The following is a 56,676-nucleotide window of genomic DNA, read 5'->3' as shown; positions in this document are numbered from 1 at the left end:
GGCCGCTCCGGCTCGTCCTCGGGCAGCTCGGCCCCGGCCCGCTCCTCCTCGCGGTACTGCTCACCGCCGGCTCCCTGCGGGCCGGCCTCGCCGTCGGCCCGCGAGCGGGCGCCCGCAGCAGTGTTGATGTCGGCACCAGCGCCGTCACCGGCGGCCACCTCGGCGCCGATCGTGATGAGCGGCTCGCCGACGGGCAGCACCTGCCCGGCCTCGGCGTGCACCTGGGCGACGGTGCCGGCATACGGGCAGGGCACCGACACCGCGGCCTTGGCGGTCTCGACCGTCACGACCTCCTGGTCGACGACGACCTCGTCACCAGCGCTGACGTGCCACTCGACGATCTCGGCCTCGGTGAGCCCCTCGCCCAGGTCGGCAGCCGGAAGACCTGCGTCATGCCGACACCTCGTGCTCGTGCGGGGTATGCGTGTGGTCGGGCTCGTCGTCCCACTGCAGCCGGGCGATGGTGTCGAGGATGCGGTCGACCCCGGGCAGGTGGGTGTGCTCCAGCTTGGGCGGCGGGTAGGGGATGTCCAGCCCGCTGACCCGCAGCACCGGCGCGGCGAGGCTGTGGAAGCAGCGCTCCTGCACCCGGGCGGCGATCTCGGCACCCATCCCGGCGAAGCCCTGCGCCTCGGCGAGCACGACGGCCCGCCCGGTCCGGCGCACCGAGGCCTCCACGGTCGCGTCGTCGAAGGGCACGAGTGTGCGCAGGTCGATGACCTCGACGTCCCAGTCCTCCTCGGCGGCGGCGACCTCGGCCGCCTTGAGCGCGGTCGCGAGCTGCGGGCCGTAGGTCACGAGTGTGACGTCGGACCCCTCACGGCGCACCGCGGCCTGCCCGATCGGCTCGGTGCTCGTGGGCAGCTCGAGGTCGGCCTTGGTGTAGTACTGGCTCTTCGGCTCCATGAAGACGACCGGGTCGTCGGAGGCGATGGACTCGCGCAGCAGCGAGTAGGCGTCGGCCGGCGTCGCGGGGGTGACGACGTGCAGCCCCGGGGTGTGGACGTAGTAGCCCTCGGAGGAGTCGCAGTGGTGCTCGACGCCGCCGATGCCCCCGGCATACGGGATCCGGATGACCAGCGGCATCGGCAGCGCGCCGCGGGTCCGGTTGCGCATCTTGGCGATGTGCGAGGTGACCTGCTCGAAGGCGGGGTAGCCGAAGGCGTCGAACTGCATCTCGACCACCGGCCGGAAGCCCTGCATGGCGAGCCCGACGGCGAAGCCGGCGATCCCGGCCTCGGCCAGCGGGGTGTCGACGCAGCGGTCCTCGCCGAAGTCCCGGGTGAGGCCGTCGGTGATGCGGAAGACGCCGCCGAGCGCGCCGACGTCCTCGCCCATGACGAGCACGTCCGGGTCCTCGGTCAGCGCGTCGCGCAGCGCGGCGTTGAGCGCCTTGGCGTAGGTGGTCGGGCTCATCTCGCGTCCTCCGTCTGGGTGCTCCCGTGCGCCGCCGTGGCGGTGCCCGCGAGCTCGGTGCGGACCATCTCGCGCTGCTCGCGCAGCTGCGGCGTGGGCTCGGCATACACGTGGTCGAAGAGCTCGAGCGGCTCCACGGTCGGCTCGGCGTTCATGCGGGTCCGCAGGTCGGCCGCGAGCTCCTCGGCCTCGGCGCGCACCTCCTCGATCCGGGCGTCGTCGAGGTGCCCCTGCTCGACGAGGTATGCCTGGAGCCGGACGATCGGGTCCTGCCCGGTCCACCCGTCGACCTCGTCCTTGGTGCGGTAGCGGGTCGCGTCGTCGGCGTTGGTGTGCGCCTCCATGCGGTAGGTGTGCGCCTCGACGAGGACCGGGCCGTGCCCGGCCCGGGCGTGGGCATACGCCTCCCGCATGACGGCGAGCACCGCGGCCGGGTCGTTGCCGTCGACCTGCTCGCTGCGCACGCCGTAGCCGACGCCCTTGTAGGCGAGCGCCGGGGCCTTGGTCTGCTTGGCGAGCGGGACGGAGATGGCGTACTTGTTGTTCTGCACGAGGAAGACCGTCGGGGCCTCGAAGACGGCGGCGAAGTTGAGGCCCTCGTGGAAGTCGCCCTCGCTGGTCGCGCCGTCGCCGATGAGGCACAGCGCGAGCGCGTCGGTGCCGCGGCGGGCGAGCCCGTGGGCGGCACCGGCGGCGTGGACCGCCTGGGTGGCGAGCGGGGTGCACTGGGGGGCGGTGCGGGTGGCCTGCGGGTCGTAGCCGCAGTGCCAGTCACCGCGCAGCAGCGTCAGCACCTGGACCGGGTCGATGCCGTGGGTGACCAGCGCCATCGAGTCGCGGTAGGTGGGGAAGAGCCAGTCCTGCTCGCCGAGCGCCAGGATGGGCGCGACCTGGCAGGCGTCCTGGCCGCGGGAGCTGGGGTAGACCGCGAGCCGGCCCTGCTTGGTCAGCGCGGTCGCCTGGGCGTCGAAGCGGCGGCCGATGACCATCGCGCGCCAGACGGCGAGCAGGTCCTCGGCCTCCGGCATCGCGTAGCCGCGCTCGCGGGCCTGCTCGCTCGGCTCCACGGCGGTGCCGTCGGCGGCGATCAGCTGCACCGGCTCGGGGCAGGGCAGCAGGTGGGTGATGTCGCTCATCATCGAGTCCTCACGGCTAGACGTCTGACCGATATCGTCCCGCGCGCTCGCACAGGCGGACCACTCCTGCCGTAGATTGCGGACATCTGGCAGGATCGAGGTATGCCTGAGGACCGATCGTCCGATCAGTCACCGGCCGCGGCATCGCTTACCGGACAGGTGGCGCCGGCGCTCGACGACACGGACCGCGCGATCGTCGCCGAGCTGCGCCGGGACGGACGGCTGTCGGTGCGCGCGCTCGCCGAGCGGGTCCACATCAGCCGGGCGACGGCATACACCCGGCTGGAGCGGTTGCACCGGGACAAGGTGATCACCGGTTATGCCGCGCAGGTCGACCCCGACAAGCTCGGCCTGGCGACCGCGGCCTACGTGTCGGTCTCGATCGAGCAGGGGAGCTGGCGGGAGGTGCTCGACGCCCTCGAGGTGCTGCCGCGGGTGGAGCGGGTGGCGCTGGTGGGCGCGGAGTTCGACATGCTCGTCGAGGTGCGGGCACGCGACAACCACGAGCTGCGCGACGTCGTGCTCGGCCGGATCCAGGGGGTGCCCGGGGTCCGCGCCACCCGGACCTGGCTGATCTTCGAGGAGTGGGAGCGCTGAGCGGCATGGTGTCGATCGTCCTGGTGGTGGCCCTCGCGGTCCTCGCCTTCAGCGTGCTGGCCGGGCGGCTCGCGGGCACCCCGGTCACGATGCCGATGCTCTTCACCACCGCCGGACTCCTGCTCGGCCCGGCTGTGCTGGATGTCGTGCGGCTCGACGTGGAGGACGAGGTGGTGAGCGTCCTGGCGGAGGCGACGCTGGTCCTGGTGCTCTTCACCGACGCCTCCCGGCTCGATCTGCGGACCGTGGTCCGCGAGCACAGTCTGGCGCTGCGGCTGCTGCTGATCGGGCTGCCGGCGGCGGTGCTCATCGGCACCGGGGTGGGGTGGCTGCTGCTGCCCTCGATGCCCCTCATCGCGCTGGCCCTCCTCGCCGCCACGCTGGCACCCACCGACGCCGCGCTCGGCCAGTCCTTCGTGGAGAGCCCCTCGGTGCCCCAGCGCATCCGCCAGACGCTCAACGTCGAGAGCGGGCTCAACGACGGTTTGGTGGTCCCCTTCGTCGTGATCCTCATCGACGTCGCCCTGGCGCAGACCGACACCGCGGCGGGGTATGTCGTCCTGCTCGCGCAGATCGTCGGCCTGGGTGTGCTCGTCGGCGGGCTGACCGGCTGGCTGGGTGGGCGGCTCCTGGGCTGGGCGCACGAGCGGTCGTGGACGACCGCACCGTCACTGCGGCTCGGGGTGGTGGCGGTGGCCGGCTGCTCCTACGCAGCGGCCGAGCTGATGGGCGGCAACGGCTTCGTCTCCGCCTTCGTGGCCGGCGCGGTCCTCGGGGCGACGTCCCGCCCCGTGCTGGAGCACACCACCACCTTCGCGCAGTCCGAGGGCCAGCTGTTGACGTTGCTCACCTTCCTGCTCTTCGGTGGCGCGATCGCCAGTGACCTCGTCGCCGACCTCGACCCGGGCCACCTGATCTACGCGCTGGCCAGCCTGCTGGTCGTGCGGATGCTGGCGACGACGGTGGCGCTGCTGGGCAGCGGGGTGAGCGCGCCGACCGTGCTCTACGTCGGTTGGGCCGGGCCGCGGGGGCTGGCGTCGATCGTCTACGCCGTCCTCGTGGTGACGACGGCGGGCCTGCCCCGGTCGGAGGAGATCTTCGTGATCGCCGGGTGGACCATCCTGCTCAGCGTCTACCTCCACGGGCTCAGCGCGGCCTGGATCAGCCGGCGCTACGGGGACCGGGTGAGCCAGGCGCCCGAGGACCGCCCCGAGCACCGGAGCATCAGCCTGCTGCCGCTGCGCCTGCAGCGGGCGGAGCACCGCTCCCGCTGAGACGTGCTCTCAGCGTGGCGCTCAGAGCGAGGCGGCGGCGAGCTTGACGCCGAAGCCGACGAAGACCGCGCCGACGAGCCCGGTCAGGCCGCCCGAGGTGCGGCGGTGCCGGCGGAAGCCGCGGGCGAGCGCGGTGCCGCCCACGATGAGCAGGCCGAGGTAGATCATGCTCAGCACCTGCATCGTCGTCGCGAGCACGAGGAAGTCGAGCAGTGGCCGGGCCGAGTCCGGGCGGAGGAACTGCACGAAGAAGGCGACGAAGAACAGGATGGCCTTGGGGTTGAGCAGGCTCAGCACCAGCGCCGTGAGGAAGGAGCCGCCGCGCCGGGGCGGGGCCACCGTCTCCTCCGCCGTCGCGGGCTGCTGCTGGCCGAAGGCGGCGATGCCGGCCCGCACCAGGCGCCAGCCGATCCAGGCGAGGTAGGCCGCGCCGAGGTACTTCACGACGCTGAAGACCACGGGGTTGCCCTGCAGCAGCGAGGCGGCGCCGAGGAAGGTGAGCCCCATGAGCACCGAGTCGCCCACAAAGACACCGGCCGCGGCCGACCAGCCTCGACCGATGCCGCGACGGGCCGCCTCGGACAGCACGAACATCGAGTTCGGCCCGGGCAGCAGGATGATGAGCAGCGCGGCGACGAAGAACGTCCCGTAGTCAGGGATCCCCAGGAGCACCGCACCAGCGTAGGGCCACCGAGCACGTCGGGGAAAAACCCGTGCGCCGCTGCCTCGCGGGCCCTACCGTGGCGACGTGACCGACGATCCTGGAGCAGAGGCATACCGGCTGCGCGCCGTGCGCGACGGCGACGCCGCGGCCGTGCTCGAGGCCTTCCGCAGCGCCCCGGACATGGCGCGCCAGGGCGAGGTCAGCGATCTCGGGTCGGCGCGGGGTTACGTCACCTGGCTGCAGGCGGAGGGGAGGCGAGGGTATGCCGTGACCTGCGCCGCCCGGCTCGTGGGCGTGGTCGGCGTCATCGTGGACCAGGTCAACCGCACCGGGTGGGTCTTCTACTGGATGCACGCCGGGCACCGTGGCCGGCACGTCATGGGGCGGGCCGTCGCCACGGTGTGCGACCGCCTCCTGGCCGTCGGTCTGGAGCGGCTCGAATTGGGCCACCGGGTCGACAACCCGGCCTCCGGCGGGGTGGCCCGGGCGGCTGGCTTCCTGCCGGAGGGGCGCGAGCGGGGGAAATTCCTCATCGACGGCGAGCGGGTGGACGTCCTGACCTACGGCCGGCTCAGGAGTGACCCGGCATCCAGGCACGCACCTCTCGAGGTCGAGGTGCAGCCCGACGTCGCGGGTATCCACAGCCTGCTGTAACACACATGTCTTACATCCCGGTAGCCTGCCACCATGAGTCTCGTGAACGTACGGATCAGTGGGGCGGCGGAAACAGCGTTGCAGGAGCTGACGGCGAACGGCCTGAGCGTGTCGGAGGCTGTCCGCGACGCCTTGGTGATGGCCGCGCGGCTGCGGCGGCGCGAGCGGATGCGCGTCGAGGCGCTACGCGCGATGGCGGACCCCGACGACCGGGCAGCGGTGCGCCGCGTGATGGAGGACTGGGACGATGCTGGCGCGCGGTGACGTCTACGAGGTGCCGCACGATCGTCGAGCGCGAGGACATGAGCAGCGGGGGCGCAGGCTCGGAGTCGTCGTGCAGTCCGAGGACCTTCCGCTCTCCACGGTGATCCTCGCGCCGACGTCGGTGTCGGCGCCCGAGCGCACCTTCCGACCCTCGATCTCGATCGGCGACCGACCGACGCGCGTGCTCGTCGAGCAGCTGCGGGCCGTCGACACCGGTCGGCTGGGCGCCCGGGTCGGGCACCTCACTGCTGCTGAGATGGCGACGGTGGAGGACGCGCTCGACATGGTCCTGGCGCTCGACCTGCGCCGGCACTGAAATGTCGCGACCCTGTCAGCCCTGACGGTCCCGCCAGCGGGCCTGCTTGTTGCGGTTGCCGCAGACGTCCATCGAGCACCACTGGCCGGTGCGGGAGCGGGACCGGTCGTAGAACGCCCACCGGCAGCTGTCGTCACGGCAGGCCTTGAGGCGTGACCACGTCCCGTCGGCCAGGGCGTCGCCAACGATCGCCAGGAGCCGCCCGGCGAGGCCGCGCGCTCCGGTGGCGCCCACCTCCAGCGTGATGCCGACCGTGCCCAGAATCGGACGGGCCCGCGACCAGAGGAGGGCGTCGTCGAGGCTCTGCCGGACGCAGGGCGGCACTGGCGCGCGGTCGTGGTTGGCCAGCAGGCCGGTCCGCATCGCCTCGCGCAGGTCCCGCAGCCGCGCCAGCTCGGACCGCGACGCCGGCTCGGGTATGCCTTGACTCACCGCCCAGGTGGCCCATGACTCCGCGTCGGCCAGCTGGTCGACGTCGGCCTCGACGTCGAGCGTGTTGACGAAGCTGCGCACCAGCTCGAGCTGGCCCGGGGCGCTCGGGGCAGGTCGTGTCGGCATACCTCATCCTAACCGGTGACCGACCGACACCGGTTGCGGCGACGGGTGATGCTTGAGTAACTTTCATTCGCATGACAAAGGTTACAAGCGCGTGGGTGAACCGTGACTACCGTCGGGTGTGGGGCGCGAGCACGGCGGGTGCCGTCGGCGGCGAGATCGGGGAGCTGGCGCTGCCGGTGCTGGCGCTCGTCACGCTCGGGGCCAGCGCGCAAGAGCTGTCGTGGGTGCGCACCGCGACCTTCCTGCCCTACCTGCTGCTCACGCTGTGGCTCGGGGTGCTCGTGGACAACCGGCGGCGTCGCCCGCTGATGATCGGGGCCGAGCTCGGGCGGGCCGGCCTGCTGCTGACGGTGGGGGTCCTGGCGCTGACCGGCCAGCTCACCGTGCCGCTCCTGGTGGCCGCGACCTTCGCGGTGGGCGCGCTGGCGGTGCTCCACATGCTCGCGGACTTCTCCTTCCTGCCCCACGTCGTCACACCGAAGCAGCTGCCGGACGCCAACGCGCGGATCACCGCGACGCAGTCGGCCGTCGGCATCGGCGGGTCCGGCCTGGGTGGTGCGCTCGTGCAGGCGGTGACGGCGCCGGTCGCCGTGCTGGTCAACGCCGCGACCCATCTCGTCTCGGCGCTGCTGCTGCGCCGCGTCCGGCTGGCGGAGCCGGAGGTGGAGCCCTCGGAGGGAGGCACGCTGGCGCAGGCGAAGGAGGGTCTGGTCACGATGTTGCGCCACCGCGTCGTGCGGGCGCTGGCCGCGGAGGCGACGGTGTGGAACCTCGGCAACGAGGTCTTCATGCTGGCGCTGACCGTCGCCGTGGTGGGCGGGCGCAGCGACGGCCCGCTCGCGCTCGGGCTGGTCCTCATGGCGGGAGGGGTCGGGGCCTTCCTCGGGGCCGGACTGAGTGCCCGGCTGACCGGCTGGGCGGGCTACGGAGCTCGCTCGTGGTGTCCATGCTGCTGGGCAACACCGCCCCGCTGGTCGGGGTGCTGCTCAGCGGGAGCACGAGCCTGCGGTCCCTGGTCGTGCTGGCGGTGGCCTTCCTGGTCTCCGGGCTCGGCATCGGGGTGGCGAACTCGCAGGCGGTGACGGTGCGTCAGCTCGCGGTGCCCGCTCGGCTGCGGGGGCGGGTCAACTCGGCCTACCGGTTGCTCTCCTGGGGTGCGCTGTCGGTCGGGGCGCTGGTCGCCGGCGTGCTCGTGACGGTGTGGGGCGCCTGGCCGACGGCGCTGGCCGGCACGGTGCTCATGGCGGTGGCGACGCTCCCGGTGGCGCTCTCCCCGGTGCGGGGTATGCGTGACCTGGACGACGAGCCGGAGCCCACGCCCGCCGCGACGCCCCAGGAATAGTGTCCGCGCGTGGGCGTTCTCCCTGCCGTGCGTCACTGACGCACGGTCCCGACCCGAGGAGGACGACCCCATGCGTGCAGCGAGCTACGAGACCTTCGGCGGAGCCGACGTCCTGACCGTGGGCGAGCGGCCCGACCCGCCGGTCGGCCCCGACACCGTCCTCGTGCGGGCCCGCGCGACCAGCGTCAACCCGGTCGACTGGAAGATCCGGGAGGGCTACCTGCAGGGCGCCTACCCGCACCACCTGCCGATCGTCCCCGGCTGGGACGTCGCCGGGGTGGTCGAGGCGGTCGGCCCCGCCGTCCGCACCGGGCTGCAGGTCGGCGACCGGGTCTGGGGCTACGTCCGCCGTGACGACGTCTCCCACGGCACGGCCGCCGAGCTCGTCCCCGCCCCGGAGCGCACGGTGTCGCGTATGCCGGAGGGCCTGTCCTTCGAGGAGGCCGCCGCGATGCCGCTGGCCGGACTCACGGCATACCAGGTGCTGACCGAGGCGCTGCAGGTCCAGGCCGGCGACCGGGTGCTCGTGCACGCGGCCTCCGGTGGCGTCGGCCATCTCGCGGTCCAGATCGCGGCTGCGCTCGGAGCCGAGGTGATCGGCACCGCCTCGCCCGCGCACCACGACCTGGTCCGCCGTCTCGGCGCCTCCGAGGTCCTCGACCACCACGCCGGGCCGGTCAGCGAGCAGCTCGCCGAGCCCGTCGACGCCGTCCTCGACCTCGTCGGCGGGGACGCGCTGGCGGATGCGCCCGCTCAGGTGAAGGACCCCAGCCGCGTGGCCTCCGTCGTCGACGCCGAGACCGTGCTCGGCCTCGGCGGACAGTATGTCTTCGTCCGCCCCGAGCGGGAGCACCTGGAGGCGCTCGCCGAGCTCGTGGCGGCCGGCTCGCTGCGGGTCAACGTGGCGCGCACCTTCGACCTGGCTGACATCGCCGAGGCGCACCGTCTCTCCGAGCAGGGCAGCCCCGGCGGCAAGATCGTCGTGACGATCTGAGGTGGACGGGAGCGACGGCCGGCGGCGGCGGTCGGCTCAGCCCACCCAGTGCTGCTCGGGCAGCGCGTGCGAGAGGAAGTGGCTCATCGCCTGGGTGTAGGCGTAGGCACCGGTCTGCCCGAAGACCACGACGTCACCAGGGCGGAGGTCGGTGGGGAGGTCGCCGGTCCCCACGCGGTCCAAGGACGTGCACAGCGGCCCGGCCAGCGTGGCGGCCGAGGACTCGCCCGCCAGCACCCCCTCGCCGTTGCGGACGGCCAGCGTCGGAAACGACTGCCCGGTCAGCAGCGGCCGGAGCAGGTGGTTGATCCCGCCCTCGAGCATGACGAACCGCTCGCCGCGGGAGACCTTCGTCCGCACCACGCGCGCGGCGTAGACCCCCGTCGGGCCGGACAGCCAGCGACCCGGCTCCAGCAGCAGCTCACCGGTGAACCAGTCGTTCTCGGCCAGGATCCGACCCAGCCCGGCGCCCAGGGCGCGGACGTCGAGCGTCGGCTCGGTGAGGGCATACCGGATGCCGAGCCCGCCGCCGATGTCGATCAGGTCCAGCTCGCGACCCACCAGCTGTTGCAGCCGCTGCCCGATCCGCAGCGCGGTGCGGTGGTTGGCCAGCAACCTGCCCGCGTCCAGCTCGTTGCTCGCGGCGAAGACCTGCAGCCCCCTGATCTCGACCCGGTCGTAGCGGGCCGCCTCCGTCACGAAGTCCTCCATCACCTCCTCGTCGACGCCGAAGGCGCTCGGGCCTCCACCGCCGATGATGGTCGCGACCTCCGACACACCCGCGGCAGGGTTGACGCGGACGTTGACGGGCAGCGGGTGGTCCCCGGTGTGCAGGTCGTGCAGCCGCGCCACGTCCTCGATCCCGTCGACCTGGATCCGGGCACCGGCAAACAGCGCCGCTTGCAGGTCGCGCTCGGTCTTGGCCGGTCCGGCGAAGACCATGCCCCGCCCGGTCGCGCCGGCCGCCAGCGCGGTCGAGACCTCGCCCGCGCTCGCGCAGTCGAACCATGCGCCCTGCTCGGCGAAGGTCTCCAGGAGCGGCAGCCCCGGGTTGGACTTCACGGCATACGCGAGCCGGACCCGGGCCGGGAGCGCGGCCCGCAGCCCGGTGAAGCGCTCCCGCGCCGCGGCCAGGTCGTAGGCGAAGAACGGCGTGCCGTGCCGGGTCGTGAGCTCGTCCAGCCTCGCCTCGTCGAAGGCGAACAGGTCGGTCGTCGCAGCGGTCAAGATCATGCCTTCCACCAGGGCGCCAGGCGCCGCAGTCCTTCCTCGAGATCCTCCACCGGCCCGCCGAGGCTCACCCGCAGGAAGCCCGACCCGCGCGCGCCGAAGGCGGTGCCGGGGATCGTGGTCACGCGGCCCTCGTCGCGTAGTCGCAGCGCGAAGGCCTCGGTGCCGTCGGGGTCGATGCCCTCCGGGAGCGGGAGCCAGAGGTAGAACCCCACCCGTCCCGCACTTCTGGACCGAGCTTTCTGGGGCCCGTCGCCCAGAAACCGATGTCCATTTGCGCAGGGGGCCAGTCGCGCGACCGCGTCCCAGCGCAGGCGGAGCTGCTCGCGCGCCGCAGGAAGCACCTCGCCCGCGGCCTCGAGCAGCGCGAGCGCGGCGCGCTGGGACAGTCGGGAGGGTGCCGTGGTCATCGCGTTGTGCACCAGCCGGGCGGGCGCGAGCACCTCGGGGTCACCGGTCGCCCAACCGATCCGCAGCCCGGGCGCGCCGAAGGCCTTGCTCATCGACCCCAGCACCACGCCCACGTCCGTGACGTCGCGCAGCGAGGCAGGCGGCTCGTCGACCCACAGCTCGGCATACACCTCGTCGCTCACGAGGAGCACGTCGCGCTCCGCGCACGCCTCGGCGACCCGCTCGAGCGCGCCGGAGGAGGTCAACCCGCCGGTCGGGTTGGCGGGGTGGTTGAGCACGACCAGGGAGGTATGCCCGTGCTCGCACAGCGCCGCGAGCAGCGCGTCAGCGTCGAGGTCACCGTCCGGGCCGAGCGGGTAGCCGACCGGCGTCGCGCCGCACAGCCGGGCGAGGGTGGGGTAGGCGACGAAGCCGGGGTCGGGCGCGAGCACGGCCGATCCGGGCTCGGCATACGCCTGGAAGAGCGCGAAGAGCGCCGCCTGGCTGCCGGCGGTGACCATGACCCCGTCCGGACCGACCGTGTCCGCACCGCGGGCCTGGGCGTAGCCGGCGATCGCGTCCACCAGCGCCGGGTCGGAGGTGTTGGGCCCGTAGGACAGGTCGACCGAGCCCTCGTCCGGACGCACGGCCTGTCCGGTCGGCAGCGGCCACCCGGGCTCGCCGAGCCCGAGGTTGACCGCGTCCGGCGGGGCTCCGAGCGCCATGCGTCGGATGGGTGACAGGCCCTGGCCCGCCACCCGCGAGGCCGTCCTCACCGCAGCGACTCCTCGAGCGCCGTGGCGGCGTCGGTCGCGGTGTCGCGGTACTTCACGATCACCGGGGCGTAGAGCGAGAGCCCGAGGACGTCGGCGTAGTCGCCGCGCGCCGGGCGGGAGCCGGGCACGACGACGGCGCGCTCGGGCACCTCGCCGCGCAGCTCCCGCTGGTCGACCAGGTCGTAGATCGTCGTCCCCGAGGTCAGCGTGACGCCCGGTGCCAGCACGGCACCGCGACGGACGACCACGCCCTCGTAGAGCCCGCACTGCGCCCCGACGAAGACGTCGTCCTCGACGACGACCGGGCGGGCACCGACCGGCTCGAGCACGCCACCCAGCTGCACGGCCGTGGACAGGTGCACCCGCTCGCCGACCTGCGCGCACGACCCGACGAGCACGTGGCTGTCGACCATCGAGCCGGCGCCGACACGCCCGCCGACGTTGACATAGCTCGGCGGCATGACGACGACCCCGGGCGCGAGGTGCGCGCCGCGGCGGACGGCGGTGCCGCCCGGCACGAGGCGTATGCCGTCGCCCGCCGTGATCCGGCGCGCCGGCACGAGCGACTTGTCGACGCTGCCGCCCGGCCAGTCGAGCTCGACGGTCTCGCTGAGCCGGAAGGCGGCGAGGATGCCGCGCTTGACCCAGCCGTGCGCGGCCCAGGTGCCGTCCTCGGCGCGGCGGGCGGCCCGGATCGAGCCGTCCTCCAGCCCGGCGAGCAGCTCCTCCACGTGCTCCACCGTCGGATCGATGCCGCGGCCCTCGGCGAAGACCTGATGCAGGGAGGTGCCGTCGGTCGTGTCCTGCGGAGTCATGGACTCCATGGTGCCGACGGTGCTCACGACGCCAGCGCCGAGGTGTCGTGCGGCACGGCGACCCGCTCCGGCAGCCGTCCGATCGACGCCGAGCCGCTGCGGCGGGAGGTCTGCAGGTCGGCGAGGGCGGTCTGGACCTGCGACCAGGTGTCCGGCTCGGCGGGGGAGAGCGGCAGCCGTACCTGTGCGGTGGCCAGGCCGAGGCACGCCAGCGCGGCCTTGACCGGCACCGGGTTGGTCTCGGCGAACATCGCCGCCATCGTCGGTGCCAGCAGCGCAGCGCTCTCGCGAGCGAGGGGCAGATCACCGGCCATCGCGGCGTGCACGAGGCGCCGGGTCTCGGTCGGCACCACGTTGGCGCACACCGAGACCAGCCCCTGCGCGCCGACGGCGATGCCGGCCAGCGCGAGGTCGTCGTCCCCGGCGAGCACCGCACGGCCCTGCGGCGCCTCCTGGCACATCCGGGCCACCTGGCGCAGGTCGCCCGAACTCTCCTTGATCGCGACGACCTGGTCGATCTTCCAGATCGCCCGCAGCGCCTCGGGAGTGATGTTGCAGCCGGTGCGGCCGGGCACGTTGTAGGCGATGATCGGCAGCCCCGGCGCCGCGTCGGCGACGGCGCGGTAGTGCGCCACCAGGCCACTGACCTGGGGCTTGTTGTAGAACGGCGTGACGACGAGCAGGGCGTCGGCCCCAGCGGCCGCAGCCTGCCCGGCGAGCTCGCAGGTGCGCTCGGTGTCGTTGTGCCCGACCCCGACGACGACCGGGATGCGGCGGTCGTCCCGGCGGGCCAGCTCGACGGCCTGGCGCACCAGCGCGTGCCGCTCGACGTCGGTGACCGTGGCGGCCTCGCCGGTGGAGCCGAGGACGACCAGCCAGTCGACGCCCCGCCCGTCGGCGATCACGTGCTCGACGAGGCGGCCGAAGGCGTCGTGGTCGACAGCGGGCTTCGCGAGCCGCCCACGGCGTCGGTCCCGGTCGTGAACGGCGTCGCCAGGGCGACGCCGAGACCCGTGAACGGTGCTGCGGTGAGGCTGCTGCTCATGCTGTCTCCTTCAGGTGGTCCTCGGCGAGGTCGTCGAGGGTGAACAGGCCCGGTCCGGGCCGGTCGGTGAGCCAGAGTGCGGCCGTCAGGGCGCCGGTGGCGAAGAGGTCGCGGTCGTGCGCGGTGTGCCGGAGGGTGATCGTCTCGGTGGGGGAGGCGAGGGTGACCGCGTGCTCGCCCACGACCTCCCCGAGTCGCAGGCTGGTGGTCTGGACCTCCGCTGCGCCCTCACCGGCAGCGTCGGCCAGCGCGTCGCGCAGGGAGAGCGCGGTGCCGCTAGGTGCGTCGACCTTGTGGCGGTGATGGGTCTCGGTGACTGCGAGGTCGACCGGTATGCCCGCAGCGCGGTGCGCGGCGGCATACCCGCCGAGCAGTCTGCTCACGCGGCGGGCGAGGGCGACACCGAGGGAGAAGTTCGGTGCGACGAGCACCCGCACGCCCAGCTCGGTGTCGAGCAGCGCGGGGTCGAAGCCGGTCGCGCCGACCACGAGATCGGTGCCGCTGCGCTGCGCCCACGCGAGGTGCGCGGCGACGGCCGTGCCGGTGCTGACGTCGATCGCGACGTCCACCGCCTCCCGTGCCTCGGGGTCGCTGCTCCCCACCGCCCAGACGACGTCGACGTTGTCCCGGGAGTCGGCGAGCCGCCGGATCGCCGAGCCGAGGCGTCCGGTGCCGAAGAGTCCGATGCGGGTGGGCACCGGACGAGTATGTCGGCGCTCACGGAAGCCTCGCAAACGGCGTTTTCGCAGGTCAGGGCACCTTTCCTGTCAAGACGCCACTTCGCCGCAAGATGTCCTTCCGGGCTCCAGGCGCGCTCGCCGTCCTCCCGCCGCGCCGCGCAAAGTTGGTACGCCGCGCGGGCCCTCAGAGAAGGGTCAGGGCTGGACGAGACCGGTCTTGTAGGCCAGGGCGACGAGCTGGGCGCGCTCGGAGCTGCCGGTCTTCATGAGCAGCCGGGAGATGTGGGTCTTGATCGTCGCCTCGGAGACGTAGAGCTGCCGGGCGAGGTCGGTGTTGGAGGGCGCGTCGCCCATGAGCTTCAGCACCTCGAGCTCGCGCGGGGAGAGCAGGTCGAGGTCCGGCAGCCCCCGGGCGTCCCGCGGTGCCGTGTCGCGCAGCGTCTCGATGACCTTGCCGGCCACGCTCGGGTCGATCCAGGACTCGCCCGCGGCGACCTGCCGGATCGCGTCGGGGAGCCGGCTGGGGGCGGCGTCCTTGAGCATGTAGCCCGACGCCCCGGCCCGCAGCGCGCCGTAGAGCGCATCGTCGTGGTCGAAGGTCGTGAGCATGAGGACAGTCGTGACGGCCCCCTGCTCGGGACACTCCTGCACGATCCGGCGGGTCGCCTCGATGCCGTCCGTCCCCGGCATCCGGATGTCCATGACGACGACGTCGGGCGAGGTCTGCTCGGTCAGCGCGACCGCCTCGTCGCCGTCCGCGGCGAGGCCGACCACCTCGATGTCGCCGTGCACGCCGAGCAGCATCTCCAAGCCCTCGCGGACCTCCTGCTGGTCGTCGGCGATCACGACCGTGATGCTCACTCCCGCCCCGCCGTGCCGGGTGCCGGCCGCTCGGCCGGGCCTCCGCTCGTGGGCGGCCGCACCGGCAGGACGGCGGTGTTGATGAACTCCTCACCGGACCACCCGGCCTCAAAACTCCCGCCGACGAGCCCTACCCGCTCGCGCAGCCCGCGGAGCCCGGTGCCGCCGTTGGGCGTCCCCGGACGCATCCCGTGGCTGGCGCGGGAGCGGACCTGCACCTGCAGCTCGGTGTCCTGCCACGCGAGGTAGACGTCCACGAGCGCACCGCGCCCTGCGTGCTTGAGCGCGTTGGTGAGCGACTCCTGCACCACCCGGTATGCCGCCGCGCCCACCGACGGGTCGACCGTCCGCGCGTGTCCCGAGCGGTGGACCTCGACGATGAGACCGCTGCTGCGCGGCACCTCCACCAGGGCGTCGATGTCGTCCAGCCCGGGCTGGGCGCTGGGGGCGTGGTCGAGGTCGAGGCTGCTGGGCAGGTGGTCGTGGATCTGGTCCTCGCGCAGCGCGCCGAGCAGCCGGTGCAGCTCGCGCATGCTCTGCGCCCCGGTCGACTCGATGGTGCCGAGCGCGCGCTGGACCGTGTCGAGCCGCGCGTCGTCCGGTGCGTCCTTCGCGACGGACTGGCTCATGGCGCGGGCACCGGCGGCCTGCATCATCATGGCGCTGACCGAGTGGGCGACGATGTCGTGCAGCTCGCGGGCGATGCGTTGCCGCTCGGCGTGCGCGGCCTCCTCGGCGCGGACGTCGATCTCACCGTGCAGGTCCCGGTTGCGCTCGTGCGAGAGTCGGTCGCGGGTCGCGACCCCCCAGGCGGTCATCACGACGACGGTGAAGAACACGCCGGGGAAGATCCAGTCGAGCGGCGTGGGGTCGTCGTAGGACCTGTGCACCGCGAGCACCACCATGGGAACCGTGGTCAGGGCAATCGCCAGCGCCAGCAGCGAGTGCCGTAGGTTGCCGCGCCGTGCGGCGCTGTGCAGGGCGACCAGGACGCAGAAGATCGGCTGCGCCGTCGTGAAGACCAGCATGGCGGCGATCGAGATGCCGGTGGTCGCCAGCAGGACCGGCAGCGGATAGCGCCTCCTGACGAAGAGGAGAGCGACCATGACGAGCACGGCTGGCGCCATGGCCAGACCCGAGATCTCCATGCCGCCGAAGGTGCGCAGCGGACCGGACAGCACTCCGGCGGTCCCGAGGTCGAGCAGCCCGGCCGTCAGCACGGCCAGGACGTTCGCCGCCTGACCTGCTCGTCGCCAGTGCTGCTGCGCTGGGGTCCGTCGTACCTCAGGAGCAGTTCCGGTCACGACCACTCCTTCCGTGGTTCGTCATCAATGCAGATGACGGGTCTAGCACATCGAGGGGAAGAGCTTGCACCACCAGGGCTTGGAGGTCAGCGAGGCGAGACCGACCACCCGAGGCTGCGTCCACCCGGGGACGGCCCGCGCGAGGCGGAGCGCCACCATACTCTCGTCGCCCTCGGCAGGGATCACCTCGGTCACGTCGATCTTGGTGTGCTCGCCCCTGTCGCCCCCTGCCGCGACAGGGACGAGCACGACGTGCAGCGGAAGCGACGGGGTGGGCTCCCTGTAGCCCACCCGCATCACGGCGTGGTCCGAGGTGACCAGCTCGGCCTGACCTAGGGTCCGGCCAGAGTGTCCCTCTGCATCTCCCTCGACGACACGCACGTGATCCTGTGACTGCACGCGCCCCAGTCTGGTGTGGTCACCAGACCGGGGCGTCATCCTGCAGACGGATTTCCGTGAGGTCAGTGGCGGAGACCGTCGGTTTTGCGGGGGGACTCAGGGCCGGGGGCCGCCGCCCATTCCGCCCATGCCCATCTGCGCATACTCACCCGCCGTCGCGGTGGCGACCTCGGTCCCGCCGGCGGTGACGGTATACGTCTCTCCGGCCACCAGGTCGGCGGTGGACAGGACGAGCGAGGCGGTGTCCTTGGTCACCGCGACCTCGGCGACGACGGCGCCGTCGGCGTCCGTCACGGTGAGCGTCTCGCCGGCCGCGACCGAGCCGGACAGAGCGGTGGCGATCGAGGCCTGCTCGCTGTCGGTGGACGGTGCCATCATCATCCCGGCGCTGCCCACCGCGGTGAGGGTGCCGCCGGAGAGGAGGAAGTCACCGTCGACGTCCACGGCGCCGTTGCCGTCCATCGTGGGTCCGTTGACCACGACCGTGCCGCCGGTCATCGTGACCGTGCCGTTGGAGTCGAGGCCGTCACCGTCCGAGGTGAGGGTGAGCTCGCCGCCACTGATCTCCACGCTCGGCGTGACCGTGTCGGAGGCGGCGTTGAGCGCGTCGTCGCTCGCGGTGACCTCGGTGGTGCCGCCCTCGACGACGATCCGGGCCGACTCGAGTCCTTCGAGCGACTGGGTGACGGTCAGGGTGCCGTCGACGAGGTCGATGACGTTCTCGGCCTTCACAGCGTCGTCGCCGGCCGCGACGGTGATCTCGGTCGAGTCACCCGAGACGGCGATGATGCCGGTGCCGTCCTCGGTGTTGTCCGACTTCAACGCGTCGCCGTTGGCGGTGACGGTGAGGGTGCCACCCTGGATCGACAGGAAGTCCTTGCCGCGGATCCCGTCGTCGACGGCGTTGACGGTGATCTCACCCGAGAGGATCACCAGGCCGTCCTTGCTCGTGATGCCGTCGCTGCCGTAGCTCTCGACGGTCAGCGCCCCCGTGCCCGCGATGGTGAGGTCAGCGGTGGAGTAGAGCGCCGCATTGGGCGCGTCCACCTCCTCGCCGGTCTCCTCGTCGACGCTCCCCTCGGTCTGGGCATACGTCTCGGGGTCGGTCAGGGCGTTGTCCGAGCCGTCCGCGAGCACGACGGTCGCGTCCTCGGCGGAGCTGATCTGCAGCGCCGACCCGAGCGAGCTGGTGATCTCGACCCCGTCGAGCACGACGGTGACGTCGTCCTCCTCGGGCACGTCGACGACGACCTGGCCATCGGTCAGGGTCCCGGAGAGGACGTAGGTGCCGGCCTCGGTGATCGTCACCAGGTCGGTCCCCTCCTCGGTGCTGCTCACCTCGACACCGCTCCCGGCGCTGCTGCCGGCGTCGTCGGCCAGCTCGACCGACACCGCGCTCGCCGCGTCGTAGTCGGCCTCGTCACCGTCTGCGTGAGTGGTGAGGCCGACGGTGCCGATCGCCTCCTCGGTGTCCTCGCCGGCGCCCTCGGACGCCTCATTGTTCTCCTCGGTCGTGGCAGTGCTGTCCTCGGTCGAGCCCTCGCTGTCGGAGGTGCTCGTGCTGACGGTGCTGACGGTGCTGCCGGCGGCGGTGCTGCCGGTGGTCTCCTGGACGCCGCAGCCGGCGATCAGGGCGGCGACGGCGAGGCTGGCGGCGGTGGTGCGCAGGCGGGTGCGGGTGGTGCTCATGGTGGTTCTCCTTCGGTGGGTGGTGGGTCAGGCGGCCAGCGGGCCGGTGGTCGTGAGCAGGCGGTGCCAGCGGTGCGCGGGCAGGGTCGGGTCGAGCAGGGCGAGGCCGGTGGCGAACTTGCTGATCCGCACCGGCCGGTGGCCGGCGGCCCAGAGCGCGCGGTCCAGCGAGGTCGGGGTGGACCCGCCCTTGGTCTCGACGATGGCGACGCCCTCGGGCGCCAGCTCGGTGCCGTCCGGCGAGGTCCAGCGCAGCGCCGTGTCGATCGTGGCTCGGGCGCGTCGGCGAGGGCAAGCGTCGTCCTGCGGTATGCCGTGCCGAGCGCGGGTGCCGCGTCCCACCCGTCCCGGGGCAGCGGCACCCCCTGGTCGCGCAGTGTGCGCTCCACGAAGCCGGCCGCGTCCGCGGTGAGGGCGGCGGGCATACCGACGGGGTGGGGCTGGCGCGCCTTGACCGTGGTGCCGCGCGGACCGCGGGTCTTGACCTCGAGCCAGCAGGTCCCGGTGTCGAGGTAGGAGCGGGTGCGGACCTTCCAGCGACGGCGGCGCGCGGTGGCGGCGAGGCGGTAGCTCTGCCGGTCGTCGGTGTCGAAGTAGGTCGAGGCGTAGTCGAACCGGCGCAGGCCCTCGATCTCCAGGACGCGCGTCCCGGCGGGCAGGTCCGCCAGGGCGGCGTCGACCTGGGCGGTGGTGAGGAGGTACTTGCGGTCCACCCGGGTGAGCAGGGCCGACTCGGCGACCAGGTCCGTCAGCGAGATGGGGGAGAGGCTGGCGAGCGGGCTCATCGGGCGACCGCCTCGCGAGCGGAGGCGCCGGCCGGGGCCTGCACCGTCGGCGAGGTCCTGCCGGAGGCCCGCCAGCCGACCTCGACCTGCGTGCTGTCGTTGACCAGGTCCAGGCGCACCGTGCGGGCGGTGACGACCTCGCCGCCGAGCAGCGCCCGCAGCCGGTCGCGCAGCTCGTCGGGGTCGGTGACGGCCCGGTCGAGCACGACCAGCTGCTGCTGCAGCTCCTCCTGCGGCCCGGCGACCCGCGTGTGGTCGCCGACTGCGAGGGCGAGCACGACGAGCGCCATGAGGCCGATGCCGACCACGAGGCTGGTCACCCCGATGCCACCGAGCAGACCCAGGGTGAGCGCGGCGAAGTAGTAGGCGATCTCGCGCTGGCTGAGCTCGCTGGAGCGCAGCCGGATGATCGACAGGACGCCGAAGAGCCCGAGCCCCAGACCGACCGTCGCGGCCGAGGAGGTGAGGGCCATGCTGACGGCCAGCACCCCCACGTTGACCCCGAGGAAGGCCGGGACCAGCTCGGTGCGTCGGTGCCGGGGCAGGTAGATCGCGAAGGTCAGCAGGACGATCGCGAGCAGGTCGACGGCGGGCAGGATCAGGGCGTTCATGGGTGCTCCTCGGGGGCGGTGTCCGGTGGTGTGAGTCCATTCCGCCGCCCGGGGCTATGTGCCTGCTGTGAACCGCCGGTGCGCGATGTATGAGGTGTGGCAGGCTTGCCCCCACGTCGGGTCGGCCGGCGGTCGAGCCGGGTGAGGAGAGCCATGGAGCGCGAGCAGATCGATCTCGACACCGAGGGCGTCGGACGGGGCGCGATCATCCGCTACGGCCACTGGGGCCGGCCGGTGCTGGTCTTCCCCTCCGAGGCCGGTCGGGCGTGGGACTTCGAGAACAACGGGATGCTCGACGCCGTCGCCCCGCTGCTGGCCGACGGCCGGATCAAGCTCTACGCGGTCGACTCCTTCGACCACCTGACCTGGAGCGACAACAGCCTGCCGACCGAGGAGCGGGCGCGCCGGCACGGGGCATACGAGCGCTGGATCCTGGACACGGTGGTGCCGCTCGTCGACGAGGACTCACCAGGGCACGACCGCATCGTGACCGTCGGGGCCAGCATGGGCGGCTTCCACGCGGTCAACTTCGCGCTCAAGCGGCCCGACCTCTTCGGCGTCGGCATCAGCCTGTCCGGCAACTTCGACCCCAGCTCGTGGCACGGGTGGGGCGAGCTGGGCGAGGCGACCTACTTCGCCAACCCGACGGCGTATGTCGCGGGCATGGAGGGCGACCACCTGCAGTGGGTGCGCGAGCACGCCAACATCCTGCTGGTCGCCGGGCAGGGCGCCTTCGAGGTGCACCCGACCCAGTCGCTGCCGGGGGCCCACCGGATGGCGGGGATCCTGGCCGACAAGGGCATCCCGCACGAGTTCGACCTGTGGGGCCACGACAGCGCCCACGACTGGCCGTGGTGGCGCAAGCAGCTGGAGCACCACCTGCCGCGCTTCTGCTGAGGCGGCCGGCGCCGGTCAGCCGACGGGAGGTCCGACCGCGAGCGGCCGGTGTCGCGGGTGTGGTCGCCCACCGCGGTGGCTCTGTGTTGCCCCGGCGACACCTTCTCACCGCGGTCGTCGACCAGTTCGCTCGGTCTCAGCCGGCGTTCGCCCAGCGGGGGTCGGTCGCGATGGCGCAGGTATGCCCGCAGGCCGGGGCATACCCGTCCAGCCGCGTGCCTGCTGGGCAGCCCCGACATCGGCGGCCAGCCGACACGGGTCGACCACCACCTCCACCCATCCGGCGCGGAGCACCACACCACCGGCTCCTGCTGCTTCACGGTCGCGTCGCCGGTCGGCGAGCTGCTTCTCCCGGTGCCAGAGGTTGCCGTCGATCTCGACGCCCAGCCCGCGCGCGCGGTCGCGGAAGTCCATCGTGCGGGCCAGGGTGCCGCCGTCGGCACGGCTGATCGGATCCTGGCGTTGCATCCGGGGGAGGGCGTGCGCCGCCTCGACATCACGGGCATACCGTGCCTCGGCCGCGCTGCCCAGGCCTTCCTCGGCGGCGGTCAGGGTCTCCGTGAGGACCTCGCGCGCCGGGTGTCGCGGATGGTGCGTGAGCTCGTCGCGCAGCTCGGGCACCGTGACCTTGCGTGAGGACACTCCTCGGGTGATGAGCGCCATCATGTCGTCGCTGTCCCTGGGACGAAGGGCGATGACGTCGATGATGGTCTGTGGCAGCGTGGTGACCGGCAGCCCGTAGCGCCGAGCGGTGGCGAGCCGACGACGTCGTCGGACCCTGACGCCCTCGAGCGCGCCGCTGCGGTGGGTGTCGAAATGCTCGGCCAACGTGATGACCGCCGGCTGCTCCCGGGTGAGGCCCCACAGGTGCAGAGCGCAACGGAGACTGACCACGGCACCGGGACCCCGAGCCGATACCGCCGCCTCGACGCGTTCAAGCCACGTGACCTGCCCCGTGTGCTGGACGTAGGTCGCCCTGAATGGCTGCTGCCAGTCACCACGATCGAGCTTGTGCCGGATCTGCCCGGTCGTCGTGCCCTGCGCGAGCGCCTGGCGGCGCGAGATCACCGTCTTCATGAGTCTCAGCGTGACCGCTCGGCCCGCGCCCGCGCCGATCTCATCCACAGGCCCAACCACCGCGGTGGCTCTGTGTCGCGATGGCAACGAGCACCCACCGCGGTGGCTCGGTGTCGCGATGGCTACTCATACCCACCGCGGTTGCCGGGTGCTGGGTGGCGGGGTGGCCGATGGTCGCGGTGGCTCGTTGGCCGCGCCAGCCGGTCAGCCGACGGGAGGTCCGACCGCGAGCAGCGCGCTGAAGACGCCTGCCACGAGCAGCAGCGCCACCAGCGCGGAGGGCAGCGGCCGGCGCAGCACCGCCGCGAGCGCCCGCTCGACCGCGGTGTGCCCGGTGCCCTCGCGCAACCGCCAGCGCTCGCCGCCCAGGCCGCGGCGGCGCACCGAACGCTCGAAGGGGATCGTCACGAAGGGCGGGATGGCGCTGGCCAGGCCGAGCACGATCCGCCCGGCGCCCCAGCGCTGGTCGACGCCGACGACGAGCACGACGACGCAGTAGGCGAGGAAGACGAAGCCGTGGACGGGACCGGCGATGCTCACGCCCAGGTCGGTGGTTCCGGTGAGGTACTTCAACGCCATCCCCACCAGCAGCAGCGCCCAGGTCACCGCCTCGCGTCGGCGAGCAGGCGGAGGAGGCGACCGGGACCGGGGGAGAGCACCCCTCCATTGTCGGCGACGCCACGGCCACGGCATACCCGACCCCCGCTGACTCTGGCACCGCGAGGCGCTAACGTTCCGACATGGCCAACGACGTGCGCACGCATCTGATCGGTCTGCTCCTCGGCGCGGAGGAGGACTGGCCCCGAGCCTTCGAGTCGATCCTGTCGCTCGTCGGCCCGGTCGAGGCGGGTGGTGAGACGCACTCGATCACCAGCGAGCGGGTGCGCATCCACCCCTTCGACCTCACCGACCCGGTGCGGCACGGCCTGGTCATCGACCGGCTGGCGTACTGGTACTACCACCCGCGCGAGTGGCTCAAGAAGGCGTCGCTGATGAACGACACCTATCTGCTCAACAGCCCGTTCACGTTCCAGTCGATGGAGAAGCACAGCGCCTACGTCGCGATGCTGCGCCTCGGCATGAAGATCCCCAAGACGGTGCTGGTGCCCTACAAGAACCCGGTGGACAACGTGCGCTGGGCCTACACCTCGAGCAAGTACAACGACCCCTTCGACCTCGAGACCATCGCCGCGGACGTCGGCTACCCGCTCTTCATGAAGCCGTTCGACGGCGGCGGCTGGCGCGGCGTCTCCAAGGTCAAGGACGTCGAGGGGCTGCACCAGGCCTACGACGAGTCCGGCAACATGCTCATGCACCTGCAGGCGACGGTCGACTACGACAAGTTCGCCCGGGCGCTGACGATCGGCCCCGAGACCATGGTCATGGACTTCCGGCCGGACGAGCCGATGCACAACCGGTATGCCGTCACCCACGACTTCCTGTCGCCCCAGGCCGGCTGGGAGGCCGAGACGGTGAGCAAGGTCGTCAACGCCTTCTTCGGCTGGGAGTTCAACTCCGCCGAGATGCTGGTGGCCGGGGACGACGTCTACCCGATCGACTACGCCAACGCCTGCCCGGACGTCGCGATCACCTCGCTGCACTACTACTTCCCGTGGGCCCTCACCGCGCTCGTGCGCTGGTCGACCTACTGCCTCGTGACCGGCCGCAAGTCGGCCATCGGCGTGCGTAACCCGCGCGAGTACTTCGCCATCGGCGACGACCCGGACCGCACCTACCAGGAGAAGATGCAGGGCTACCGCGAGCTCGCGGACGCCGAGTTCGAGACGGACCGCTACTGGGAGTGGTGCGAGCAGCACCTGCCGCACCTGCCCGAGCGGGTCCTCGACTGGGTCTCCTCGGACGACTTCGACCGGCTGCTCGTGGACACCGTGCGCGGGCACTACCCGGAGCACGAGCACGAGAAGTTCGTCGCGCACTTCCGCGGCCTGACCGGCCTGTGGGCGAAGGACCAGCGGGCCTGACCCTCAGGCCTGGTCTCTACACGACCTCGGTCGTGCCGATCAGTCTGTAGCCCTGGCCCCGGACGGACTCGATGACACGCTTGGAGCCGGCGGCCTGGAACTTGAGGCGGAGCCTGCTGATGTGCGACTCCAGCGCGCGGTCGCTCAGCTGCGCCTTGCCGAGGGCGGTCGCCAGGTCGCGGCGGGACACGACCTGGCCGGACTGATCGGCCAGGAGGGACAGCAGGTCCAGCTCCGAGCGGGTGAGGGCCACCGGCACCCCCGACGCCAGGGCGAACCGCCCCTGCAGGTCCAGATGCACATCTGCCGGTTTCTCTTCCTGCGGGTCGGTCCTCGGCTGGTCGGCGTGGTTGCGGACGAACGCCTCGATGCGACTGCGCAGCCGCGTCTCCGACACCGGTAGACCGATGACGTCCTTGGCTCCTCGCCCCAGGAGCAGTGCCTCATGCTGCTCTGTCAGTTGCTCGACCAGGATCAAGGTAGGTACCTCGCGCTGGTTGAGCCACCGCTGGGCCTCGACCATGTCGGTGGAGAAGCAGCCGCCGCGGATCAGCGCGGTGGTGGGCTGCTCCGTGGACATCCGGTCCTGTAGTAGTTCAGGGGGTACGGGCAACACTACGCAGCCGAGGGCATGGCTGATGGTGACCGTCGGGTCCTGACGGGAGACCACTCCCGAGGTCGGGACGATCCACATGGTGTGCTCTGGCATCGGCCGCTCCTGTGTTCGGGACCATCACACCAGATCTGCGAGGGTCTTGACTCGATCTTGACCATAGTCGTGCCCTGTCTGGGCCAGCGAAGCGGGGACCTTTGGGATTTGGTCACGGTTAGATAACGATTCCTCGCATTTGCGCCAATCGAAGGTATCGTTCGCGTGTCAGGGATCCGCAGGGGACACCCCTAAGGCGTCACGCCCCACCACCAGATCGAAGTGGAATCGCCATGTACTCACTCGCACAACGTGCCACCGCGATGTTCGCGGCTCTCCTCGTCGGGCTCACGGTCGGGGGGACACAGGCCGCAGCAGCGGTCCCCCAACCGGTGGCGACCGCGATCGCGATTCCCACGGTCGTCCCAGACGTCATACCGCACGACTCGATCGTGTCCGAGTCCTCGGTCAACTGGACTCCGCAGATCCGGGACGGCAGAGTCTTCGACATCGCGCAGTCCGGCCAGAGCGTGGTCGCCGGCGGCCGGTTCGCCGAGGTGGCCGGCAGCAACGGCTCGCCCGTGCTGAGCCGGAGCAGCATCGTCTCCTTCAACGCCACGAGCGGGGCCATCAACACGGGCTTCGACCCCAGCATCGTCGGTGACGTGCGGGCCATCGAGCCCGGACCGACACCGGGCACGGTCTACGTCGGGGGGACCTTCCAGGGCATCGACGGCGTCACGGGCAAGCTCTTCCTGCTCGACGCGCAGACCGGCGCGCGCGTGAGCTCCTTCACGCCGGTGCGCACCAACGGCGCCGTCCAGGACGTCGTGCTCCGCAACGGCCGGCTCTTCGTCGGTGGCTCCTTCACGAGGGTGAACAACCAGCCTCGCGGCGGGCTGGTGACGATGAACCCGACCACGGGAGCGGTCGACGGCTTCCTGACCTCCACCGTTGCTGGGAATCACAACTGGTTCGAGGGCTCCAACGGCGCGAAGGCGCCGGTCGGTCCCAAGGCGCTGACGATCGACCCGACCGGTCAGCACCTCGCGGTCATGGGCAACTTCAAGACCGTCGACGGGCTGACCCGCGACCAGCTCGCCCTCCTAGACATCTCCGGCGGCAGCGCCCAGCTGCGGACGGACTGGCGCACGACCGGCTACGAGGCCACCTGCGCATCGCGTGCCTTCGACTCCTACGTGCGTGACGTCCACTTCTCTCCTGATGGGGAGTATTTTTCCGTCGCCACGACAGGTGGCCCCTTCCCCGGCACCCTGTGCGACACGCTGACGCGCTTCGACCCGGAGGCCACGGGCCAGGACGTCGACCCGCTGTGGACCGACGAGACCGGTGGTGACACGCTGCTCAGCGTGGCGTCGAGCGGGGCGACGGTGTATGCGGGTGGGCACCAGCGCTGGATGAACAACCTCAACGGTCGGGACCGGCCGAACCCCGGTGCGGTGCCGCGGCCCGGCATCGGCGCCGTCCACCCCAACAGCGGCATCCCCATCGAGTGGAACCCGGGCCGCAACCCGCGCGGGGCAGGCGCCGAGGCTCTCCTCGCCACCGACCAAGGACTGTGGGTCGGTCACGACACCAACTGGATCGGTGACCGCGACGAGTGGCGCCCGGGCATCGCCTTCTTCCCCCTCTCGGCGGGTATGAGCTCGGTGCCGGTGAGAGCGGATCGCTGCCCTCCAACGTCTACCGGGCGGAGACCGGTGCTGGTGCCGGCGCGGACGCGCTGTTCCGCGTGAACGCGGGCGGTCCGGCCATCCCGGCCTTCGACGGTGGCCCGTCGTGGCGCGCCGACACCGATGCGGCGAGCGACGTGCGCAACAGCGGCAGCAACGCGGCGGGCTACGGGTCGGTCCCGACGGTCACGCCCGACGTCCCGGCGTCCGCGCCCAGGGCGCTCTACGAGTCCGAGCGGTGGGACCCGAACGGTGACCCGGAGATGACCTGGGCCATCCCGATCCCGGCCGGCGAGGACATCAGCGTCCGCCTGTATCTGGCCAACCGGTGCACCTGCACCAACGACCCCGGCGAGCGGCGCTTCGACGTCCAGCTGGAGGGCGCCACCGTGCTGAACGACTACGACATCAGCGCGGACGTGGGTCACGACGTCGGCACGATGAAGTCGTTCGACATCACCTCGGACGGCACCGTCGACATCGTCTTCGGGCACGTCACGGAGAACCCGCTGATCAACGGAATCGAGATCGTGCGGCGCAGTGCCGGCGCCGAGCCTCCCGTCGAGGACACCGGCCTCAGCTATCTGCGTTTCGATGGAGAGGCGTCGCCGTTCCCGGCGCAGCCGGCGCCGGCAGGTGACATCGACTGGCAGGAGGTCCGCGGAGCCACGATGATCGACGATGAGCTCTTCTACGGAACCGCAGACGGTAGCTTCGTGCGTCGCACCTTCGACGGGTCGAGCTACGGCGATCCGGTGCTCATCGATCCCTATAACGACCCTGAGTGGGTGGACGTCGATACGGGTTCCGGTCAGACCTTCCGTGGAACGCGGCCCAATTTCTATGCACAGATCCCCAACCTGACCGGCATGGCCTACGACGACGGCCGGCTCTACTACACCCGTGCAGGATCGAACCAGCTGTTCTTCCGGACCTTCAGCCCGGACAGCGGCGTGATCTATCCGGCAGAGCAGACTGTCGCGGGCTTCTCCGCCCCCTCGCCCTCCGGCATCTTCGTCGACCAGGAGAGCGGCTCGCTCTACTTCGCGACGGCGGAGACCGGGAACCTCTCGCGGATAGACCTGGAAGGGGACGCAGTCACCGGCAATTCTGAGGTGGTCAGTGGACCTGAGATCGACGGAGTCAACTGGGCTTTCCGAGCTGTCTTTCCTGGACCGGGCGACCCGCCCCCTCTCCCCAACGTCGACCCTGTCGCGGCCTTCGATGTGACCTCGACGAGCCTGACCGCGTCCTTCGACGCCTCGGGGTCTACTGACTCTGACGGCGAGATCGAGTCCTACGAGTGGGACTTCGGTGATGGGGACACAGCCGAAGGCGTCGATCCTGAGCACACCTACGCCGAAGACGGCACGTATGAGGTCACCCTGACCGTCACCGACGACGAGGGCGCGACCGGCACCGCCACCCAGGACGTCACGGTCGTCTTCGAGAACGAGAGCCCGATGGCGGAGTTCACGGTCGAGTCGACGAGCCTGACGGCGAGCTTCGACGCGACCGGCTCCAGCGACCCGGACGGCGAGATCGTCTCCTACGACTGGGACTTCGGCGACGGCGAGTCCGGCACGGGTGCCACGGTGGACCACACGTATGCCGAGGCCGGCACCTACACCGTGTCGCTCACGGTCACCGACGACAACGACGCCACCAACCTCGTCGCGCAGGAGGTGACCGTCTCGCTGGCCAACGTGGAGCCCACGGCGGCGCTGAGCGTCGAGGCAACCGATCTCATGATCGTCGCCGACGGCTCGGGGTCCTCCGACTCCGACGGCGACATCGTGTCCTACGAGTGGGACTTCGGTGACGGTGGGTCGGCGACCGGTGTGACGGCTGAGCACACCTATGCGGAGGGCGGCACGTACACGGTGACGCTGACCGTCACCGATGACGACGGTGACACCGGCACCGCCACCGAGGAGGTGAGCGTCGAGGCGGCCAACGTCTCGCCGTCGGCCTCCTTCACCGCGAACTCCTCGGGGCTCGACCTCGGTGTGGATGCGTCGGGGTCCTCGGATCCGGACGGTGAGGTCGTGTCTTATGAGTGGGACTTCGGTGACGGTGGGTCTGACACCGGCGTGACCGCGGAGCACACGTATGCGGAGGCGGGCACCTTCACGGTGTCGTTGACGGTGACCGATGACGAGGGCGCGCAGGGCACGTCCTCGCAGGAGGTGACGGTCTCCGATGCTCCGGTGAGTGCTCCGGCGTTCGTGACCAGTGCTGCGGTGCAGACGCACGGGAACACCTCGTCGATGCGGGTGCCTGAAGGTGTGGAGGAGGGTGACCTGCTCCTGCTGCACGTGGTGATGAGCAAGGATCGTGACCCTGCTCCGCCCACCGGTGTCGGTGAGTGGGAGGTCGTGACGCGGCTGGACAACGGTCCGCAGAACGTCGTGGTCTACTCCCGGGTGGCTTCGGGCGCGGAGAGCGACGAGATCATCACCCTGGACGTCACGGACTGGACGAAGACGGACATGACGATGTCGGTGTACCGCGGTGTCGCGGGTGACCCGATCGAGGCGATGGCCGATGTGGCGCTGGTGAACCAGACCCAGCACCCGAGTGCGGAGGTCGCGGTCGCTGGTCCGGGTCGCACGGTGGTGACCTACTGGTCGGACCGGTCGAGCTCGACCACGGCCTGGGAGGCTCCGTCGGGTGTGGAGGTCCGGTCGACGCAGGTCGGTGCTGGTGGTGGACGGGTGTCCTCGTTGTTGGTGGACGACACCTCTGGTCCGGGCACCTACCCGAGCCTGGTGGCGACGAGCACACCTCAGTCGCCCCGCTCGATGGTCATCACCCTCGTCCTCGCACCTGACGAGGTATGACGGATAATCGGGTGATGAGCCCACCCACCTCACGAGCGCGTCGCCCACGGCTCCTCACGGCCTGCCTGCTGGTCGGGTCGCTGCTGCTCACCGGCTGCAGCGGGTCCGACGACGGGGAGGACCAGGCGACGTCCAGCGCCTCTCCCACGACCGGAGAGGCAGCAGGAGAGCCGTCCGGTTCCGAGGGGGCTGAGCCCACCGGCACCGACGACGCCGGCGCGAGCCCCACGTCCGGCACGGACGGCGGCGGCAGCGCCGGCTCCGACGAGGGCGAGGCGGACCCCGAGGCCTCGGTGAGCGTCACGACAGCGGCTAAACCCACGGCCGTCGGCGAGTTCGAGTACGAGGACGTGCCGGAGCCCGCGCCGCAGGAGGTGGAGACATTGTGCAACCTGACGCGGGACTACTTCGTCGGTCAGCGCGACGCCTCGCTGGTGGACGGCCGGGTCTCCGAGAGCATGCAGCTGACCGTCGTGGGTCTGAGCGATCAGGTCGGGATCTGGACAGGGCTCCAGGAGCAGTACCCCGACGCGGCTGAGGATATCCGTCGTGCGGAGGTGATCCTGCAGCACTGGGACAACGCCCTCGCCGCGTCGCAGCAAGGACTGACCGCAGAAGAAGCGGCCTACCTGAGCGAGGCGAACGAACTGATCGAGCAGCTCCCGTCGCAGGCCGCCGTCTCCGAGGTCGGGTGCGACCGGTGAGCGGCTCGCCCGTCTCGGTCGGCCCGGCACCGGTAGCCACCGAGAGCGGCCGGCGGCTGGCCTGGATATTCTACGGTGGCCTCGGCCTGGCCATGCTGGTGATCATCCTCGGGCTGCACACACGGGTCCTGCCCGGGGCGGTGGCGAGTACGTTCGCCTACAACTCCGAGGGCTACTTCTTCGCCTTCTTCATGGCCGCCTGGATACAGTTCGGCTGCCGCGGTTGCCCTCGGGCTCCCGTGGGCTGCTGCTGGCGGCCGGTGTCGGGGTGGCCTTCGCTGCGCTGGGGCTCGCACTCCTGTCGATCGACGGGCTGCGCTCGTCCATCGCCACGCTGAACGAGCCGGCTCTGGCGCTGGCGGTGCTCGTGCCGTACGCCAGTCTGCCTCGACCGCTCCCGCGCTGGGCCCCGCTGGGACTGTCGCTGGTCGTGCTGATCATCGTGGCGATCGGCCTCTGGGCGGGAGATCCGCAGCCCGGTGTGCAGCTGGGATCGGTCAACTGGGTCATCGCGACGGCCGAGATGATGGCCCTCATCTTCCTGGCGCCGATCGTCCTCGACCTGACCTGTCCCTGGATCCTGGACCGGTCGCGACGGGGTCCTTCCCTGCTGGTGCCCACCCTGGTCGGCCTACTGCTCGTCCCGGTGGTCGTCTCCGGCCTCGGTCGGGCGGCGCGGGCGGGGGACACCTGGCTCCCGCTCATGCTGAACTACCTGGGCAGGTCGCACGAGGCCTTCGTCGGCTTCCTGCTGCTCGTCGCGTACTTTTGGCTGTGCGGAAGAACACGACGTGTCGGCTGACGTGGGGCGGTCGACGGAAGAGGGACAGACACGGATGAACACCGACAGCGACCGAACGTTATCTACATCGCTGGATCGGGACGGTCGGGCAGCACCCTCCTGGAACGACTCCTGGGCTCCATGCCGAACCTCGTGAACGTCGGTGAGGTGACCGACATCTTCCGCCGGGTCCATGCCGGTGACGAGCTGTGCGGCTGCGGACAGGCCTTCTCCGCCTGCCCCTTCTGGACGTCCGTCGGCGACTACGGCTGGGGCGGCTGGTCCCGGGCGCCGTTGGCCGAGGTGGCCGCGCTGCAGCGGGAGGTGGCCCGGCAACGGCACATCCCGCTGCACCTCAAGGTGCGTCATCGCACAGACTTCGCTCGAGCGCGGCGTGAGTACCAGGACGCCTACCGGCGGCTCTACAACGCCATCCAGACCGTCTCGGGGGCAGACTTCGTGGTGGACGCCAGCAAGCAGCCTGCCCACCTCTTCGCGTTGCGGGGGTCCGGTATCGACGTGAGGGTGCTGCACCTGCTCCGTGACGTGCGTGGGGTCTCCTGGTCGCAGGCCAAGCGCGACGTCGCCCGCCCCCACTCGGTGGCGGCCCGGGAGACGATGCACCGACAGGCCCCCCTGGAGGCGGCCGGACGGTGGCTGGCCTGCCAGACCGAGATCGATCTGCTGGCCCGCTTGGGTGAGCGGACCGCCACGGTGCGTTACGAGGACCTGATCCCCTCCCCGCGAGAGGTCATTGAGACGGCTCTGGGGCAGCTGGGGGTCGATGTCGCGCCCGACGCGCTCGACCATGTCGGCGAGGGTGTCGCCCATCTCCCGTCCAGCCATGGCCTGTCGGGCAACCCGTCCAGGTTCCAGCAGGGCGAGGTGCCGCTGCGGATGGACGAGGCCTGGAAGCGCTCCATGCCGCGACCGCAGCAGCTGGCCGTCGGCGCCGTGGCGTCGCCCTACCTCGTGCTGTCCACCGTGACCCGACGTCGTGAGGTCCCGGCCGGCGCTGAGCCCAGGACGTCGTCGGCTCCCGCCACCCGGGCTCGCGGTCCGTTGCCGAACTTCCTCTACATCGGACCCGACAAGGCTGGCTCGACGTGGTTGCACGAGGTGCTCGTCAAGCACCCGGACATCTTCCTGACCCCTGCCAAGGATCTGTACTTCTTCGACCGCTACTACCAGCGTGGGGTCGAGTGGTACCGCAGGTTCTTCTCGGGCGCGGACCACGAGCGGGTGGTCGGCGAGGTCTGCCAGGACTATCTCTTCGACCCGGCCGCCCCGGCGCGGATCCGCGAGGTGCTGGGCACACCGAAGATGATGGTGACCTTGCGCGATCCTTCCGAGCGTGCCTTCTCGTCCTACCTCTACATGCGCAAGCACGGTCGTGCACCGGCGACCTTCAGCGAGGCCCTGGACCGGATTCCCAAGCTCGTGGAGCACGGCCGCTACGGTGCCCTGCTGGAGAACTACCGCGAGGTCTTCCCGGACGAGGCGCTGCACGTCGCGGTGTTCGACGACCTCAAGGCTGACCCTCAGTCGTTCCTGGACAGGGTCCTGGACTGGCTAGAGGTGGACAGGATGGATCTGAGCGACGGGGACGAGGACAGCAAGCTTCCCGCCAGCCGGGCACGCAACGTCCCGCTCGCCTGGAGCGTCCGCCTCGCGGCCAACGTCGTGCGGAGCCTCAACGGTGCCGAGCTCGTCGGTCAGGTCAAGCGCTCCCCGCTGGTGCACCGGGTGCTGTACGTCCCGTTCGGCGGCGAGGCGCCACGCATGTCGGCCGAGGATCGAGCCCGAGTGCACCGCGAGCTCGCGGACGACGTGACCGACCTCGACGACCGGTATGGGTTCAACCTCCGGGAGCGCTGGGGGTGGACCGCATGACGGCGCTGCGCCAACGCGTCCCTGCGCCGCTGCAGCGGGTCGGGAGGCAGGTCTACGTCGAGACGGGCCGGCTCGTCCCAGGGCTGCAGCGGGTGCAGCCGCAGTTCCTGCTCATCGGCGGTCAGCGCTGCGGCACCACGTCGCTGTTCCGTGCCCTGATGCAGCATCCCCGCGTCATCCGACCCTCCTTCCACAAGGGGATCAACTACTTCGACGTCAGCTACCACCGTGGTCCGGAGTGGTATGCCGCGCACTTCCCGCTGCAGCGGCGTGCCGAGGCGAGCACCTCTCCGGAGTCACCCGTCGCCTTCGAGGCGAGCGGCTACTACATGTTCCACCCGTGGGCGGCCGAGCGCATCGCGGCCGACCTCCCGGACATCAAGCTGGTGGCGCTGCTCCGTGACCCCGTGGAGCGCGCCTACTCGGCGTGGAAGCACGAGCACGCCCGCGGCTTCGAGACCGCGAGCTTCGAGGATGCGCTGGAGCTGGAGGACGGCAGGGTGCGTCCGGAGGTCACCCGGATGCGGAAGGACCCTGGCTACTACAGCGCGGTCCACCGGCACCAGGCCTACCGCGGGCGGGGGGAGTACCTCGACCAGCTTCGTCGCTACACCTCGCTGCTGTCCCGCGATCAGCTGTACGTGATGTACAGCGAGGACTTCTTCCGTGACCCGAGAGGCGAGTTCTCGGGCCTGTGCTCCTTCTTGGGGATCGACCCCCTGGACACCCTCGAGGCGAAGCAGTACAACGCCCGCCCCAGCGCCTCGATGCCGGCAGCGGCGCGGTCGCGCCTCAGCGCGCACTTCGCCGAGGGTCGTGGTGCGCTGGAGGAGTTCGTCGGGCGGCCTGCGCCGTGGCCGACGGGCGACTAGCGGAACCCCGTCGGCTCAGACGCCTCGACCGCGCTTGTTGAGCGTGTCCAGGACGGTGCGACCGACCCGTGGGTGCACTGCCGCTGCGGCGGCTAGCGGCCCGCGCCACTGCCTCGGGTCGGCCAGCACGGTGCGGGCAGCCCACTGCCACGCAGCACCGCGCTGACCCAAGCACGCCTGGGCGAAGGCGATCTTGCCCATGAGCCGGGCCGCGCCGACACGGTCCTTCCGGACGTCGTCGTGCTTCTCGAGAAGGTACTGGTTGCTGGCGATCTTGGTCGGCCAGTCGTGCCGGAAGAACGACTTCTGGCCCCAGGTCACGGTGACCAGGGGCTCCACGACGACGAGGACCGGATGGAGGGTCGAGGCGCGCAGCAGCAGGTCCCAGTCCTCGCTCTGGCTGCCGGGCAGCCCTTCGTCCACCAGGCCGATGTCGTGGATGAGGGCCTGCCGACGGAAGACGAACGTCGAGGAGTGCAGCATCGACAGCCGAGAGCGTCTGAGCATGGCGTGCGTCGCATACGGGGTGGAGGTGGTCCGGGGGGTCGACCGGCCGTGGTTGTCGATGAAGATCCCCGAGGAGACCATCACCGCTGCAGGGTCCAGCTCGACGAGGGTCACCTGCCGGTCGAGCTTGTGCGCGAGCCAGTAGTCGTCGTCGTCGCAGAACGCGACCAGCTCGCCCTCGGCGGCCAGGACGCCGGTGTTCCGCGCGCCCGCCAGGCCGGGGGTCCGGGTGTTCTCGAGGACCCGCACCGGTCGTTCGCCCTCCTCGACCAGGGACAGGTCCGGCTCGGCACGGTCGAACACGACGACGACGTCCAGGGCGCCGTCGTAGTCTTGGTCGCGGATGGCCCGGATGACACGACGCAGCTCCTCAGGTCGTGCATGGGCGGGGACGACAGCGGTGACGCTGGGGCGGGTCATGGGGTCCTTCCTCGACTGGCGGTGCTGGCTTCGGCGGTCCGTTCCGACCAGTCGACCAGGAGCAGACCGACCGGTTGCAGGCCCATGGCGGTGGCCTCCCGGTAGAGCCGCCGCACGGGTCGGGCGGCGGAGTCCGACGTGGCGACGAGCAGCACACGCTCGCCGCGGCGGTCGACGGGTCCGCGCAGCGCTCTGTCCAGCTGCTCGGCCAGGTCGACGGCCACCATCGAGGTGGTGACCGGGAAGATCCCGGCCAGGGGGGTGTAGGTGCGCGCGACCCAGGCTGCTTCCTCGAGCTCTGCCGCTGCGAAGCCGCCGGACGCGGTGACGCCGACCCGGCCGACCACGGGCACGCCGAGGTCGAGACGCTCGGCCGGGTCCTGGCCGAGACGGTCCCGTCGACCGTCTGTGGCCCGGGCGACGAGCAGACCGGCGAAGAGTCCGAGCATCGCGCCGCTGGTGAGATAGACGAACCACGGGTCCTGGGAGCGGGTGACCGTGACGTCGTTGAACTCCTGGCCAGGATTGACGCTCTCGCGCTGCAGGCCCAGCCAGGTCGAGGAGACCTGCGCGTACTCGCGCCGCAGGTCGATGAGAGTGCCCTGCAGCGCACCGAAGACGAGCGGCTCCTCCTCGTCCTCCGCCTCGGGGCCGGTCGGTTCGTCCGTCTCGACCACGCCGCTGGTGAGGGAGACGGACTCCGCCAGCGCCTCCTGGTAGTTCTGCAGGTCCTCCGCGCGCTCGCTGCTGGCCTCCTCCGCCATGCTCAGCCGCAGGTCCAGGTAGCGGTTCGCGCCCTCACGGGCTCCCGCGACGGCCGCCTCGCGGTCGGGGTGGTAGAAGGTCAGGTTGAGGATTCGGGTGTTGGGCTCGGCCGTGATGAGGATCCGCTCACGTGTCTCGTCCGCACCGCCGGGGATGCCCGTCGCCTGGGCCACCGCGTCGAGCACCACCCTGGAGGTGGCTAGCTGGGCCTCGGTGTCGAGGGTGAACGGACGGGCCTGCGGCGCGTTGACCAGCGACGTGTTGCTGAGCAGCACGGACAGCGTGGCGGCGTAGGGGCGCTCCTTGGTCAGCTGGAGGCCGGCCCCGGCCAGAGCGCCGACGACAGTCAGGACGAGGACGGTCGCGACGTTCCTCCGTGGCGGGACGATCAGGCTGTTGAGGGGTCTCAGGTGCGCCCCTGGGTTCTCCCGCACCAGGAGACCGAGGGAGATGAAGATGACCACGATGGCGGGGTGGATCACGGTGTAGACCGGCATCGTGACCAGCGCCGCCACCGTGCTGGCCTGCGCGGCCACCATGATGACGGTCGACCGGCGCAGCGAGCGGAAGAACTGACCGACGATGAAGCCGACGTAGAGGGCGGCGCCCACGAAGCCCGTCGCGAAGACCACCTGCCACAGCTGTCCCTGGGTGCCGAGCGGCGGAGGGGAGCAGTTGGGGCAGAGGGCGCTGGCCCCGGTCGCGATGGAGTTGAAGTTGCCCTGGACGTCACGGGTGGACCCGTAGCCGACGAAGGGTGAGCCTTGCCAGGTGCTGACCACCGCCTGGGTGCTGAGGTTCGCCCTGCCCTCGTTGCTGTGCGGCGTGTTGAGCCGGTCCAGAATGAGGTCCCCGAGGGGCGAGACGACGAGCGCGGCCCCGATGAGGATGACCACGACGAGGCTGGCCCACAGCACCTGGAGGCGGCCGGTGAGAGCGACCTTGACGATGACGAAGAGCGTCATCATCACCAGGGCACCCCACATCCCTCGGTTCAGGGACCCCACGATGGGGAAGATGGCCAGCGGGAGCCCGATGATGACGACCCAGCGCCGCCACGTGTTGCCGACCCACCACGACGCCACGAAGTGCGGGATGGTCGCGGCGGTGGCGATGCCCCACTGGTTGGCGTAGGCGAAAGGTGCGCTGGGGCGCGGCTCCACGTAGCCGAGGAAGTCCTGCAGCTGGGCCACCTGGGGATGGATCAGGGACTGGACGAAACCGTTGTTGGCGATCGCCCCGGGCAGGAGCAGCTCGGCGACGGACGGGAACTCCAGGGTCGGGACCAGCAGGCCGAGGATGCCGCCGGAGGCCAGCATGACGAACATCCAGCCGATCGCCCGGCTGATGCGCAGGGTGGACAGCTCGGCCCGCATGTTGACCGTGTAGAGGAAGGCGATAGTGGCCGCGAGGTACCACCCGTAGCGGTAGCCGAAGGTGAAGTAGCGCGAGGCCCCCTCGCCCGGGATCGTCGCCGGGGCGTCCACCTGCAGGACGAAGATTCCGCCGATGACCCAGACCAGGAACAGCAGCCAGGTCCCGAACCCGCGCGGCACCATCACCCGACGCTGCGTGAGCTGGATGACCATGGGGATGCAGGCCAGGAAGAACACGACCTGGAAGAGTCCCAGCACCCACCACAGGGGGATGCCGACGAAGGCGATCGTCAGCGGCCAGCCGGGGGCGAGCAGCGCCGTCGGTGCCTCCTCGTCGGTCACCGGCTCAGGGGCGCCGCCCCTCGGTGACCGCACGTCGGGCCGTGCAGGGCTGTCGATGCTCATGGTGCCGGCAGGCTCCAGTCGTGGCGTGCGTCGACATCCTCGATGTCGTAGCCGTAGCGGCGGGCCGCGTCGTCGAACCGGCTCACGATCCGGCGACGCTCGCGTCCCGAGAGGGGACCGGACATCGCGGACCACGCGCTGCGGTACCGGTCGGAGTAGGTCGACCTGACCTGACCGCTGTTGACCAGCGGGGAGCTCAGGCCGAGGAAGCTCGTGAGAGGGGCCAGGGCGGCGTCCGTGTCGGCGACGAGGTCCTCGTACCGCAGGACGTGCACCCGCTCCAGGTCGGCCACATCACGCAGCAGGGCGTCGTGCGCGACGAACCAGTGCTCCACCAGGGAGCTCAGGCTGGTCCCTCGTTGCCACTTCTTGCTCGACAGCGCGACGACGACCGGGTGCCGGAAGATGACCACGAGCGCGCTGCCGGGGAACACCGACTGCAGGAAGCGACCCATGACGAGGTTGGGTGGTGACTTCTCGAGCAACAGCCGTGACTCGAGGTCCCAGTACGGCATCCAGGACCGGATCAACCCCTCACCGATCCGGGCCCGCTCGCCGGCATCGGTGACCGGGCCGAGCTGTGCGCCAGGGTCGTGGGCGAAGCGCCCAGGGCCGCCGTAGGCGACGGCGGGCTGGTACATGGTCTGCAGGTGCTGACCTTCGTCCTCACGCACACCCGTCCCCTGCAGCCCGGAGATCTCGGGGTGATCGCCGAGGAGCCGCCCCAGGGCTGTGGTCCCACTCCGGTGCAGGCCGCCGACGAAGACCAGCCGGTCGGGGGCCACGAGCGGACTCACGGGTTGCGACAGCGTCATGACGGCTCCTGTCCTTGCGCGCTGGCGGCAGCCTGACCTCGCCCACCTCGACGACGCCGCAGGGAGGTCACGAGGTAGCCGAGCTGCAGTCGACGGCGGAGGAACCACAGACCCAGCAGATAGATCGGCGAGCAGACCGCCAGGGAGATCAGCAGAGCATAGCCCTGGTCGTCGACGAGCGCGGCCAGACCTGCCGGTAGGCCGCCGAAGACCACTGCGGGCAACGCCATCGCGAGGAGCGACTCCCGGCCGAAGGGATGCAGGTTGCGCCAGATGAGCAGCTGCATCAGGGGCACCAGGTTGCCCACGAGGATCGCGACGGCCCAGCCGATCGCCGCCCCGACGATGCCCAGGCGCGGGATGAGCAGCAGATCGATGACGACGTTGGTGGTGAGCGCGAGGATCACGTTGCCGAGGTTCCACAGCGACTTGCCGGCCATGAGCAGGACCATGTCCACCATGCCGCACGCCGTGGCCACGAGCATCGCCGCGCACAGCACCTGCAGGACCCGCTGTCCCTCGGTGTAGTCGCCGCCGAAGATGCGCAGCACCGTGCCCGAGAAGGTCATGAGCATGAGGTAGAGGGGCCAGGTGATGACGATGAGCCAACCCGTGGCGGTGCGGTATAGGGACGACGTCCCGCTCCAGTCGCTCCGCGCCACGGCCTCGCCGATGTGCGGCTGGACGCTCAGGCCCACGGCCCGGGCGGCTGCCTGGCCCAGGGTGATGAAGCGGGTCGCCGCGGTGTAGATGGCTGCGGCCGGGAGGCCGGCCAGCGCGCCCACGAGGACGATGTCGAAGCGCTGCATCGCGACCTGGGCCAGGCCGGCCGCCGCCCGCGGTGAGCTGAACCGCCAGAACGCCCCCCAGGGGGCGAATCCCGCACTGCGGTCCTGCGTGGCGGCGCGATCGCGCAGTCGGCGCCACCACCACCAGCCCAGCACGGCCAGCGGGACGTAGGAGGCCGACCAGGCCCACGGTGCCGCGTCGACGCCCAGGACAGCGAAGGCTAGGGCGACGAGCCCGAGCTGGAGCAGGGGCCGTGCCAGCTGGTCGAGGGTGGCGTTGACGGCCATGGTCCCCAGGCCCCGCGAGGCGGAGACCGTCAGGTTCGTGATGCCTGCGGCCGGCAGGAACAGCGCCATGGCCACGACGAAGGTCGCGAAGCGTTCCGGCTGGTCCGGGCTGAGCAGCCTGCCGATCTCGCCGGACCAGATGATGAGGACGGCCGCGCACACGACCGAGGCGATGAGCACCGGCACCGCGGCGATCCGCATGTAGACGTGCGCTCGCGAGAGCTCCCCACGCGCCCGCGACCCCGAGAGGAAGTACACCAGGCCCGCGTTCGTGCCGAGCTGCGCGAGCCCGGCCGCCAGGAGGAACACCGAGGTTGCCGTGAAGAAGGCTCCCGCCTCCGTGGTCGACGACAGCCTGGTGATGAGCACGGTCAGCACGAACGTGCTCACGGCGGAGACGGCCGACCCGGCGAAGTTGAGCATGCTGCCCCGACCGGCGCGACGCAGCGAGGATCCGCCGGCGCCGCTGGTGCCCGGCTTCGTCACGTGCGGGCTATCGACCCCGGTCACCCTGCACCACCTGTTCGAGCGCGGGCAGCAACCAGTCCTCGATCGGACCCTTCTTGGCGCCGGCCTTCTCCTGCTGGTGCCGGACGAACCGCTCGGCGAGGTCGATCGCGTAGAGCGCGACCAGCATCCTGCCGGAGGTGGGGTGAGCGCCGTTGGCCTCCCCCAGGTCCGTCGCCAGGTGCTGGAGACGGCTCATCGAGCCCTGGGGCGTCAGGCCGTCGAGCCGCACGCCGGACTGGAAGGAGTAGTGCAGGGCGTCCAGCCCGACGGGCACACCGGTGCTGAAGCGCTCCCAGTCCCAGGCATACGTCGTGTCACCGCGCGTCGCGAGGTTCCACGGGGTCCAGTCGCCGTGCGCGGCTCCGAGTCGCAGGCTGGAGGAGCCCCAGGTGTCCTCGGCGGCCTCGGACAGTGCGGCGAGGCGGTCCGACAGCGGCGTCGGTCCGAGCTCCCCGAGCCGGGCGCGCAGAGCCCGCCACCACGGCACCGAGGCGAGCACGTCCTCGCTCTGCTCGAAGCCACCGACGAGACGTCGCAGCGCGGCGTCCCGCACGCCAGGATCGACGCCGCGCGGCGACCAGGTGGGCACCGGTTCGATCAGGAGGTAGCGGTGCTCGTGCCAGTCGCCCGCCTGGACGACTTTCGGGTGGCGCAGGCTGCCGAGGTCTCGACCCTCCAACGAGCGCAGCGCCTCCTCCTCGCGGACCAGACGTCGGCTGGTGAGGTCGTTGACCGCGACCTTGGCGTAGCCCTGGGTGACCCCGCGACCGTCGAGGAGGTGCAGCACGGGTTTGCGGTTGGCCCGGGGAGGTCCGAGGGTCAGCCCCACGTGGAGAGGCCGACCCGCTGCCGTGGAGAGCCGGGCGGGCAGTCCGTGCTCCGGCCTCCGGACGTGGAGCCTGGTCGGCACCAGCCCTCCGGCACCGAGCCAGCCGGCCACGCCCAGGGCGACAGCGGTGAGCTGCGCGCGCCGGGTGCTGGGTGACTTGTAGTGGCGCAGCGCGGCGGCCGTCACCCTGCGCGGACCCCGCGGGACGAACACGGTCGGCGCCGATCCTCTGGGGAGACAGAGGTAGGTCTCGGAACCCCTGGACTGACGTCCGCGGCCACCGAGGGAGAGGTCGCAAGCGGCCGGCCACACCGCCTCGAGCATGCTCAAGGCAGACAGATGCCCATCAGGCGTTGGCATGCGTGGCTGGGGTGGGTTCGTCCACGAGAGCTTCAGTCGGTGGCAGGGCGAGTGCCATCCCCGCGTCGCGACGGACGTTGACCAGGCCGGCGGCGACGATGCCGAGGTGCCGCTGGCGGTCCAGGGCGGCCTCGATCTGGGCACGGGTCGTCTGACCGTCCACGACGACCAGCAGCACGGACTCGGCGGCGCTCATCGCGGCGTCGCTGTCCGCCGTGCCCGAGGGTGCGGCGTTGAAGATGACGTAGTCGTAGTCCGAGCGCACACGGTCCACGAGCTCCCGCAGGGCGGGGCCGCCCTGGAGGTCGCGGATGCCGGCGGGGTCGTGGCCGATCGGCAGGACGTCGATGCCGTGGACCGAACGGACCGCGTCGTAGAAGAGCTCGTTGCGGCCGAGGATGTCGGACAGGCCGGGGCGGCCCTCGACCCCCAGAGCGGTGTGCAGGCCATCGGCGTAGGCGTCGGCGTCGACGACCAGGACGGAGTATCCGGCATCGGCCAGGCTGATGCCGAGGTTGGGCACCACCAGCGACCGCGGGTTCTTGCCGACACCGGAGACGACGAGCACGTGCGGTCGCGCACAGTTCGCGACGACACCGGCACGGAGCTGCCGGAAGGCCTCCCGGACGTGCGCGAGACCCTCCTCGTCGTGCTTGTGCCTGACGCGCGGGATCGAGGCGAAGACCGGCAGGCCGCTGACGGAGAAGTCCTCCTCCGAGCGGACCACGTCCTGGCGCCACTCGCGGAGGAGTGCCGCCAGCACGGCGAGAACGGCCCCGACCACGGCGGCCAGCGCCAGCAGCAGCCAGGACGGGACGCCGTCCGGCGCGGTGGGCTCCTCGGCCGGGTTCAGGACGGTGCCGGGGTCGGTGCTCACCACCTGCTCGGCGCTGAGGTTGGCGTTGAGCTGGGCGAGCCGGTCGGTGAACAGCTGGACCTGCTGCTGGGCGAACCCGCCCACCCCGTCCGCGGCGTCGCGCAGGCTCTGCTGGGCCGACTCCGCCTGAGAGGTCAGACCCTCGATGCGGCTCTCCTGCAGTTCCGTGGCGGCGGTGCCCCGATATGCCAGGAACGAGTCGGCGAAGGCCTGGGCACCCGACCGGGCGTTCTCGGGGGTGTCGCTGGTGTAGGCGATCTCGAGGGTCTGCGTCGCATCCAGGACGCGCACGGCCAGCTCGCCGTCCTCGTCACGGAGCGGGCGCCCGGCATCCTCGGAGGCCAGCGCAGCCACGGCGGGGGTGGTCACGGTGCGCGCCTCGGTCTGCATGGCGATGGTGTTCTGCGTCCCGCTCGTGGTGGCCACCTCGGGGGAGAGCGGACTGCCCGGCACCGGCTTGAGCAGGACGACCGAACGTGCGGTGTAGCTGGACTCCTGGGTGGCGGCGTACCCGGCCGCCAACCCGACGACGAGGGCGAGGGTGAGCAGCATCACCCACGGATGATGCCGTGCTGCCGTCAGCACGGATGGGAGACCGCGGGGTCCGCCCTGGCTGTCGTTCACAACAATCCCCCTATGGACGTCTACATGAACGAGCCCATGATACGCGCCTGACCAGTGGATCCACGCATCGCCGGGGGTCGAGGGTCAGGCCGCGCCGCCCGTGGCGTCGCTTCGTCGGACCGCGGCTCGCAGGTCGGCCTCGTTGGTGAGCGCGGTCTCGTCGTCGGTGGGGACCCCCAGCTCGTTCTCGAGCGCGTCCGCTGCGGTCTGGCCGGACTCGATCTTTCCTCGACCCAGGACCGAGCCGATGGCGCGGAGGTATGCCTTGCGCTGCGGCCTCCAGTCGAGCACGGAGACGGCGCGGCGCCGACCGCGGACGGCCATCCCCGCACGCAGGTCGTCGTCGTCGAGCAGCTGTTCCACGGCATCCGCGAAGGCACCGATGTCGCCTGGAGGGACGTAGAGCACCGAGTCGGCCCCGGAGATGCGCGTCTCCTTCAGGTCGAAGGCGACCGACGGCAGCCCGAAGGCCATGTACTCCATGGTCTTGTTCATCGTCGACAGGTCGTTCATCGGGGTCCGCGGGTCCGGTCCGAGACCCACGTCGGCGGCGTTGAGGTATCGCGCGATCTCATCCGGTCCGACCCGACCGGTGAACTCGACGTGGTCGTCGAGGTCGAGTCGGGTGCACTCCTGACGCAGCGACTCGAGGCTGTCGCCGAAGCCGAGGAGGACGGCGCGCACCGAGGTGCGCCCGCGCCGGTGGACGAGCTCGTCCATGAGATGCAGGACGCTCTCTACCCCGTCCTGCGGCCCCATGATGCCGAGGTAGGCGAGCAGGTGGCTGGCGCCCCCGCGCACGTCCGGGTCGGGGCGGCGGGGATACATGCTCCGGGTGTCCGGGCCGCTGCGCACCACGGTCACGTCGTGCTCGGCCAGGCCACCACGCTCCTGGGCGATCTCCTTGAACGACTCGTTGGTCGAGATCACGTGGTCGGCGGTGCGGAACGTGCACCGCTCCAGCCAGCGGAGCACCGCCAGCTCGGCGTGCTCCACAGGAGTGGTCGGAGCCCCGAACCGGGACAGGAAGAGCTCCGGGTTGAGGTCGTGGTGGTCGAAGACGAAGCGCACGCCGCGTGCCTTCCACAGCAGCGCGAGCAACCAGAAGGTGTCAGGGGGGTTGCAGGCCTGGATGACGTCGAACCCGCGTTCGCGACGCACGGTCAGGCTCAGCAACGCCGTGCGGATCCACGAGTACGCGAACTCGTAGGCGAAGCCCGCCAGCCCCTCGGCCTCGGGTGCCGGCGGGTACTTGTATAACGCCACTCCGTCGACCACGTGGTAGGTGGGGTCGCCGGGCCCCTGCGGGCAGATCACCGACACCTCGTAGCCGCTGTCCCGCAGCGCCTGGCACTCGAGCCAGACCCGGCGGTCCAACGGCACGGGGAGATTCTGCACGATGATCAGAATCCTGGGGGCCTGTCCGGCGCTTCTCATGCGAATATTCGTTCACGACTTGGTGTCCGAGTCAACTAGGCACGCGTGCAGGGTGAACGCGACCAGCGAGGTTGGGCCGTCGCTGCGAGGGCGGCTTATATCAGGGGCCACCAGCGGTGTCGTCACGGGGGTGCCGGGGTCGTCGGAGGCGCGATCTGTAGCCCGCCTGGGAACGTTTGCGAGACTTCTTTGAGAAGTCACGAGTAACCCCCGATTTCTCGCGTGTGCTCGGGGTTTTCAGCAATTGACAGTCCTGCGAGGGCGAACTAGTTTGCCGCTGCATGTCCCGAATTTCACGAAGGTCTTTGATCAAGAACGGCGGCGCCCTGTCCCTGGGTGGTGCGTCGCCCCTGCCCTCCTCAGCCAGGTCGAGGACTCGTCGACTCTGTTCCCCCGCGAGGCCCGCAACATCCTCCCCGCCCCTGCGGCAGGAGCCCGTTGGACCGGGCACCAGCCCGGGAAGATCTATCTCGGCATGTCGACGAACGGCGACATCGCCCGCGAGGTCCGCAAGACCGGCGCCATCGGTGTCCACCGGCACTACTACCAGTGGTCCTTCGGCCGGGGCGAGCGCTCCACCATCGCCAACGACCACGCGAACCGGCGCATCCCCTGGGTCAGCTTCAAGCCCCCGGGCGGCGGCACCAACGGCTGGAAGCAGATCGCGAACGGCCAGCACGACTCGGCGATCCGCGCCCGTGCCCGTGGCTACGCCTCATACTCCAGGCCGATCATCGTGACCTTCCACCACGAGCCTGCCGAGGAGGCTCGCTCCAGCCGCGACCTCCCCCGTCAGTGGCGCCGCGCCTTCTGCCGCATCCACGACCTGATGCAGGACGAGACGAACCTGCGCAACGTGGTCTTCGTGCCGATCATCGGCGACTACACGTTCAACCCGTGGAACAAGCGGGACAGGCCGGAGGACTGGGCCACTCCGGACGTGGTGCGTCGCTCTGGCTTCTTCGGGCTGGACCTCTACCAGAACCAGTCCGGTGACGGGCTCGACGAACGCATCGGTCGTGTGCGGGAGCACCTCGCCGACGCCGGCTACCCGAACAAGATGGTCGGCCTCGGTGAGACCGGGGTGGCACTGAAGTTCCGCAACCCCAGCGCGGTGACCTGGTGGCAGCGGCAGTGGCAGTGGGCCTCGCGCAACACCGACAAGATCGGCGTGATCTCCTACTTCAACAGCAACAACAACCCGTCCCGCCCGGACTGGCGGCTGTCGGAGAGCGCGGCCAAGCTCAGGGCCTTCCGCGACTCGCTGTCCAGCTGGAGGTCGTGCCGCCTCTGATCGTCCCCTGACAGGCGGCCGCATCTGCCGCCCGCCCCGACGCGCTATGCTCGCGCCTGCCCTGCACAGGGCCGCTCGTGAGCTCCGCGCGGCGGGGGCGTCTGTCGTGAAAGGGTCTGTCGAACATGTCCTGGGACGCGTGGGTCACGGTTGTCGTCATCCTCGGCGTCCTCGCGGCCTCGTCCGCCAGCGCACCAGCCGTGGGTGGTCGTCCTCGGTGGAGTGATCGTCCTGCTGAGCCTCGGTATGGTCACTCCGGCGCAGGCATTCTCCGGTTTCTCCAACCCCGCCCCCATCACCGTCGCCGCGCTGTATGTCGTCGCGGCCGGCATCGAGAAGACCGGGGCGCTCGCGCCGGTCATGCAGCGCACGCTGGGGGAGCGGGGGACCTACCGGGTGCCGTTGCTGCGGGTGCTGGCGCCCACCATGGGCGCCTCCGCGCTGCTCAACAACACCCCGATCGTCGCCATGCTCATCCCGCAGATCACCGCGTGGTGCGAGCGGCGCGGGCTGTCGGCGAGCAAGTTCCTCATGCCGGTGTCCTTCGCCGCCGTCCTCGGCGGACTGCTCACAGTCATCGGCACCTCGACCAACCTCGTCGTCTCCGGGCAGATGGGCGAGCTCGGCCTGGACGAGATCGGCTTCTTCGAGATCGGCAGGCTCGGTCTGCCGATCGCGCTCCTCGGCCTGGTCGCCCTGGTGGCGCTGTCGCCTCCCCTACTCCCGGCGCGCCGCTCGGCCCGTGAAGAGCTCGAGGAGCAGGGCCGACGCTTCTCTATCGAGATGATCGTCCAGGACGGCGGCGCGGTGGACGGCAAGACGGTGGAGGAGGCCAAGCTGCGCTCGCTGCCGGGGCTCTTCCTCGTCTCGGTCGACCGCGGCGACACGGTCATCGCCCCCGTGCGGCCCGACACCGTGCTACGGGGCGGCAACCGGCTGCACTTCGTCGGCTCCGTCAGCAAGGTCGTCGACGCCCAGGCCATGCCGGGCCTGCGTTCCGCCGAGCTCGAGCACGTGCTCGACCTGCAGAGCCAGACAGCGAAGTACTTCGAGGTCGTCGTCGGCTCCCAGTCCCCGCTCGTCGGCCGGACGCTGCGCGAGTCGGGCTTCCGCTCGACCTATCAGGCCGCGGTCGTCGGCATCCACCGCTCCGGCCACCTCGTCGATGGCAAGCTCGGCGCAGAGACGATCCGGCTCGGCGACACCCTCATCGTCGTCTCCGACCCCGACTTCCGCCGTCGCTGGCGCGACCACTCCGACTTCCTGCTCATCGCCGGTCTCGACGGCTCCCCACCCGCGGCGACGCCGCGCGCCTGGATCCCCGTCACCGTCCTGGTGCTCGTGGTCGGCCTCGCCGCCCTCGACGTCCTGCCGATCCTGCAGGGCTCGCTGCTCGGTGCGGTCGCGCTCGTGCTCTCCGGCGTGCTCTCCGCCCAGGAGGCCCGGCGCGCGGTCGACCTCGAGGTCATCCTCGTCATCGCCTCGGCCTTCGGGCTCGCCAGCGCCATGCAGGTCTCGGGCCTGGCCGGCGCGGTCGCCGGCGGGCTGGTCGCCTCGCTCGGCATCTTCGGCACCGTCGGGGTCCTGCTCGGCCTGGTGCTCGCGACGATCGTCCTCACCGAACTGGTGACGAACAACGCGGCGGCGCTGCTCATGCTGCCGGTCGCCGTGGCGACCGCCGGGTCAGTGGGGATGGACCCGCGTGGCGCGGCGATCGCCGTCGCCGTGGCCGCGTCGGCCTCGTTCCTGTCGCCGATCGGCTACCAGACCAACATGATGGTCTACGGCCCCGGGGGATACCGGTTCACCGACTATGCCCGGCTCGGCTGGGTGCTCACCGCGCTGGTGGTCGTGGCGACGGTGGTCCTGACCCCGCTGCTGTGGCCGTGACGGCTCAGCCCAGGTCCATCGTCGACAGCGCGGCGAGCAGCTCCTCGGCGACCTCGGGGCGGCACACGACGAGGTCGGGCGACCACGGGTTTTCCTTGTTGTAGACCAGCGGGCTCCCGTCGACCCGGCTCGTGTGCAGCCCGTATGCCTGAGCCACCGCGACCGGCGCAGCCGAGTCCCACTCGTACTGCCCGCCGGCGTGCACGTAGGCGTCCGACGACCCATCGACGACCGACATCGCCTTGACCCCGGCCGATCCCATCGGCACGGTCGTCGCGCCCATCGACCGGCCGAGCTCCTCGGCGAAGGCCGGGGGGCGCGAGCGGCTCACGGCCAGCCGCAGCGGCGGCGCGCCCTCCGGTCGCGCCGGGATGCCCTCGTCCTGCTCGTCGGTGCCGTAGGTCACGCCGCGGGCGGGGAGCGCGACTGCACCGGCGACGAGCTCGCCGCCCTGCCACAGCGCCACGTGCACCGCCCAGTCGTCGCGGGGCACCTCGCTGAACTCGCGGGTCCCGTCGAGTGGGTCGATGATCCATACCCGGTCGGCCGACAGCCGCGCGTGGTCGTCGGCCGCCTCCTCGCTGAGCACGGCGTCGCCGGGCGCGCGCTCGGCCAGGGCAGCGGCCAGCACCTCCTGGGAGGCGGCGTCCCCGGCGTCCTTGAGCTCGCGGCCCTCGACGCGGCGGCGTGCAGCTCGGTGCGCACGGCGAGCAGCCGCTCCCCGGCGAGGTCGGCGAGCTCGCGGGCGAGCTGGTGGTCGTCGGTCATGGTGGTTCCCCTCACGGTGTGGTGGTCGGTGTCGGTGGTGCGGCTGGTCAGTCGGTGATGGCGGGCAGCTCGAGCGCGGCCAGGATCTGGTCGACGAGCGGGTCGACGTCCTGCCCAGTCGTGTCGAGGGTCAGGGTGGCGTCGGTGGGCACCTCGTAGGGCGAGCTGATACCCGTGAAGTCGGGGATCTCGCCGGCGCGGGCACGGGCATACAGGCCCTTGCGGTCGCGCCGCTCGCACTCCGCGAGCGGGGTGGCGACGTGGACGAGGACGAGCCGGCCGCCCCGGCCCTCGACCATGGCGCGGACGTCGTCGCGGGTGCGCTGGAAGGGCGCGATGGGGCTGGCGATCGCGATCCCGCCGTGCCGCGCGATCTCCGCGGCGACCCAGCCGATGCGACGGATGTTGGTCTCGCGATCCTCGGGCGAGAAGCCCAGCCCCGCCGACAGGTGGCGACGCACGACATCGCCGTCGAGCAGCGAGACCGCCCGGCCCTCGTCCTCGACGAGCCGGTCGCGCAGCGCCCGCGCCAGCGTCGACTTCCCGGAGCCGGAGAGCCCGCTGAGCAGGACCACGACGCCCTGTCCCTGTCCCTGGTGTGCCCTGGGCTCGCCCCGGCCGGTCAGGTCGTGGACGGTGCCGTGGTCGCCGGCGAGGGCGGTGCGCAGCTGCTCGATGCGCCGCTCCCGGTCCGCGGCGGCGAGCCCAACCGGGCCGATACGCAGGACATAACCTCCCTCGTCGGCCGCCCTCCGGACCGCCCGGACGAGGTCGAGGTCGCGCTGGTTGTCGTCGCCGTCGACCGAGGCCAGCGCCACGAGCGTTCGAGTGCTGTCCGGGATCTCCGCTAGGGCAGCCGGGTCGTCCACGAGTGCCGCCGGCAGCTCGACGCCGGCGTCGTCGAGGTGCCACCGCTCGAACGGGCGGGAGGAGCGGGCCGACAGCCAGGTGAGTGCGCCGTCCTCGGCCACCTTGGCGACCGGCACGCCCTCGGCGTCGACCACGGTGACGGGTCCCGCCGGCAGCGCCACGTCGTCCGGCGCGAGCAGCCCCAGACGCACCAGCTCGAGGTCGTCGAGCACGGGCATACCGGGGAAAAGCGCGGGGGAGCCACCAGGTGAGGTCACGGGGCAACCCTAGGCCAGGAGCAGAAGGTGCGGAGCAACGATGCGGGCTATGGGGCATTTGTCAGATATCGTGCTCGCGCAGCATCCGTAGGGGAAAGGCGCAGGTGTGACAGTCGACGGCAACTACCGACTCTCCCAGCTCGACGAGCTGGAGGCAGAGTCGATCCATATCTTCCGCGAGGTCGCGGCCGAGTTCGAGAAGCCGGTGCTGATGTTCTCCGGCGGCAAGGACTCGATCGTCATGCTCCGGCTCGCGGAGAAGGCGTTCTACCCCGCCAAGGTGCCCTTCCCGGTGCTCCAGGTCGACACCGGCTACGACTTCCCCGAGGTCCTGGCCACGCGCGACCGCTGGGTCGACCGGCTCGGGGTGCGGCTGCACGTCGCCTCGGTCGAGCAGGCGATCAAGGACGGCATCGTCGTCGACGACGGCAAGACGCCCCGCAACCGGCTGCAGATCGGGACGCTGCTCAACGCCATCGAGGAGGAGGGCTACACGGCCGCCTTCGGTGGTGGCCGCCGTGACGAGGAGAAGGCCCGCGCCAAGGAGCGCGTCTACTCCCACCGCGACGAGTTCGGCCAGTGGGACCCCAAGAACCAGCGGCCCGAGCTGTGGAGCCTCTACAACGGCCGCATCCACGAGGGCGAGCACATGCGCGTCTTCCCGCTGTCCAACTGGACCGAGCTGGATGTCTGGGACTACATCCGCCGTGAGGCGATCGACATCCCCTCGATCTACTACGCGCACCAGCGGCGGGTCTTCGAGCGAGGCGGCATGCTCTTCACCGAGAGCGAGTTCAACCCGCTGCGTGACGGCGAGACGGTCACCGAGCGCACCGTCCGCTTCCGCACCGTCGGCGACCTGACGCTCACCGGCTGCCTGGAGTCGGACGCCGACGACCTGGACAAGATCATCGAGGAGGTCGCGGCCTCCCGCATCACGGAGCGCGGCGCCACTCGTGGTGACGACAAGTTCTCCGAGGCCGCCATGGAGGACCGCAAGAAGGAGGGCTACTTCTGATGGGTACCGAGACCGGGATGGACCTGCTGCGCTTCGCGACCGCAGGCTCCGTGGACGACGGCAAGTCGACGCTCATCGGTCGCCTCCTGCTTGACAGCAAGGCGATCTTCGAGGACCAGCTGGAGTCGGTCGAGAAGACCTCCAAGGACAAGGGCTTCGACTACACCGACCTTGCGCTGCTCACCGACGGCCTGCGAAGCGAGCGGGAGCAGGGCATCACCATCGACGTGGCCTACCGATACTTCGCGACGCCGCGGCGCAAGTTCATCATCGCCGACACCCCGGGCCACGTGCAGTACACCCGCAACATGGTCACCGGCGCCTCGACCGCCGACCTCGGCCTGGTCCTCGTCGACGCCCGCCAGGGCATGACCGAGCAGTCGCGTCGTCACGCCGTCATCCTGTCGATGCTGCGGGTGCCGCACCTCGTGCTCGCGGTCAACAAGATGGACCTCGTGGACTTCTCCGAGGAGCGGTTCCGCGAGATCGAGGCCGAGTTCACGGCCTTCGCGCGCAAGCTCGACGTGCCAGACCTCACCGTGATCCCGATCTCGGCGCTGCAGGGCGACAACGTCGTCTCGCGCAGCGACAACATGGACTGGTATGAGGGCAGCAGCCTGCTGCACCACCTCGAGCACGTCTACATCGGCTCGGACCGCGAGATGCGCGACGTCCGCTTCCCGGTGCAGTACGTCGTGCGCCCCAAGTCGGACGAGTTCCACGACTACCGCGGGTATGCCGGTCAGGTCGCCGGCGGCGTCATGAAGCCCGGCGACGAGGTCATCGTCCTGCCGAGCGGGATGACGAGCACCATCGAGGCGATCGACGCCTTCGACAAGCAGCTGGACGAGGCATACCCCCCGATGTCGGTGACCGTGCGGCTGGCTGACGACGTGGACGTCAGCCGCGGCGACATGATCGCCCGCGTCAACAACCAGCCGGAGCAGACGCAGGACCTCGACGCGATGGTCTGCTGGATGTCGCCGGGCGCCCTGAAGCCGCGGGCCAAGCTGCTCGTCAAGCACACGACGCGCACGGTGAAGGCGCTGGTCAAGGAGATCGACTACCGCCTCGACGTCAACACCCTGCACCGCGACCAGGAGGCTGAGGAGATCGGCCTCAACGAGCTGGGCCGCGTGCGCATGCGGGTGCAGCAGCCGCTCATGGTCGACCTCTACGAGCAGAACCGGGTCACCGGCAGCTTCATCCTCATCGACCAGGCGTCCGGCGTCACGGTCGGGGCGGGGATGATCCGTAGCTGAAGGGCAGGCATGCGGGAATCCCACCAAGAGGACCCTGACGTCGCCCCACACATTCTCTGCGTCACGGCGCATCCCGACGATGCGGAGATTGCCCTGGGAGGCGCTATCTCGGCCTGGTGCCATGCTGGGCTACGCTTGACCGTCGCTGTCTGCTCCACGAGCGAGCGTTCAGCAGCGATGTCCGAGCGGCGTAAGAACGCAGCCGCGAGAGCGGCCCGGATACTGGGACACGAATTGACCTGGGTGTTCCCTCACGACCTCCGTCGCGTCGAGGACGTGACCGAGCACGAGCTTGTGGGACGCATCGACGGGCTGGTGAGAGAGTCCGGCGCCGACGCCGTCCTTGCTCACGCGGACTGCGACTCCCATGCAGATCACCGAATGGTGTCCAGGGCTGTCCTGGCATCATCTCGAACTTGGCCGGACAGTGCCCTGCTCTCTTTCGGTGTCAGCGAGCCGCGCACTGCGGCTTACACTCGATTTCAACCTTCCATCTTCATCCCCGTCGCAGGTCACCTCGAAAGCAAACGAGCCGCCATCCATGAGTTTCACTACGACGGGAAAGGATACCGGGACCTCGACGACGACGCGATGGAGTTGCGGCTGCGCGCCATGGGATCGTTGTGTGGCGTAGACGCGGCTGAGGGTCTCAGTCTGCTTCGCGTTGTTGGACAGACCCGCGGCGCGCGTGCCCTCGCCTGGCTGCTTCGCAAGGTGCCAGATCCCTCCTCAGACACGGCGAACGGTGTCGACTCCGTAAGAGCTCTCGACCATCGTGAGTGACCGCCCGCCGGCAGCAGCTACTCCCACGTGGCCACCAAGCCGTGTGAGGGCAGTCGGGGGGACGTGACTGGCGAACACCGCCCCCACATGTGGTAGCAAGTCATCTACACTCGGCGACCATGAGTGAGCAGGTGGGGGCTACCGTGGAGTGGCAAGAGCTGCGCAAGACCCTCAAGCCGCAGTGGGTGTGGGCGGTCGCGCTCGGCTCGGCGATCGGCTGGGGTGCCTTCGTGCTCCCGCAGGACCTGCTGGCACAGGCCGGGCCCCTCGGTGCCAGCCTCGGGCTGGTCATCGGCGGGGCGCTGATGTGCCTCATCGCGGTGAGCTACGGCCTGCTCATCCGGCACTTCCCGGTGAGCGGTGGGGAGTATGCCTACGCCTTCTCCTTCTTCGGCCGCACCCATGCCTTCGTCGCCGGGTGGGCGCTGGTCCTGGGCTACGTCTCGATCATCGCGCTCAACGCCTCGGCGCTCGCGCTGCTCTTCCGGCGGCTGCTGCCGCCGGTGGTCGAGTGGGTGCCGCTGTGGGAGGTGGCGGGCTGGCAGGTCTACCTGGGTGAGGTCGTCGTCGCCTCGGCCGCCCTCGTGCTTTTCGCGCTGCTCAACGCGCGCGGCGGCACGCTGTCCGGGCGGGTGCAGTATGCCTTCTGCCTGGTCATGCTGGCCGCCGTCGCCTGCATTCTCGTCGCCACCTGGCTGCACCCGGACACGCCGCTGTCCAACCTGGAGCCGGGCTTCCCCGAGGGCGTGGCGCCGGTCAGCGCCGTCCTCATGATCGTCGCGATCGCCCCGTGGGCCTACGTCGGCTTCGACAACGTGCCGCAGGCCGCTGAGGAGTTCGACTTTTCCCCGACCAAGGCCTTCGGCTCATCCTCCTGGCGATCGTCGCGGCCGCCGGCATCTACGTCGCGATGCTGCTGGCCACCGCTGTCGCCCAGCCCTGGCCGCAGATGGTCGCGGACGAGCCGGCCTGGGGGACCGCCGACGGGTTGGAGACCCTCTTCGGGCCGATCGGGCTGCTGCTGCTCGCCGTGGCGGTCGTCATGGGCGTCTCGACCGGGCTCAACGGCTTCTACGTCTCCGCGAGCCGGCTGCTCTTCGCGATGGGGCGTGCGCGGGTGCTGCCGCCGTTCTTCGCCAAGATCAACGATGCCGGCGCCCCCGGGCGGGCCGTCTGGTTCGCCGCAGCGCTGTGCCTCATCGCGCCGCTCTTCGGCCGGGAGGCGCTGCTCTGGGTCGTCGACATGACCTCCGTCGGGGTGACGGTCGCCTACACCTACACCTGCCTCGCGGCATACCGTCTCTGGCGCTGGTCGGGCAGCGACCAGGGCGACCCGTCCACGCGGTCGACCGGCCGCAAGGTGCTCAGCGGCCTGGGGGCCCTGACCGGCTTGCTCTTCCTCGGCCTGCTCCTGATCCCCGGCTCGCCGGCGCAGTTGGGCACGCCCTCCTGGATCGCGCTCGGCGTCTGGGTGCTGCTGGGCGTCATCTTCTACGTCATGCGGCTCCCCGCGAGCCGGCAGATCGACGACGAGGAGATGCGCCACCTGGTGCTGGGCGAGCATGCAGAAACAACTTGGACCACGGACGCCGCGCGATGACCCATCGTGCTGGCTCTACAACGTCGACGAAACTCACGGAGGCACAAGTCGTGTCATTGCACGTCGCCGTCCTCGGGCTCGGTTACATCGGCCTGCCCACTGCGGCGATCCTCGCCACCCACGGTCACCGCGTCACGGGAGTGGACGTCAGCGCACGACACGTTGAGGCAGTGAGCCAAGGACGCCTACCGTTCGTCGAGCCCGACCTGGAGAGCCAGGTGGCCGAAGCAGTGAGCATCGGTCACCTGACTGCTCAGCGGCATGCCACGCCGGCAGACGTCTTCATCATCGCCGTTCCCACCCCCTTCGCCGAGGGGTATGCCGCTGACCTCTCCTACGTCGACGCTGCTGTCGACGGCGTCATCCCACATCTCCGGGGTGGTGAACTCATCATCCTCGAGTCGACCTCGCCGCCCGGCACCACGCAACGCCTCGCCGACAGGGTCCGCGCAGCCCGGCCCGACCTGAGCACCGACGGCAGCACTGATCACGACGTCGCGATCGCGCACTGCCCCGAGCGGGTGCTCCCGGGGCGTGTCATGGTCGAGCTGGTCGAGAACGACCGGATCGTCGGAGGCCTCACGCCCACGGCTGCCGAGCGCGCCAAGGCGCTGTACGAGACCTTCTGCCGCGGCCAGATCCATCTCACCGACGCAGTCACCGCGGAGCTGGCCAAGCTCACTGAGAACGCCTTCAGAGATGTCAACATCGCCTTCGCCAACGAGCTCTCACTGATCTCCGAACGCCTCGGCGTTGACGTCTTCGAGCTCATCGACTTGGCGAACAAGCATCCCCGTGTCAACATCCTCCAGCCGGGACCGGGGGTCGGGGGTCATTGCATCGCCGTCGACCCGTGGTTCATCGTCTCGGCCGCTCCCGAGCAGTCACGTCTGATCCGCACCGCGCGGGAGGTCAACGACCACAAGCCGGAGCACGTGATCGGTCAGGTCATGGCAGCCGTGGACGGCATCAGGTCGCCGGTGATCGCCACGCTCGGCCTGGCGTTCAAGCCGGACATCGACGACATGCGGGAGTCCCCGGCCCTGGAGATCACCGCGCAGCTGGCAGAGCGTCTTCCGGCGGCTGCGGTCCTGGCGGTGGAGCCCAATGTTGACACGCTGCCGGAGCGCCTCAGCTCCTTGCCGAACGTCCGACTGGCTTCCTTGGAGGAGGTCGCACGGACTGCGGACGTCGCTGCCCTGCTCGTGGATCATCGCGAGTTCAAGGAGAGTCCATGGACGCCTGACATCCCGGTGATCGACACACGTGGTGTCTGGCGGGGAACCGCATGAGCGCGCGCAAGCGAGTCATGACGGTCTACGGCACCCGGCCGGAAGCCATCAAGGTCGCGCCCGTACTCCGGGCCCTGCAGGACCACCCGCGTCTCGAGAGCGTCACCGTCGTGACGGGACAGCACAGGGAGATGCTGGACCAGGTCAACGAGATCTTCGGCATCGTGCCCGATCACGACCTCGACGTCTTCGCCCACGCCCAGAGCCTTAACGCCCTCATGGCCAAGATTTTCGAGCGGCTGGATCCGGTCCTTGAGTCATCCCAGCCCGATGCCCTCATGGTGCAAGGCGACACCAGCACAGTGGCGGCCGCCGCCGTGGCCGCGTTCTACCGACGCATACCGGTGGTCCATCTCGAGGCGGGGCTGCGCAGCGGCGACATCATGTCGCCCTTCCCCGAGGAGGCCAACCGGCGGATCACCTCGCAGGTGAGTGCCTTGCACCTGGCTCCGACGGCGAGTTCCCGCGACAACCTGCTGCGTGAGGGGATCCATGGCGATGGCGTGGTCATCACGGGGAACACCGTGATCGACGCCTTGCTGCACACGGTGGCCGAGAGACAGGACTTCGCGGATGAGCGGTTGGCCGAGCTGGAGGCTGCGGGCGGCCGGGTGCTGCTGGTCACCTCACATCGGCGGGAGAGCTGGGGCGAGGCCATGCATGGCGTCGGGCGCGCACTGCGGCGGCTCGCAGAGGCATACCCCGAGACCACGATCGTGCTGCCCGCTCACCGAAACCCGGTGGTCCGCGAGGCGATCCTGCCCCACCTCGAGGGGCAGGACAACGTGCTGGTGACCGAGCCCCTGGCGTATGCGGAGTTCACCCGGCTCATGAAGCTGGCGAGCGTCGTCCTCACCGACTCGGGCGGGGTGCAGGAGGAGGCCCCCTCGCTCGGCAAGCCGGTGCTCGTGATGCGCGAGAACACCGAGCGACCCGAGGCCGTCGCCGCCGGCACGGTGCGGCTGATCGGCACGGCGGAGGACAACGTCGTCGCTGAGGTCGCTCGGCTGCTCGACGAGCCAGAGGCATACCGAGTCATGGCCAATGCCACGAACCCCTACGGAGACGGCAACGCCACCTCACGATGCATCGCCGCCCTTGCCCAGATGCTGGGCGTCGGGGAGCGCGAGCCCGACTTCTCCGGTTGAGCCGCTGGCCACCGCCCCTCGGGTCTAGTTCTCGCTGGCGGCCTCGTCGAAGGCGCCTGCCAGGCCTCCTTGGGGTAGCGCTCCAGCAGGCTGAGGTGTTTGAGGGCAGCTGCGTGGAAGACGACGTCGGGGCGGGTGACCGCGAACTGCGCGCGCAGATTGTCCGCGTCCCTGATGTCGGCCAGCATGGGGTCCTCGCCCTCGAGCAGGCCGCGCCCCGTCAAGGAGAGCTGCACGCTGCGGTCGTCGTCGAGGAGGGCGACGGGCGTGAACTCCGAGCGGTCGTCGTGCAGCATGTTGTGCACGAGCCTGCGGCCCGCGAGGCCAGCGCCGAAGACGATGACCTTCTCGCCGTTCGGGTTGCGGCTGATCAGCCGCGAGCGGTAGGTGCGCACGAAGAAGCGGGCGGCCAGCATCAGGACGATCGCCAGTGCCGGGGCCAGCAGGGCGCTCGACCGCGGGATGAAGACGGCCGGCGTCAGCCAGGCGATCGCCATGAGCGCCAGGGCGGTGATGAGCGCCGTCCGAGTCAGCGCCGTGATCTCGTCGAAGCTGCCCCGCATGTGGCGCACTAGGTAGGGGCCGGTGAGGAGGCCCACGACCGCGTGGATGCTGGCCACGAGGCCCATTCCGATCCACAAATTAGAACCTGTGAAAATAGTCAAGGAAAAGTCAAGTCGGCCCCAGATGGCAATCATCAGGGCAAAGGCCCAGCATGAGGCGTCGACGATCACCCAGAAGGTGCGGATAGCCATCTCGCGCCGGGCATGCGCGGCCGACCGGAATTCAGACATGTCTGGGCCTTTGATGATGGGGCGGGACATGTCATTGTGTGGCAGAAGTGATCAGAAATGCAACGTGCTTCATTTCACGACGACACCACGTGGGAGGGGAGCCTCGCCGTGGGAGGTCAGTTCGTCTCGTCGGCGATCTGCTCCGAGCTCTTCCGGCTCGCCTTGGCGATCACCTTGGTCGACTCCCGGTTGGCCAGCATCCGCGCCAGCCCGACCAGCGCGCCGGAGAGCACCGCGAAGGCCACGGCCTCCTTGAAGTCGATGTCCGGGTCCTCCGGGTTGGTCGGGGAGTCGTTGCCCGTGACGAACTTCCAGGTGCCGTCGGTGGCCTTGCGCGCGATGGAGCTGGCCGCCAGGACGGCGCCGACGGTCATGGCTTTGGCGACGAGATTACCCATGACCCGAATACCTGAGTTCCGCAGCTAATCAGTTATCTGGGGCATGGCCGGGTGGAAAGGTGCAGGTCAGTGGGTTGGTGGTTGATGACACGAGTCGGATTGCCTAGTG

55 protein-coding genes and 1 pseudogene (1 of these 56 only partly in view) are annotated in these 56,676 nt (G+C 70.6%); 25 read left to right on the top strand and 31 right to left on the bottom strand.

Translation table 11 applies throughout. From position 1 onward, the window contains the following. The 3 genes in view from BJF80_RS09160 to pdhA are tightly spaced (at most 49 nt apart) and all read right to left on the bottom strand, a layout consistent with a single transcriptional unit that may run on beyond the window. On the bottom strand, positions 1-341 hold the 5' end (the start) of the coding sequence (locus tag BJF80_RS09160; RefSeq protein WP_321166389.1) for a dihydrolipoamide acetyltransferase family protein. It extends 1,060 nt beyond the left edge of the window; only the first 341 of its 1,401 coding nucleotides appear in the window; the start codon lies at positions 339-341; its stop codon lies beyond the left edge, outside the window. Between the two features lie 49 nt (positions 342-390). Beyond that, positions 391-1,416 (bottom strand): alpha-ketoacid dehydrogenase subunit beta, encoded by a 1,026-nt coding sequence (locus BJF80_RS09155; RefSeq protein ID WP_075813054.1) that lies wholly within the window; start codon positions 1,414-1,416, stop codon positions 391-393. Then, on the bottom strand, positions 1,413-2,552 hold the full coding sequence (pdhA, locus tag BJF80_RS09150; RefSeq protein WP_143553741.1) for a pyruvate dehydrogenase (acetyl-transferring) E1 component subunit alpha: 1,140 nt from the start codon (positions 2,550-2,552) through the stop codon (positions 1,413-1,415). Before pdhA ends, BJF80_RS09155 begins: the two co-directional genes overlap by 4 nt. A gap of 102 nt (positions 2,553-2,654) precedes the next feature. Here pdhA and BJF80_RS09145 point away from each other — a divergent pair, with 102 nt between their 5' ends. Both BJF80_RS09145 and BJF80_RS09140 read left to right on the top strand, forming a co-directional pair. Further along, positions 2,655-3,149, top strand: a complete 495-nt coding sequence (locus BJF80_RS09145; RefSeq protein WP_075813050.1) for an Lrp/AsnC family transcriptional regulator — start codon at positions 2,655-2,657, stop codon at positions 3,147-3,149. Positions 3,150-3,154: 5 nt separating this feature from the next. Next, positions 3,155-4,423 (top strand): cation:proton antiporter domain-containing protein, encoded by a 1,269-nt coding sequence (locus BJF80_RS09140; protein ID WP_143554053.1) that lies wholly within the window; start codon positions 3,155-3,157, stop codon positions 4,421-4,423. Positions 4,424-4,444: 21 nt separating this feature from the next. Here the strand turns inward: BJF80_RS09140 and leuE are convergent, their stop codons facing one another. Continuing rightward, positions 4,445-5,095 carry a leucine efflux protein LeuE gene (gene leuE / locus BJF80_RS09135; RefSeq protein WP_075813048.1) on the bottom strand — a complete coding sequence of 217 codons (651 nt, stop codon included), beginning with the start codon at positions 5,093-5,095 and terminating at the stop codon, positions 4,445-4,447. A gap of 76 nt (positions 5,096-5,171) precedes the next feature. Here leuE and BJF80_RS20765 point away from each other — a divergent pair, with 76 nt between their 5' ends. From BJF80_RS20765 to BJF80_RS09120, 3 genes are read left to right on the top strand one after another with little or no spacing between them, the layout of a single operon-like run. Further along, positions 5,172-5,741: a GNAT family N-acetyltransferase gene (locus BJF80_RS20765; RefSeq protein ID WP_083673571.1), complete on the top strand. Its 570-nt coding sequence runs from the start codon at positions 5,172-5,174 to the stop codon at positions 5,739-5,741. A 33-nt stretch (positions 5,742-5,774) separates the two neighbouring features. Continuing rightward, entirely contained in the window at positions 5,775-6,005 is a 231-nt protein-coding gene (locus BJF80_RS09125) for a hypothetical protein (RefSeq protein ID WP_022925731.1), read from the top strand. After that, positions 5,989-6,321, top strand: coding sequence for a type II toxin-antitoxin system PemK/MazF family toxin (locus BJF80_RS09120; RefSeq protein WP_022925730.1), 333 nt, complete (start codon positions 5,989-5,991; stop codon positions 6,319-6,321). The genes BJF80_RS09125 and BJF80_RS09120 overlap by 17 nt, the downstream gene beginning before the upstream one ends. A gap of 15 nt (positions 6,322-6,336) precedes the next feature. Here BJF80_RS09120 and BJF80_RS09115 read toward each other — a convergent pair whose 3' ends face one another. Then, positions 6,337-6,879: a CGNR zinc finger domain-containing protein gene (locus BJF80_RS09115; protein WP_075813046.1), complete on the bottom strand. Its 543-nt coding sequence runs from the start codon at positions 6,877-6,879 to the stop codon at positions 6,337-6,339. Between the two features lie 95 nt (positions 6,880-6,974). Between BJF80_RS09115 and BJF80_RS09110 the strand changes: the two genes are divergently transcribed. The 3 genes from BJF80_RS09110 (at position 6,975) to BJF80_RS09100 (ending at position 9,215) form a co-directional block, all read left to right on the top strand. Beyond that, positions 6,975-7,961 (top strand): MFS transporter, encoded by a 987-nt coding sequence (locus BJF80_RS09110; protein ID WP_075813044.1) that lies wholly within the window; start codon positions 6,975-6,977, stop codon positions 7,959-7,961. After that, on the top strand, positions 7,907-8,221 hold the full coding sequence (locus tag BJF80_RS09105; RefSeq protein WP_187344363.1) for an MFS transporter: 315 nt from the start codon (positions 7,907-7,909) through the stop codon (positions 8,219-8,221). The genes BJF80_RS09110 and BJF80_RS09105 overlap by 55 nt, the downstream gene beginning before the upstream one ends. A gap of 70 nt (positions 8,222-8,291) precedes the next feature. Beyond that, positions 8,292-9,215, top strand: coding sequence for an NADP-dependent oxidoreductase (locus tag BJF80_RS09100; RefSeq protein WP_075813040.1), 924 nt, complete (start codon positions 8,292-8,294; stop codon positions 9,213-9,215). A 36-nt stretch (positions 9,216-9,251) separates the two neighbouring features. On the opposite strand, the gene BJF80_RS09095 is transcribed toward BJF80_RS09100, so the two are convergent. The 12 genes from BJF80_RS09095 to BJF80_RS09045 all read right to left on the bottom strand — a co-directional run bounded on the left by BJF80_RS09095 (position 9,252) and on the right by BJF80_RS09045 (position 19,800). Then, positions 9,252-10,448, bottom strand: coding sequence for a type III PLP-dependent enzyme domain-containing protein (locus BJF80_RS09095; protein WP_075813038.1), 1,197 nt, complete (start codon positions 10,446-10,448; stop codon positions 9,252-9,254). Further along, a complete protein-coding gene (locus BJF80_RS09090) occupies positions 10,445-11,560 on the bottom strand; it encodes a pyridoxal phosphate-dependent aminotransferase (RefSeq protein ID WP_143554051.1) in 1,116 nt (371 codons plus the stop codon). The genes BJF80_RS09095 and BJF80_RS09090 overlap by 4 nt, the downstream gene beginning before the upstream one ends. Before the next feature lie 47 nt (positions 11,561-11,607). Then, complete coding sequence (locus BJF80_RS09085; RefSeq protein ID WP_237767515.1) at positions 11,608-12,453, bottom strand: 2,3,4,5-tetrahydropyridine-2,6-dicarboxylate N-succinyltransferase; 846 nt, start codon at positions 12,451-12,453, stop codon at positions 11,608-11,610. Next, the gene (gene dapA / locus BJF80_RS09080) at positions 12,450-13,331 is read right to left on the bottom strand and encodes a 4-hydroxy-tetrahydrodipicolinate synthase (RefSeq protein ID WP_075813034.1); all 882 of its coding nucleotides are present in this window, start codon (positions 13,329-13,331) and stop codon (positions 12,450-12,452) included. Before dapA ends, BJF80_RS09085 begins: the two co-directional genes overlap by 4 nt. Further along, positions 13,328-13,471 carry a hypothetical protein gene (locus BJF80_RS19285; RefSeq protein WP_202817178.1) on the bottom strand — a complete coding sequence of 48 codons (144 nt, stop codon included), beginning with the start codon at positions 13,469-13,471 and terminating at the stop codon, positions 13,328-13,330. The genes dapA and BJF80_RS19285 overlap by 4 nt, the downstream gene beginning before the upstream one ends. Beyond that, positions 13,468-14,169 (bottom strand): 4-hydroxy-tetrahydrodipicolinate reductase, encoded by a 702-nt coding sequence (locus BJF80_RS09075; RefSeq protein WP_075813032.1) that lies wholly within the window; start codon positions 14,167-14,169, stop codon positions 13,468-13,470. The genes BJF80_RS19285 and BJF80_RS09075 overlap by 4 nt, the downstream gene beginning before the upstream one ends. A gap of 177 nt (positions 14,170-14,346) precedes the next feature. Then, positions 14,347-14,997 (bottom strand): response regulator transcription factor, encoded by a 651-nt coding sequence (locus BJF80_RS09070; RefSeq protein ID WP_237767514.1) that lies wholly within the window; start codon positions 14,995-14,997, stop codon positions 14,347-14,349. 11 nt (positions 14,998-15,008) lie between these two features. Next, positions 15,009-16,232, bottom strand: coding sequence for a sensor histidine kinase (locus tag BJF80_RS09065; RefSeq protein WP_075813028.1), 1,224 nt, complete (start codon positions 16,230-16,232; stop codon positions 15,009-15,011). Positions 16,233-16,358: 126 nt separating this feature from the next. Then, on the bottom strand, positions 16,359-16,715 hold the full coding sequence (locus tag BJF80_RS09060; RefSeq protein ID WP_075813026.1) for a hypothetical protein: 357 nt from the start codon (positions 16,713-16,715) through the stop codon (positions 16,359-16,361). A gap of 96 nt (positions 16,716-16,811) precedes the next feature. After that, positions 16,812-18,404, bottom strand: a complete 1,593-nt coding sequence (locus tag BJF80_RS09055) for a carbohydrate-binding domain-containing protein (RefSeq protein WP_075813024.1) — start codon at positions 18,402-18,404, stop codon at positions 16,812-16,814. Then, entirely contained in the window at positions 18,401-19,189 is a 789-nt protein-coding gene (locus BJF80_RS09050) for a VTC domain-containing protein (RefSeq protein ID WP_237767513.1), read from the bottom strand. The genes BJF80_RS09055 and BJF80_RS09050 overlap by 4 nt, the downstream gene beginning before the upstream one ends. Then, positions 19,186-19,800, bottom strand: a complete 615-nt coding sequence (locus BJF80_RS09045) for a DUF4956 domain-containing protein (protein ID WP_075813022.1) — start codon at positions 19,798-19,800, stop codon at positions 19,186-19,188. Before BJF80_RS09045 ends, BJF80_RS09050 begins: the two co-directional genes overlap by 4 nt. A gap of 153 nt (positions 19,801-19,953) precedes the next feature. Between BJF80_RS09045 and BJF80_RS09040 the strand changes: the two genes are divergently transcribed. Beyond that, positions 19,954-20,697, top strand: a complete 744-nt coding sequence (locus BJF80_RS09040; RefSeq protein WP_075813020.1) for an esterase family protein — start codon at positions 19,954-19,956, stop codon at positions 20,695-20,697. 105 nt (positions 20,698-20,802) lie between these two features. On the opposite strand, the gene BJF80_RS09035 is transcribed toward BJF80_RS09040, so the two are convergent. Together BJF80_RS09035 and BJF80_RS09030 are read right to left on the bottom strand one after the other, a co-directional pair. Next, positions 20,803-21,774 (bottom strand): hypothetical protein, encoded by a 972-nt coding sequence (locus tag BJF80_RS09035; RefSeq protein ID WP_143554050.1) that lies wholly within the window; start codon positions 21,772-21,774, stop codon positions 20,803-20,805. Positions 21,775-21,978: 204 nt separating this feature from the next. Next, on the bottom strand, positions 21,979-22,380 hold the full coding sequence (locus BJF80_RS09030; RefSeq protein ID WP_075813016.1) for a DUF3817 domain-containing protein: 402 nt from the start codon (positions 22,378-22,380) through the stop codon (positions 21,979-21,981). Positions 22,381-22,514: 134 nt separating this feature from the next. On the opposite strand from BJF80_RS09030, the gene BJF80_RS09025 reads away from it, so the two are divergent. Further along, on the top strand, positions 22,515-23,756 hold the full coding sequence (locus BJF80_RS09025; RefSeq protein ID WP_075813014.1) for an ATP-grasp domain-containing protein: 1,242 nt from the start codon (positions 22,515-22,517) through the stop codon (positions 23,754-23,756). 16 nt (positions 23,757-23,772) lie between these two features. Here the strand turns inward: BJF80_RS09025 and BJF80_RS20760 are convergent, their stop codons facing one another. Then, a complete protein-coding gene (locus BJF80_RS20760) occupies positions 23,773-24,336 on the bottom strand; it encodes a winged helix family transcriptional regulator (RefSeq protein WP_075813012.1) in 564 nt (187 codons plus the stop codon). 362 nt (positions 24,337-24,698) lie between these two features. On the opposite strand from BJF80_RS20760, the gene BJF80_RS18835 reads away from it, so the two are divergent. The 6 genes from BJF80_RS18835 to BJF80_RS08995 all read left to right on the top strand — a co-directional run bounded on the left by BJF80_RS18835 (position 24,699) and on the right by BJF80_RS08995 (position 33,192). Further along, positions 24,699-26,162 carry a hypothetical protein gene (locus BJF80_RS18835; protein WP_158068510.1) on the top strand — a complete coding sequence of 488 codons (1,464 nt, stop codon included), beginning with the start codon at positions 24,699-24,701 and terminating at the stop codon, positions 26,160-26,162. Next, positions 26,159-28,942, top strand: coding sequence for a PKD domain-containing protein (locus BJF80_RS09015; protein WP_158068509.1), 2,784 nt, complete (start codon positions 26,159-26,161; stop codon positions 28,940-28,942). The genes BJF80_RS18835 and BJF80_RS09015 overlap by 4 nt, the downstream gene beginning before the upstream one ends. Before the next feature lie 14 nt (positions 28,943-28,956). Beyond that, positions 28,957-29,646 (top strand): hypothetical protein, encoded by a 690-nt coding sequence (locus BJF80_RS09010; RefSeq protein ID WP_075813008.1) that lies wholly within the window; start codon positions 28,957-28,959, stop codon positions 29,644-29,646. Positions 29,647-29,869: 223 nt separating this feature from the next. Then, entirely contained in the window at positions 29,870-30,448 is a 579-nt protein-coding gene (locus tag BJF80_RS09005; RefSeq protein ID WP_075813007.1) for a hypothetical protein, read from the top strand. 60 nt (positions 30,449-30,508) lie between these two features. Continuing rightward, positions 30,509-32,320, top strand: coding sequence for a sulfotransferase (locus BJF80_RS09000; protein WP_321166388.1), 1,812 nt, complete (start codon positions 30,509-30,511; stop codon positions 32,318-32,320). Continuing rightward, on the top strand, positions 32,317-33,192 hold the full coding sequence (locus BJF80_RS08995; protein ID WP_075813532.1) for a sulfotransferase domain-containing protein: 876 nt from the start codon (positions 32,317-32,319) through the stop codon (positions 33,190-33,192). The genes BJF80_RS09000 and BJF80_RS08995 overlap by 4 nt, the downstream gene beginning before the upstream one ends. A 15-nt stretch (positions 33,193-33,207) precedes the next feature. Here BJF80_RS08995 and BJF80_RS08990 read toward each other — a convergent pair whose 3' ends face one another. The 7 genes from BJF80_RS08990 to BJF80_RS08960 form a co-directional block, all read right to left on the bottom strand. Next, positions 33,208-34,119, bottom strand: coding sequence for a glycosyltransferase family 2 protein (locus BJF80_RS08990; protein WP_075813003.1), 912 nt, complete (start codon positions 34,117-34,119; stop codon positions 33,208-33,210). Further along, a complete protein-coding gene (locus tag BJF80_RS08985) occupies positions 34,116-36,665 on the bottom strand; it encodes a hypothetical protein (protein ID WP_143554049.1) in 2,550 nt (849 codons plus the stop codon). The genes BJF80_RS08990 and BJF80_RS08985 overlap by 4 nt, the downstream gene beginning before the upstream one ends. Then, positions 36,662-37,462 carry a sulfotransferase family protein gene (locus tag BJF80_RS08980; RefSeq protein WP_158068508.1) on the bottom strand — a complete coding sequence of 267 codons (801 nt, stop codon included), beginning with the start codon at positions 37,460-37,462 and terminating at the stop codon, positions 36,662-36,664. The genes BJF80_RS08985 and BJF80_RS08980 overlap by 4 nt, the downstream gene beginning before the upstream one ends. A 14-nt stretch (positions 37,463-37,476) precedes the next feature. Next, positions 37,477-39,066 carry a lipopolysaccharide biosynthesis protein gene (locus tag BJF80_RS08975; protein WP_083673566.1) on the bottom strand — a complete coding sequence of 530 codons (1,590 nt, stop codon included), beginning with the start codon at positions 39,064-39,066 and terminating at the stop codon, positions 37,477-37,479. Next, positions 39,050-40,081 (bottom strand): hypothetical protein, encoded by a 1,032-nt coding sequence (locus BJF80_RS08970; RefSeq protein WP_143554048.1) that lies wholly within the window; start codon positions 40,079-40,081, stop codon positions 39,050-39,052. The genes BJF80_RS08975 and BJF80_RS08970 overlap by 17 nt, the downstream gene beginning before the upstream one ends. 160 nt (positions 40,082-40,241) lie before the next feature. Then, a complete protein-coding gene (locus BJF80_RS08965) occupies positions 40,242-41,684 on the bottom strand; it encodes an AAA family ATPase (protein ID WP_075812995.1) in 1,443 nt (480 codons plus the stop codon). Positions 41,685-41,840: 156 nt separating this feature from the next. Then, on the bottom strand, positions 41,841-43,139 hold the full coding sequence (locus tag BJF80_RS08960; protein WP_237767512.1) for a glycosyltransferase family 4 protein: 1,299 nt from the start codon (positions 43,137-43,139) through the stop codon (positions 41,841-41,843). Between the two features lie 529 nt (positions 43,140-43,668). On the opposite strand from BJF80_RS08960, the gene BJF80_RS08955 reads away from it, so the two are divergent. Together BJF80_RS08955 and BJF80_RS08950 are read left to right on the top strand one after the other, a co-directional pair. Further along, positions 43,669-44,487 (top strand): hypothetical protein, encoded by an 819-nt coding sequence (locus BJF80_RS08955; protein ID WP_075812991.1) that lies wholly within the window; start codon positions 43,669-43,671, stop codon positions 44,485-44,487. A 204-nt stretch (positions 44,488-44,691) separates the two neighbouring features. Beyond that, positions 44,692-46,377, top strand: a complete 1,686-nt coding sequence (locus tag BJF80_RS08950; protein ID WP_269087389.1) for an SLC13 family permease — start codon at positions 44,692-44,694, stop codon at positions 46,375-46,377. Positions 46,378-46,381: 4 nt separating this feature from the next. On the opposite strand, the gene BJF80_RS08945 is transcribed toward BJF80_RS08950, so the two are convergent. Next, complete coding sequence (locus tag BJF80_RS08945; protein ID WP_321166374.1) at positions 46,382-47,008, bottom strand: 3'(2'),5'-bisphosphate nucleotidase CysQ; 627 nt, start codon at positions 47,006-47,008, stop codon at positions 46,382-46,384. A 184-nt stretch (positions 47,009-47,192) separates the two neighbouring features. Further along, entirely contained in the window at positions 47,193-48,272 is a 1,080-nt protein-coding gene (gene cysC / locus BJF80_RS08940) for an adenylyl-sulfate kinase (RefSeq protein WP_237767511.1), read from the bottom strand. A 106-nt stretch (positions 48,273-48,378) separates the two neighbouring features. On the opposite strand from cysC, the gene cysD reads away from it, so the two are divergent. The 7 genes and pseudogenes from cysD to wecB all read left to right on the top strand — a co-directional run bounded on the left by cysD (position 48,379) and on the right by wecB (position 55,375). Further along, on the top strand, positions 48,379-49,290 hold the full coding sequence (gene cysD / locus BJF80_RS08935) for a sulfate adenylyltransferase subunit CysD (protein WP_075812987.1): 912 nt from the start codon (positions 48,379-48,381) through the stop codon (positions 49,288-49,290). Beyond that, the gene (gene cysN / locus BJF80_RS08930; RefSeq protein WP_237767510.1) at positions 49,290-50,552 is read left to right on the top strand and encodes a sulfate adenylyltransferase subunit CysN; all 1,263 of its coding nucleotides are present in this window, start codon (positions 49,290-49,292) and stop codon (positions 50,550-50,552) included. The genes cysD and cysN overlap by 1 nt, the downstream gene beginning before the upstream one ends. Before the next feature lie 9 nt (positions 50,553-50,561). Beyond that, positions 50,562-51,335: a PIG-L deacetylase family protein gene (locus tag BJF80_RS08925; RefSeq protein ID WP_075812985.1), complete on the top strand. Its 774-nt coding sequence runs from the start codon at positions 50,562-50,564 to the stop codon at positions 51,333-51,335. A gap of 119 nt (positions 51,336-51,454) precedes the next feature. Then, a pseudogene (locus BJF80_RS20755) lies at positions 51,455-52,117 on the top strand (amino acid permease); the annotation flags it as partial. A 128-nt stretch (positions 52,118-52,245) separates the two neighbouring features. Beyond that, positions 52,246-52,935, top strand: a complete 690-nt coding sequence (locus BJF80_RS20750; protein WP_269087388.1) for an APC family permease — start codon at positions 52,246-52,248, stop codon at positions 52,933-52,935. Positions 52,936-52,985: 50 nt separating this feature from the next. Further along, a complete protein-coding gene (gene wecC / locus BJF80_RS08915; RefSeq protein ID WP_075812983.1) occupies positions 52,986-54,227 on the top strand; it encodes a UDP-N-acetyl-D-mannosamine dehydrogenase in 1,242 nt (413 codons plus the stop codon). Further along, complete coding sequence (wecB, locus tag BJF80_RS08910) at positions 54,224-55,375, top strand: non-hydrolyzing UDP-N-acetylglucosamine 2-epimerase (protein ID WP_075812981.1); 1,152 nt, start codon at positions 54,224-54,226, stop codon at positions 55,373-55,375. The genes wecC and wecB overlap by 4 nt, the downstream gene beginning before the upstream one ends. On the opposite strand, the gene BJF80_RS20035 is transcribed toward wecB, so the two are convergent. Both BJF80_RS20035 and BJF80_RS08900 read right to left on the bottom strand, forming a co-directional pair. Beyond that, on the bottom strand, positions 55,285-56,199 hold the full coding sequence (locus BJF80_RS20035) for a polysaccharide biosynthesis protein (RefSeq protein WP_237767509.1): 915 nt from the start codon (positions 56,197-56,199) through the stop codon (positions 55,285-55,287). The two genes, wecB and BJF80_RS20035, sit on opposite strands and share 91 nt — an antisense overlap. Positions 56,200-56,285: 86 nt before the next feature. Further along, positions 56,286-56,567 (bottom strand): DUF4235 domain-containing protein, encoded by a 282-nt coding sequence (locus tag BJF80_RS08900; RefSeq protein ID WP_075812977.1) that lies wholly within the window; start codon positions 56,565-56,567, stop codon positions 56,286-56,288. Positions 56,568-56,676 lie beyond the last annotated feature (109 nt).

This window comes from Serinicoccus sp. CUA-874 (assembly GCF_001942225.1).
In the GTDB taxonomy this organism is placed as follows: domain Bacteria; phylum Actinomycetota; class Actinomycetes; order Actinomycetales; family Dermatophilaceae; genus Ornithinicoccus; species Ornithinicoccus marinus.
This window is presented reverse-complemented; position numbering and strand designations above follow the sequence as displayed.

Coding starts and splice junctions, on each gene's coding strand:
- BJF80_RS09155 (WP_075813054.1), bottom strand. CDS start 1,416: ATGAGCCCGACCACCTACGCCAAGGCGCTCAACGCCGCGCTGCGCGAC.
- pdhA (WP_143553741.1), bottom strand. CDS start 2,552: ATGAGCGACATCACCCACCTGCTGCCCTGCCCCGAGCCGGTGCAGCTG.
- BJF80_RS09145 (WP_075813050.1), top strand. CDS start 2,655: ATGCCTGAGGACCGATCGTCCGATCAGTCACCGGCCGCGGCATCGCTT.
- BJF80_RS09140 (WP_143554053.1), top strand. CDS start 3,155: ATGGTGTCGATCGTCCTGGTGGTGGCCCTCGCGGTCCTCGCCTTCAGC.
- BJF80_RS09125 (WP_022925731.1), top strand. CDS start 5,775: ATGAGTCTCGTGAACGTACGGATCAGTGGGGCGGCGGAAACAGCGTTG.
- BJF80_RS09120 (WP_022925730.1), top strand. CDS start 5,989: ATGCTGGCGCGCGGTGACGTCTACGAGGTGCCGCACGATCGTCGAGCG.
- BJF80_RS09115 (WP_075813046.1), bottom strand. CDS start 6,879: ATGCCGACACGACCTGCCCCGAGCGCCCCGGGCCAGCTCGAGCTGGTG.
- BJF80_RS09100 (WP_075813040.1), top strand. CDS start 8,292: ATGCGTGCAGCGAGCTACGAGACCTTCGGCGGAGCCGACGTCCTGACC.
- BJF80_RS09095 (WP_075813038.1), bottom strand. CDS start 10,448: ATGATCTTGACCGCTGCGACGACCGACCTGTTCGCCTTCGACGAGGCG.
- BJF80_RS09090 (WP_143554051.1), bottom strand. CDS start 11,560: ATGGCGCTCGGAGCCCCGCCGGACGCGGTCAACCTCGGGCTCGGCGAG.
- BJF80_RS19285 (WP_202817178.1), bottom strand. CDS start 13,471: ATGAGCAGCAGCCTCACCGCAGCACCGTTCACGGGTCTCGGCGTCGCC.
- BJF80_RS09055 (WP_075813024.1), bottom strand. CDS start 18,404: ATGAGCACCACCCGCACCCGCCTGCGCACCACCGCCGCCAGCCTCGCC.
- BJF80_RS09050 (WP_237767513.1), bottom strand. CDS start 19,189: ATGAGCCCGCTCGCCAGCCTCTCCCCCATCTCGCTGACGGACCTGGTC.
- BJF80_RS09045 (WP_075813022.1), bottom strand. CDS start 19,800: ATGAACGCCCTGATCCTGCCCGCCGTCGACCTGCTCGCGATCGTCCTG.
- BJF80_RS09040 (WP_075813020.1), top strand. CDS start 19,954: ATGGAGCGCGAGCAGATCGATCTCGACACCGAGGGCGTCGGACGGGGC.
- BJF80_RS09035 (WP_143554050.1), bottom strand. CDS start 21,774: ATGAAGACGGTGATCTCGCGCCGCCAGGCGCTCGCGCAGGGCACGACG.
- BJF80_RS09025 (WP_075813014.1), top strand. CDS start 22,515: ATGGCCAACGACGTGCGCACGCATCTGATCGGTCTGCTCCTCGGCGCG.
- BJF80_RS20760 (WP_075813012.1), bottom strand. CDS start 24,336: ATGTCCACGGAGCAGCCCACCACCGCGCTGATCCGCGGCGGCTGCTTC.
- BJF80_RS18835 (WP_158068510.1), top strand. CDS start 24,699: ATGTACTCACTCGCACAACGTGCCACCGCGATGTTCGCGGCTCTCCTC.
- BJF80_RS09010 (WP_075813008.1), top strand. CDS start 28,957: ATGAGCCCACCCACCTCACGAGCGCGTCGCCCACGGCTCCTCACGGCC.
- BJF80_RS08995 (WP_075813532.1), top strand. CDS start 32,317: ATGACGGCGCTGCGCCAACGCGTCCCTGCGCCGCTGCAGCGGGTCGGG.
- BJF80_RS08990 (WP_075813003.1), bottom strand. CDS start 34,119: ATGACCCGCCCCAGCGTCACCGCTGTCGTCCCCGCCCATGCACGACCT.
- BJF80_RS08985 (WP_143554049.1), bottom strand. CDS start 36,665: ATGAGCATCGACAGCCCTGCACGGCCCGACGTGCGGTCACCGAGGGGC.
- BJF80_RS08965 (WP_075812995.1), bottom strand. CDS start 41,684: ATGCTGCTCACCCTCGCCCTCGTCGTCGGGTTGGCGGCCGGGTACGCC.
- BJF80_RS08955 (WP_075812991.1), top strand. CDS start 43,669: ATGTCGACGAACGGCGACATCGCCCGCGAGGTCCGCAAGACCGGCGCC.
- cysN (WP_237767510.1), top strand. CDS start 49,290: ATGGGTACCGAGACCGGGATGGACCTGCTGCGCTTCGCGACCGCAGGC.
- BJF80_RS08925 (WP_075812985.1), top strand. CDS start 50,562: ATGCGGGAATCCCACCAAGAGGACCCTGACGTCGCCCCACACATTCTC.
- BJF80_RS20750 (WP_269087388.1), top strand. CDS start 52,246: ATGCTGCTGGCCACCGCTGTCGCCCAGCCCTGGCCGCAGATGGTCGCG.
- wecB (WP_075812981.1), top strand. CDS start 54,224: ATGAGCGCGCGCAAGCGAGTCATGACGGTCTACGGCACCCGGCCGGAA.
- BJF80_RS20035 (WP_237767509.1), bottom strand. CDS start 56,199: ATGTCCCGCCCCATCATCAAAGGCCCAGACATGTCTGAATTCCGGTCG.
- BJF80_RS08900 (WP_075812977.1), bottom strand. CDS start 56,567: ATGGGTAATCTCGTCGCCAAAGCCATGACCGTCGGCGCCGTCCTGGCG.